Source organism: Hymenobacter busanensis, from assembly GCF_008727865.1.
GTDB lineage: Bacteria > Bacteroidota > Bacteroidia > Cytophagales > Hymenobacteraceae > Solirubrum > Solirubrum busanense.
This window is the reverse complement of record NZ_VTWU01000007.1, coordinates 288,358-336,617: the sequence shown is the minus strand read 5'-3', so window position 1 is coordinate 336,617 and position 48,260 is coordinate 288,358. Positions and strand designations below refer to the sequence as shown.

Below are 48,260 nucleotides of genomic sequence, written 5' to 3'. Positions count from 1 at the left end.
CTCCGCAATTACCTAAAGGACATAAGCTGAGGATTATTCCCCAACACGCTCTAAGTCATTGAGGGAATGTCCGTACTACAGTTCGTAGCGCGCCGTCTGTCCGGGCTCTGCATACCACCCCGCTGGGGTTTCTTTCTCAGGAGCGCGCCGAAGCGCTTGCCCAGGCTACGGCAAGTGCCGAATGATGAAGTTCTTTAACGGGTTCTTCTTGATAATAGTCGCCAGTTGCCCGTTGGCGTACTGGTACTCGTCTTCGCGACCGGCGCGCTGGGCGTGGTAGTGGTCGGCCCGCCTGGGTTGCACCCGGAAGTAGTCGCCGAAGTATTCGGTAAAGGCCCGTTGCCGCCCCCGGGGCTCGCCGAAGAACATGTCCGTCACCGTGTAGGTGATTGGCTGCGTTTCGGTGCCGCGGTACTGGTGCTTGTACTGGTTGGCGACGATGTCGTAATGGTCGCCCTTCCACTCCGTGCGGGAGGAAAAGTCGCCCTGGTTGGTGTGGGCCTCCACCGTAGAAAGCAGCAGCTGCCCGTTTCGCACCTGGTTGATAACCTTGTAGTACACCTTCAGGTGATATACCAGGAAGTTAACCTGCACGTCGCTCACCAGGGTACAGCGTACGTCGGTGCTGCTCAGCGGCGTGCGGGTGGCCGTCATCGTGCCCACCCGTACGCCGGCCACCTCGATGGCGTAGCGCCGGGTTTCCTCCGGTATGGGTTTGGCTCCCGTTGACTGGGCAGGCGCGGGACGCAGCAATAAGGCCAGGGCCAGCAGCAAGCCCCACGCACGCCCCTGCTTACTGCTCATTGAGCTTCCAGTTGTAGTCGAGGTAGGTAATCTTGGCCGTGGGCGACATCGGCGTGGCAGCGTACTTGTTGACCCACTTCGCCACCGACTGGCCGTTCTTGCTCCAGTCGCCCTTGTACCAATCGAAGTACTTGGAAAGCTGCGCGCCTTCCTTGCTAACCTTGTTCTTGGCCGGATCGTTTAGGAAGTCGCGGCCCTGGTCGTCGAGCTGCTGGTTGAGCTTGGCGGCGGTGTAAGCTTCGTTGCGCAGGCGCGGACAGGAAATCGACGCGCACACCAGGGCGAAGTGGATGCGCGGGTCGTCGTACTGCTTGCGCAACGTGCCGTGCTCGATGTCGTCCAAACTCATCTTCTTGCCGCCGATGCTGAAAAACTCCGCCGCCCAGGGCGTGGTCACGAAGGGAATCTTGATTTTCGAGCCAATGTCCTTGATGCTCGCCACCGGGTAGTGGCTCAGAATCAGTTTGATGGTGTAGGCGTTGTAGGCGTTGATCCAGTACGCCATCTGCTCGGCTTGGCTCCAGTTGGCGGCCGGCGGGTTCTTGCTCAGCCGGTCGAGGTACTGGTTCAGCTCTTGTTGGTCACTCTTCCACGCCTTGTAGTTGACGAGTCCTTTGTCGGTAACGTACTTCTTGAGCAGACGGTCGTAGGCCGCATGATCAACCGGGGCAGCAGGTGTCGTCAGTTCCGGCCCGGGGGCAGGAGCCACGAAGGCTGCCAGCGGGGCGCCCACGGCGCTTGCCAGCAGGATGGTCAGGATAATTCGGCGCATAGCGGTACGGTTGAGTACGCATGTACGAGAACAAAGCCCGCAGAAGATTGCCGCCGGGGCAATCTTTCGAGCCAGGCAATTCCGTATGGGTGTAAACGCTTCTACGCCGCATGCTTCTAACCACTACGCTGCTCGGCCTTTCCAGCTGGCATACGCCGCCCGACAGCGTACCCAAACGCGTGTCCGTGTTTCCGCTGCCGGTGGTGTACTATACCCCCGAAACGCGGCTGGCGTTTGGCGCGGCGGCCACGGCCACCCTACGCTTCCGCCGCGACGCGGGCGACAGCACGGCCCGTCCCTCGCAGCTGACCTTCGGCGTGGCGTACACCCAGAACCGGCAGCTGCTCGTGTACCTGCCGTTCCAGCTGTTCTACGACCACAACCGCTACTACGCCTACGGCGAAGCCGGGTACTACCGCTACAGCTACTACTTCTTCGGCGTAGGCGAGCGGGCGGTATCGAAAGAGCTGTACGGCGTCAACTTCCCCCGCATCCGCGTCAACGCGTTCCGCCGCATCGTGCCCAGCTGGCAACGCGGCAAGCTGTACGCCGGTCTGCGGTATCAGTACGAAGACTACGATGTTACCCACGTAGTGCCCGATGGTGAGCTGGCCAGCGGCCAGGTGCCCGGTGGGAGGGGCAGCCGGCTCACCGGCGGCGGGTTGGGGCTGTTCTTCGACGCCCGCGACCGGGTGTTTTTCCCGACGCGGGGCGTGGTAGCCGACGTGGCCTACCTGCACCGCAACCGGGCCGCAGGCGCCGGGGCGGCCGGCAAAACCACCCGCTTCAGCCGCCTTTCCGCCGACGTGTCGTCGTACCATCGCCTCACGCCGCGCACCATCTTGGCCCTGAACTACTTTGTGAGCTACACGGCTGGTACCGCGCCCTTCAATGCCCTCTCGCTGCTGGGCGGCACCAAGCGCCTGCGCGGCTACTACGAAGGCCGCTACCGCGACCAGAACGCGGCCGTGCTGCAGTCGGAGCTGCGGCTGCCGGTCTACAAGCGCTTGGGGGCCGTGGTCTTCGGCGGGGTGGGTGTGTTGGGCAATGAGCGAGAGGTGCTGCGCCTGGACGCGCCCAAGGCTGCGTACGGCGCCGGGCTGCGCTTCACCGTCAACCGCCGCGACCATCTGAACCTGCGGCTCGACTACGGCTGGGGCCGACAATCCAGCGGCTTGTACATCACCATCGGCGAAGCTTTTTAACCATCTTCCGGCCCCCGACCGTTCTCCCGCCCGCATTCCCCCGCTATGCACATCAGCGTCATCATTCCCACCTATAACGAAGTCAACAACATCGGGCGGCTGGTGCAGGAGCTGCGCCGGCACGACCCCGGTCACGACGTGGAAATCATCGTCGTCGACGCCGGCAGCCCGGACGGCACCGCCGAAGCGGCCCGCCACGCCGGGGCCACGGTGCTGCTCTCGCCGAAGCCGGGCCGGGCCTGCCAGATGAATCATGGCGCCCGGCACGCGGGCGGCGACATCCTCTACTTCGTGCACGCCGACGTGCAGATCCATCCCGGCTACGTCACCACCGTCCGGCGGGCCGTGCGCGACGGGTACCCGGCCGGCTGCTACCGCTTCCGCTTCGATTCCCCGCACCCGCTGCTGCGCATCAACAGCTACGGCACCCGCTTCGAGGGCCTGATGAGCCGCGGCGGCGACCAGACTTTGTTCATCACGCGCGGCCTGTTCGAGCAATTAGGGGGCTTCGATGAGCACTACTGCATCATGGAGGACTTCGACATGATCCGGCGCATCCGCCAAACCGCTTCGTTCCTGGTCGTGCCCCAGGACGTGGTGGTGTCGGCCCGCAAGTACGAAACCAACAGCTGGCTGCGGGTGCAGCTGGCGAATCTGACGGCTTTTTCCCTGTTCTTTCTGAAGGTGCCGCCCCCGCGTATCGCGCGCACCTACAAAGCCCTGCTCAACTACCGCTGAGGATGGCGCAGCGCGTACTCGTAACTGGTGCCGGCGGCTTTTTGGGACGCCACCTCGTGCAGCAGCTCCTGCACCAAGGCTACGCCGTGCGCGCCTTGCTGCACCGACCGCTGACGGGGGCCGTCGGCGAGCCTGACTTTCCGGCCAGCGTCGAGTGCGTACTGGGCGACATCTGCCGGCCCGAAACGGTAGCCCACGCCGCCGATGGGTGCTGGGGCATCATCCACGCGGCCGCGCTGGCGCAGGTAAACCCGGCACGTAACCCGGCGGTGTGGGCGGTAAACCACGGCGGCACCGCAACCGTGCTGCAGCTGGCCCGGCAAGCCGCGGTGCAGCGCTTTGTGTACGTGGGCACGGCCAATGTCTTCGGCTTCGGCACGCTGACCCGGCCCGGCAACGAAACCCACCCCTTCGCCGGCCAGTGTTACGGCCTCGACTACATGGACAGCAAACGGGCCGCGACCGAGCTGGTCGAGCGGGCCGTGCGCGAGTGGCAGCTGCCGGCGGTGCTGGTGCATCCCACGTTCATGCTCGGCCCCGGCGACGCCAAGCCTACTTCCAACGCGCTGGTCCTGGAATTGCTGCGCGGCACGGTGCCGGGCTACCCGGCCGGCGGCAAGAACTACGTGCACGTGCAGGACGTGGCCGTGGCCGCCGTCAACGCCCTGACGCAGGGCCGCGTGGGCGAATCCTACGTGCTGGGCCACCAGAACCTGACCTACCGCGACGCGTTCCGGCTGATAGCCGGGGTACTGGGTGTCCTGCCGCCGCGCTGGCCCATTCCGACGTCCCTGGCCCGGCTGTATGGCACCGCCACTCTGCTCGGCGCCCGGCTCACGGGCCGCCCCGGCCGGCTGAACCCGGCAATGGTAGCCGTGGCGGCCGACGGACATTACTTCGACGCGGCCAAAGCACGGGCCGAGCTGAGCTTGCCGCAAACGCCCATCGCGCAGGCGGTAGCCGACGCGTACGACTGGTTTAAAATGCACCGCTATGTCTGACCACTCCTCTTCTCCTGCCCCGGGCAGCGCTCCCGTAACGGTGCTGGGCCAAGCACCGCCGGCCCACCGGCCGGGCGTTTTCACCAGGCAGGTCGCGCTGGTGACCGGCTCCGAATCGGGCATCGGGCGGGAAACGGCGCGGCTCTTGTGCCAGCAGGGCGCCGCAGTGGTGCTCAACGGGCGTAACCCCGAGCGGCTGCGGCACACCTGCGAGGCGTTCGAAGCCGCGGGCTACGCCGTGGTCAGCTGCGTGGCCGACGTGACCGACTACGCCAGCTGCCAGCGCCTCGTGGACACCGCCCTGCAGGCGTTCGGACGGCTGGATATTGTCGTTGCCAACGCCTGCATTTCGCAGCGGGCTTACTTCGTGGACATGCAGCCGGAGGTGTTCCGGCAGGTGCTCGACAGCAACGTGTACGGGGCCGTGTACCCGCTCATGGCGGCATTGCCGGCCCTGACCCACTCGCGCGGCAGCGTCACGTTCATCTCGTCCATCTCGGCGCTAAACGGCATGCCCAGCGGCTCGGCCTACTGTGCCGGCAAGGCCGCCCTGGCGAACCTGGCGCACACCCTGCGGCTGGAGCTGGCCAGTACCGGCATTCACCTGGGCGTGGTACACATCGGCTTCACCCAGAACGACCCCGAAAAGCGGGTATTGGACGCCAGCGGGCAGCCCGTGCCAATTGCTTACCGGCCGCCGCGTTGGCAGAAGTCGCAGGTGGAAGTGGCCGGCCTCATCCTGCGCCACATCCGCCGTCGCCGGCAACGCACCGTGATTTCCGCGTTGGGTTGGGTAATTCTGCTGGTTCACACGTATTTACCCCGCTTGGGAGACTGGTTCGTGCGCACCAGCTTCCGCCGGTTTCGGCACTGGTACGAGTGACAATCTGTTTGCGGCACCTTCTCGTACGTACTCCTCCTGCTTACTTCACCTTCGTCATTCCCATGGGAAAGACGTACTACAACCCTACCTAGCCAAATCTGGCAACATCACCGGGTGGCAGCCCGAGATGGGCCGCAAGTTTTTCGACTACTAGGCGAAGTTTTCGAGGAGGGCGCCCTCTCGGAGCGCGATAAGACCAAGGAAATCAGCATGTAATTTGGCCGTCGGCGTCACTCCTCGCCGGCGGCAACCCACGACATTATGAAGTCACTCAAGGCCACGGGCCACCAACTGGCAGAACCTACCTTTCAGCTCACCGTGCTGCGCCAAGAGGTCGTGGATACGCTGCACCTGCCCGCTTTCCACGAGAAGCTGCGCGAGGCCGGCCTGTTGCCGCTCTCGCCCGTAGCGCCGGCCGTGCTGCAGATCAACGTGGGCAAGATGTGCAACCAGGTGTGTAAGCACTGCCACGTCGATGCTGGGCCCGACCGCAAGGAAATCATGACGCGCGAAACGATGCAGCTCTGCCTCGACGTCCTGGCCCAGACCGACATTCCCACCGTCGACCTGACCGGCGGCGCGCCGGAGATGAACCCCGACTTCCGCTGGTTTGTGGAGCAGATTCGCGCCTTAGGCCGCCACATCATCGTGCGCTGCAACCTGACCATCATCGTCGCCAACAAGAAGTACCACGACCTGCCCGAGTTCTTCAAAGCCCACGGCGTGGAAGTCGTCAGCTCTTTGCCCTTCTACACGGCCGCCAAAACTGACAGCCAGCGCGGCGACGGGGTGTTTGAGGATTCCATCCGGGCGCTGAAGATGCTCAACGCCGTGGGCTACGGGCAGGAAGGCACGGGCCTGGTGCTGAACCTGGTCTACAACCCGGCCGGCGCGTTCCTGCCGGGCAGCCAGAAGGGGCTGCAGGAGCAGTTCAAGCGCATGCTGCTCAAAGACCACGGCATCGTGTTCAACGAACTGTACGCCATCACCAACCTTCCCGTCAGCCGCTACCTGGACTACCTCATCGAGTCGGGCAATTACGCGGGCTACATGGAGAAGCTGGTCAACGCCTTCAACCCGGTAGCCGCCGCCGGCGTGATGTGCCGCAACACCCTCTCGGTGAGTTGGGACGGCTACCTCTACGACTGCGACTTCAACCAGATGCTGGACCTGAAAGTCGCCAGCCCCGTGCGCCACATCCGCGACTTCGATGCCGCCGCCCTGGCCGAGCGCGCCGTGGTGGTCAATCAGCACTGCTACGGCTGCACGGCCGGTAGCGGCTCTAGTTGTGGAGGAGCAACGGCCTGAACAAGGGACGTCTACGTTCTACATTTCTTGGATACAAAGTGTTACAGCGTAATGGGCCGGCCCTGCAAAGCCTTTTCTGCTTCTGGCAAAATTTCGCAGTTGTCCCAGATGCCCGTTAGGAGCGTCTGAGCATAGGAAACGGGGAGCCCGTTAGCCCGCATCAACTGTTGCGCCTTGCCGTTGTCGTAGGTAAAGGCGTGAAAGGTGTATGTAAGCTGGCCATGGGTATCATCGAGCAGCAGGTACCATACCCGCGGGGTGCCATCGTTGGCGGGCATCCCAATCACGCCCGCGTTGAGCCAGCATAGCCCGGCTCGCGCATCGGCAAAGGGTAGACCGGCGTGGCCGGCCAATATCACCTCGGCCCCAGTAGCGGCAAAGCTGGTTTCTTTTACCGGCCAAGGGGTAGATGCAAACACAAAATCGGCAATGCCAGTGGCCGCCCCGTGCAGCACGGCTACCGCCTTGCCCGCATACCGGAGAGACAACTGAAGCGGCAGGGTAGCCAGCCAGGCGACCGAGCCGGCCGACAGGTTCCGCACCGCGTAGGGAAACCAGGCGCGAGACAACAGGTCGCACCGGCTGCCCTCGGCGAAGTTGCAGCCGCAGTCGTCTTCGCCCCGGATGATGTTCTGTTCTACATTGCCCTGAATGGCGTGTACCCCCCACTCTTTCACAAACTGCACCGCTGCTTCGGGTTGGGCGCAGTAGCCCACGATGTCGCCGGTGCAGATGATGTTGCCAGCTGGAATCTGCAGCTGGTCGGCAATGTCTTTGAGCGTCTCCAGGGCTTGTAGGTTCGAGTAAGGCCCTCCGAAAACGAGCAGCCTGCCGCTTCGCGGGCCCAGGTTTTTGGGGATTGGACTATCCATGACGGGGCGATTTTCGGAGAAGTGTACAGAGCCCGAATACTCCGAAACAGTAAGCCGACGTAATCAGGTTTGTGCTGAGCAGCGCCCCGTATTTGCCGTCGCCCAGATGCAGGGCATCGGGCAGGGGAAACAGCGTGAGCAAGCCGCCCAGCACCAGCCCGCCCACTACCGACAGGTGAAAGGCCAGGCGCGGGACGGGCACGTTCCAGAACAAAAACACGGGTGCTAGGCCCAGCACCAGCGTCCCGCTGATGGTGGTAGCCGACAGAATGGCGGGATTAAAAAATACCGGGATGGTGCCCAGTACCGTCAACACCACCATGGCCCACCGGCCTCTCGATACGCTGGGCACGGCCGCTTTGCTCAAGTCAATGCTGATGAGTTTGGAAAACGAGGCCATGGCCGAATCGAGGGTCGACGAGGCCGAGGTAACCATGATGAGGTTCATCAGCAGCAGCATGGGCACGCCGAAGTACCGCGCCACGGCCACCGGGGCTTCGCCGGTCAGGGCGTTGAGCTTGGCGAAGATGCCCACGAAGCTAAAAAAGATGATGCAGCCCGAGCCGATAGCTCCCGCCCAGAGGTAGGACGTGAGCGTAGTGCGCGTATCGGAGATGAACCCCCGGTCGGTGAGAACCGGGTCGTGAAAGGGGTAGCTGAAGCACTGCACCAATGCCACCAGCAGCAAATCGACGCCCTGCCCCAAGGTCCATTCTCCGCTGCGCAGAAAAGGCTTCAGACTGCCCCCGTACTGCGGCAGAATGAAGCCCAGAATAACCGTGAGCAACCCCACAAAGAGCGAGAGTTGAATCACGTCGGTCATAATCGAGCTGCTCATGCCGCCCTTGAGCGTGTAGGCCAGCGTCAGCAGGGTAAACACCACAATGGCGACGTAGTAATGGGTCGTGCCCTGCTCGCCAAAATAAGAGCCGATGACGATGGTGTTGGACCAGATTTCGTTGTAGAGCCGAATGATAATCAGCAGGGTAAAGACGACCACTGCCCCCGCCCCATACTTCGATTCCAGAAAATGGTGGATGCTGCGGTAGCCGCCTTTGTTGCGCATGGCGACGATGACAAAACCGGCCACCAGAAACGACAGGTAGTACCCCGCGTAGGCCACGCCCCCCACCAAACCAAAGCTTTGGCCCAGGTTGGCGGCATTGGTGATGGACTTGGCAAACAGCCAGGAAATGACCAGACTACTCGTCAGAAAAACCGCATTGGGCGTACGCTCTTTGCGGGCTCCTCTGAAAAACTCGGGCGCAGTGCGGGACAGCGGCGAGACGAAAAACAGCGTGACGCTGGAGGCCAGCACCAACGCCCACTGCAACAGGGGTATACTCATACAGGGATGATCAGCGGGCCCACCACACGGGAGCGTTGATGCTGTTGTTCTGGGTGTTGGCAGCCGCTATGTTGTACTGCGCCGCGTTCAGCGCACTTTCCGTGGCGGGGTAAGGCATGCGCACGGGAACCAGCCCGTTGTTGAGGCTGGCCGACACCGTTTTCAGGCGCGGGAACCCCGTCCGGCGGTACTCCGTCCAGCCTTCGTAGCCGTTGTTGATGTTGTGCAGCCATTTCTGCGTCAGGATCTGCTCAATGGGGTTTTGACCGTTCTGGCCGTACGCCACCCGGCTGCCGGTGAGGTAACCGGTGGGCAGCACCGTTCCCCAGTAGTCAAACGATTGGGTGATGCCCTGCTCATACAAGGTCCTTGCCGAGGCGGATATCAGGTTCCGCTCGGCGGCTTCGGCCAACCAGAAACTGGTTTCGGCCGCAGTCATGTAGTTGGCGGACAGCCGGTCCGAGTTTTCCCGGAAGATGGTCCCCGTCAGCGAGTAATCGGCTACCGAAATCGAGAGCCGGGAAGCATCGGGTCCGTTCAGCAGGCCGCGGTAGGTACCCGGATTGGCCGCCGTTGGGCGAAAATACGTCGCTATCCGCGGGTCGCTCAGCCCCGTAAGCAGCTCCTCGCTGGTTTTGGACATGATAAACAGGTTGTAGTCACCGATGCGGGCGGTGGCCATCCGGAAATTATTGGGCTGGGACAGTGAGAACCGGAAGGCGGCATTGTCCGCATTCGCCTGGATGTAGTTTCCCTCGGTGACAACTCGTTGCAGGGCCGCTTGCACGTTTACCTTGCGCGATATGCGCATCAGGTATTTAATCTTCAACGAGTTGGCAAACTGTACCCATTTGCTGCGGTTGCCCCCGTACAGCACATCACCGTCGAGCGCCGTCGTGCCGGTGTAGCCGTTGATGGAGGCAATACCATTGTCCAGGTTGTCGAGGATGCCGCCGGGCGCCGTGTAGATGGATTCCTGCGTGTCGTAGGCCGGCGTAATCACTCCCGCTTTGCCCTGTAGCGCCTGGCTGTAGGGAACGTCGCCGTACAGGTCCGTCAGCGTGGCGGCCAGGTAGGCTTTCATGATCAGGGCCGGCCCTTCGTACACCCCGAAAGCAGGATTCGAGCGCGCTTTCTGCAGCAGAATCTCGTTGTCGCGCAGGTTGCTGTACAGAAACGGCCAGGGGTTGCCGCCGTACTGCGGTTCACTCAGGCTGTGCCGGTCGAAGAGGTTGAAGTCGATGGCCGTGAAGTATTGGCCCAGCAGGTTGCCGGCGACGAAGGCTTCGTAGGACATCTGCTCGCCGTAGTCGAAGATGATTTTGCGCAGCAGCAGCGACGGTTGCACGTCGACCGGCGCGTTGGGGTTCGTGTTGATTTCCTCGAAGTTGTCCGTACAGGCGGGCAGCAAGCCCACCAGCGCGGCCAGCAGCAGGAGGCTATATAATTTCCGTTTCATGTGCGGGTGGAGCTTAGAAGTTCGCGCTGAGCTTCACGCCCACATTGCGGGTGGTGGGGTAGCTCATGTCCTCGACGCCGGTCTGCAGCTGGTTTTGCTGGAACGAGGTCTGCTCGGGGTCGAAGTGTGGAATATGCGACAGGGCCACTAGGTTCCGGCCTACCAGGGCCACGGTCAGCCGCTGCGCCCGCAGCTTTTTGGTTAGCCAGGCCGTTTCGGGCAGGCTGTAGCCGATGGTGAATTCCCGCAGCTTGACGTACGACGCATCGTAGGTGCTATTCTCCTCGTTGTTGCGGTCGTAATACATCCGGTAGTAGGTTTCGGCCGGAATGGCGCGGGTATTGGGCTGGTAGTTCGGGTTGTCGGCCGTGCCGGTATTCACCACGCCTTGGGCCACGATGCCCGCATCGGGCCGGTCGGCCGTTTCAATCAGCTGCCCCGCCACGCCGGCCAGGGCCAGCGTCCGCGACACCAGAATGCCACCCTGCCGCCAGTCGAGCAGAAAGCCCGCGTTCCAGTTCCGGTAGCTAAACTGGTTCGAGAGGCCCACCATGAAGTCGGGGTTGTAGTTGCCCAGCTTCTTCAGGGTGTTGTCGGCAATGTACTGCCCGTTGCTGCCCACAACAAAGTCGCCCTGGGCGTTGCGCAGGTAGCCCGTGCCCCACATGTCGCCCATCCGGTCGCCCTGCCGCACCTGGTACCAGACGGTCTGGTTTACGTTGTCGTAGATGCGGTTGTAGCCCAGCGTCAGGGTGCCGGCTTCTTCGGGCAAGGACACCACGTTGGTCCGGTTCCGGCTGAAATTCAGGGTCGCATTCCACCGGAAGCGGTTCGTCTGCACGGGCGTGGCACTGACCACCGCCTCGATGCCCCGCGACCGGACTTCCCCGCCGTTGATGACCCGTTCGCTGTAGCCCGTCGGGATGGCAATGGGCAGCGACAGAATCTGGTTGCGGGTGCGGGCGTCGTAATAGGTCAGGTCGACCCCCAACCGGTCGTTGAAGAAGCGGACATCGGCCCCGGCTTCCAGCGAGGTAATCGACTCCGGCTTCAGGTTGGTATTGGCAATGGTGCTCTGGTCGCTGAATGCCGGCTGCGAAAAAACCGGGTTCCGGGCGTTGTACACCCCCGCGGTCTGGTAGGGACTGGTGTCGTTGCCGACGTTGGCGGCGCTGGCCCGTACTTTGGCAAAGGACACGGCCGCGGGCAGCTGGAACTGATTCGACAGCACCCAGCTGGCCGATACCGAGGGGTAAAAGAAGGACGTATTGGCCGTAGAGGTGGGCGTAGCCAGGGCGCTCGACCAGTCGTTGCGCCCGGTAACGTCGACAAACAAGACGTCTTTAAAACCCAGCTTGGCCAGGGCATACAGGCTGTTGATGCGCTTGCGGCCACTCTGCTGGTAGACCTCCACCGGCGAAGCGGCGTTGTTGAGCTTGAACACGCCCGGCTGCGCCAGCGTCAGGGCCTGGTATTGGTCGAACGAGGCCAGCTGGTCCATGCGGTTGCCCCCGGCCGATACGTCGAGCGACAGGGGTCCCAGGCTGCGGGCGTAGTTCAGCAGGAAGTCGGTATTGATTTCCCGGAAGAAAACGGCGTTTTCGGCGTACGCGCCGTTTTTGAAGCGGTTGCTGCTGAAGGCCCGCCGAAACTGGCGGTTCTCAGTGGAGTAATCCATGCTACTGCGCACCATCAGCGTCAGGTTGTTGGCCAATTCGGCCGTGAGGGCTAGGTTACCGATGAGTCGGTCGCGGGTAAAGGAATTTCGGTTTTCGTAGAGCGTGAAATACGGGTTGTCGAAGTAGGTGTAGTTGTAGGAGAACTGCTGAATGCCCTCCAGCCCCGGCTGCCAGTACTGCTTCATGGGGTTGACATCGGTTTGCCGGCCCAGCCAGGCACTCAGGGCGTAGTTGGTGTTTTCCGAACCGTACTTGGTAGCGGGGCGGTTGGCGCTGCCGCTGTTAATGTAGTTGAGTGAAGAGCTGATTTTCAGCCACCTCGCAGGGTCAAACTGCAGCCGGGCGGCCAGCGTTTTGCGCTTGAGGTCCACCCCCGGGATAATCGACTGGCTGTTGAGGTCCGTGTAGGAAAGCCGGTAGCTGCCTTTCTCGTAGTCGCCCGCAACCGCCAGGTTGTTGATAGCCGTATGCCCCGTCTGATAAAAATCGCGCAGGTTGTTGGGGTGCGACACAAACGGCGTCGGAGTGATGGGCAGTCCGCTGTAGAGCCGCGTGTCGGCGCCGCGCACCACCCGGCCGTCGGGCAGGGTCACGGGGCTGTCGTACTGCGGAATCAGCAGGCCCGCGTCCAGCCGGGGGCCGTAGCTGTACGAGATGTTATCGTTGATGCCCCCGCCCAGGCCGTCGCCATATTTGAACGCCCCGCTGTTGCCCTGCCCGTAGGTGTTCTGGAAGCGGGGCAGCTGAAACGGTTGCTCGGCGTAGAAGGTGCTATTGAAGCTAACGCCAATGCCTTTGCCCGCCGACGACCCGTCTTTGGTCGTAATCAAGATGACTCCATTGGAGGCCCGGGTGCCATACAGGGCGGCCGCGCTGGGTCCTTTCAGCACCGACACCGCCGCCACGTCGTCGGGGTTGATTTCCCCCGCCCCGTTGCCGAAATCGATTTCCTGAAACCCGTTGGCATCGTCGTTGACGCGGTTGACCACCGTGGCGTTGTTTATCACGATACCGTCGACTACAAAGAGAGGATTGTTGTCAGTGAACGACGATTCGCCTCGGATGGTAATGCGCGACGACGCCCCCACCCCGGTGGAGCCCGCTGTGACCATGACGCCCGCCACCTTGCCCGCCAGATTATCGAGGAAGTTGGACGCCTTTACCTCGCTGACCTGCTGGCCCTCTACCTTCTGCACCGCGTAGCCCAGGCTCTGGGCGTTGCGCTCCAGCCCCAGGGCCGTGACGACAACCTCATTGAGCGAAAGGCCCGCCACCAGTTTAACCGTCACTTTGTCTTGACCCGTGTACTGGATCTTCTGCGATTCGTAGCCCAGGCTCGAAACAACAAGGGTGTCTGCGGGCTGGAGATTAGTCAGCGTGAACGTTCCCGTGGCATTCGTGAGCGTGCCCGCCTGCGTACGTTTTACCTGCACGGCGGCACCCGGTATCGGTTGGGAAAAGGCCGCGTCTACAACCTGCCCGATGAGTTTCTGGGCAACTGCAGAGACGGATAATAAGGTAAGAAAGGCAAAAAGTAGTAGGTATGCTCGCATTTAGGGGAAGTATTTGGGGAAGAAATTTCGGCAAACTACAGCGAGATGGTCTACGCGTGCGGGACAGAAGAAGGAGTTGTACTTCTTCTGTTTTAGCAACCACGACCAGTGGGGCCTTGCCCAACAAACGGCGTAAAGTCGACGATGGATTGAAGACCGAAGCACTGCTCCCTTGAATCAGGGAATTTGATATGCTGCTGCGCGCGTAAAAACACCTCAACCATAACATTTTAAAGGCTTTTGAATGTCCCAGCCGATTGAACTCGGCAGCACTGCGGCTGGCGGCTGGAAACCGCGTCCAGGCTCACCGAGAGTAGCGGCTTTATGCCCGTACCCACTCGCTGAGTGGTCGAGCATCTCATCAGTTGTATGCACTGGGATCGGTGAATTCGTTGCAAATACGAATACGAAACCAGAAGCGAAAAATCACTTTTTTTACCTATTGGCAGGCTTAAATACGCATTGCGTGGCTCTAGCCATACTAGATTACCACTAGATCCTAACGCTTAAGAAAACGGTGGTATACCTATAGTCTTTTCTGCGCCGGGAATCGCAGCGGATCATCCCGCCCCGGTCGGCGCCAGCCCTCGGATACGATGCGTGGGCTGGCGCGGCGCTTCCCCGGCAGAGTACCATTGTTGCCGCGCCCGGGCCCGCCCCGCCCTGGGGACGCCTGCTGCGCCCGGTAAAAACGGGGCTTTTTCACGCGCTTTTGCGCCCGCTTTGGAGGCGCGATGTGGGGGCGTGCGAGCCGGTGGTGAAACGGACCTACAACCGGGGCGTTTTCCGGCGCGGAAAGGTCCGGATTCCGGCCCCGGCGCGAGCGCTCGCGCCGGGGCCGGAATCCGGGCGCGATACCCGGGGCGTTTCGACGAGCAGCTCGCTGGAAACGCCGTTCTGGCCGCCCGTTTTGGCGCGCCCGTCGCCCGTGGTGGCCCGACCGCTGCACAGGCGAACGAAGCCTCGGCGCGGGGGCGGCGAGCGGGCATGAAAAAATGGGCCGCCACGACCGAGCGTGCAAAAACGGGTGGTGTCGCCCCCGCCGCAACACGGAATAGTACTACCGGTCCATGCTACTTCGACGGTTCGCACACCGGTTACTTGAGGTAGTCAGCTGTACTGTGTACACTATCAGTTGGTTATGCGAATCCGGGCGCGACTAGGGGGCGGTCGCTTGTACCGGGTCGGTGCTGGCCGCCACCCCAGGCCCCGGTTGGGCTTCCTTGGGCTTCCTTGGGGTTAGTTGGTCTTGCGTGGGCTTACGTGGGCTTGCTTGGGGTTCGGCCTCGTTTACAAAACCGATTGGGGCTTCTGTGGGCTTATTTGGGCTTGCTTGGGCTTACTTGGCCTTGCTTGGGGTTACGTGGGCTTGCGTGGGTTTGCGCGCACCGCGGAGCGCCCGCTCCGTCCGCTGCTCAAACCCACGCAAGCCCAAGTAATCCCAAGGAAACCCCAACCGAGGCCTGCGGAGGGCCCTGCACCGGGCCGAAACGCAAGGAATCGCAACTAAACCCAAGTAAACCCCAACCGGGTCTTCGCCGGGCCCCATCCGGGCGGCTGCCGCCGACACCTGCCCGCGCCCCGCCCCCGGCCGCGGGCCATTGTGGTACTTTTCCGGGCGCAACAGGGCTCGCCACCCGTGCTTTCGGCCCGGCTTTTGGTCTGCCGTGATGGGGTGTCCCGCCACCTGCGGAAACGGGGCGGCGGAACGGCCCGTTTCGGCGCGTTTTTCCCGGGCAAAAAGCCCGCCCGGAGGAGCCCCGCTCGCGTGGGCGTTCTGTCGGCGCCGCAACTGCCATCTACCGGCCCTCCGGCGGCCGTTGCCACGGGTCGGTGCCCGGCGCGAAAAACGTCGTTTCCAGGGACATGTCATCCATACTTCACGGGCGTTCACCGCGCGTGGGCGACGGATGTAGGACCTGCTGCTGAAGGCCCGCTTTCGGGGCGAAAACACCCGCGTTTGGCGGCTCGTTTTCGGCCGCCGACGACTCCAAGAACAGCGCCCGCGCATCGCGGCGAAAAACACCCGCCAAAACGGCCGTTCCGCACCTGCTTTTTACCCCGTTTGGAAGACCGCCCCAGGGCGACGAAAACGGGGTGCGGGTGGAAATGGTACTTTGCCGGGTACGCCGCCGCGAAACGGCCGGGCCGCTGGGGGCCGGCGCCGGCGCGCCAAGCAACATCAAGCAAATGCAAGCGCCATCAAGCAACTACAAGTAACATGCCGGGGGGCAAGCAACCCCAAGCGTATACAAGTAACTCCAAGCACATACAAGCGGCATCAAGTAAATGCCAGTAACACCAAGCAGATACAAGCAACATGTGAAGCGGCCGGAGCGCTCGCTCCGCGCCCGGATCAGTCCCTCCAGCAGCCGCCCAGTGGGTGAGGAAAACACCCCGAGCAGACCGCCGGCGCTCTTGCAGGAATGTCACTCATCGGCCGGCTGAAACGCATTGCAGTTCAGCGAAACGACCGTATCTGCTGCAGAACTCGGACTCCCTGTTGACATGCTGTGCGTAGAGGGAGCTATGCAGGGCCAGAAGCAGTACACGGACAAAGTCATCACGCATTTCCGCCTCTCCGAGCGGGTGCCCAAACACAATCTGTACCGGCGGCTGGACGAGCTGCTGGACTGGACCTTTCTCTACCGCGAGACCCAGCACCTGTACAGCCACACCGGGCAGCCCTCGCTCGACCCGGTGGTGTTCTTCAAGCTGCTGCTGGTGGGGCGGCTGGAGAACATCCTGAGTGATCGGCGCCTGATCGAACACTGCGCGCTGCGGCTGGACATCCTGTTGTTTCTGGGCTACGAGGTGGACGAGGACCTGCCGTGGCATTCGACCGTGAGCCGCACGCGCCAGCTCTATCCACCGGAGCTTTTCGAGCACTTGTTTGAGCGGGTGTTTGCCTTGTGCGTGGCGCAGGGGCTGGTGGCCGGCGACACGCAAGCCGTGGACTCGGCGCCGGTGAAAGCGAATGCCTCGCTGGAGCGCCTGCAGGAAAAGCTGGTGCCCACAGCGCCGGCGCACCAGCTGCGCCAGGAGGCCGCCCGCCAAGCCAAGCGGCAAGCCGGGCCCGGGCCGTTGGGCAGCACGCATCCGAAAGCGCGCGTGGTCAGCAACAAAACCCACTACAGCCCCACCGACCCGGAGGCGCGCATTTCCGTCAAGCCCGGCAAGGCGCGGGCCCTGAACTACCTCTGCAGCCTGGCTGTGGACACGGCCCGCGGCATCATCAGCCACGTGCAGGCGGACTTCGCCGACAGCCGCGACAGCCTGCATTTGCCTAGCCTGGTCACCCGGTTGCAGCCGCGCTTGCAGGCGCAGGGGCTGTGCTGGCAACACCTGTTGGCCGACGCGGGCTACTCCAACGGCTCCAATTACGCCTTCCTGGAACAGCGCGGCCTGACGCCCTGGATTCCCGTCTTCGGGCAGTACAAACCAGAAGTGGAAGGCTTCACCTACGACGTGGCCACGGACACTTACACCTGCGCGGCGGGCAAGCCACTGCCCTTTCAGAAATACGACACGAACGCCGACGGCGGCTGGCTGAAGCTCTACTGGGCCGCCTACCAAGACTGCCAGCAGTGCCCGCTCAAACCCACGTGCGCGCCCACGGCGCGGCGCAAGCAACTTACCCGCACGGCCTTCGACCCGCCCTACCGCCGCGCCTGGGCCCGGCAGCAGAGCCGGCAAGGCCAGCGTATGCGCCGCTTGCGGCAGAGCACGGTCGAGCCCGTCTTCGGCCACCTGATCCACCACTACGGCTTGCGCCGCGTGAATACCCGCGGCCGGGCGGGGGCCCACAAGACCATGTTGCTGGCGGCCGTGGCTTACAACCTAAAGAAACTGCTCAAGCACCGGCCTCGGCTCGCCGCCAGTCAAGCCCTGGCCCTGCGGCCAGAGCCATTTTGGAACTTGCCAGGCTGGCTCTATTGGTGGCCAGCGTGCAACAAAGAAACCGAACGGACTACCTCAAGTCTACCCTCCAGAGTTCTGCAACAGCCACGGCCTTTTGTCTGTACACCTCGACCGTTACCTGAACAGCACAGAGCTGAATGGCCTCCATTGCGCGCAAACGGTTCAGAAAACTTGTACAGCAATCAAAGTTCAAGTTTGCCTACCTTCGCGACGGTTAACCTGAACAAGCCCGCATGAAAATCGGCTACGCCCGCGTCTCGACCCGCGACCAGAACCTGGAACTGCAACTCGACGCCTTGACCCAGGCCGGCTGCGAGGTCATCTACCAGGAGACTGCGTCGGGCGCCACCGCCGCCCGGCCCGAGCTGGACAAGATGCTCGGACAACTCCGCAAGGGCGACACGGTGCACATCTACAAGCTCGACCGGCTGGGGCGCTCGCTCAAGCACCTGCTCGAGCTGGTCGGCGAGCTGCAGCGCCGCGGCGTGGGCCTGGTCTCCTTGACCGACGCCATCAACACCACCTCCGCCCAGGGCCGGCTCGTCTTTAACCTGTTTGCCTCGCTGGCCGAGTTCGAGCGCGAGCTCATCCGCGAGCGTACCCACGCGGGCCTCGCCGCCACCCGCAGTCGGGGCCGCGTGGGCGGACGTCGCCGCGGCCTCTCCGAGGAAGCCGAGCGCACGGCCATCGTAGCCGAGACCCTCTACAAGGAGCAGCAGCTCGGCGTCAACGAGATTGCCCAGCGCCTGCGCATCTCCAAGGTCACCCTCTACAAGTACCTGCGCTACCGCGGAGTAGCCATCCACTCCCACCGCAAATCAAGCAGTAAGTAAATGCCGGTTTTGGGCGTACAGATGCTCCTTTTTCAGGTTTTTCCCTTTAATGAACCCGTTCAGATTGCACTAGGGCCCCAGCCATCAACCGTTTAAGGCATTCTGCACGTTCGCCCATGTCTGGTGCTAGCGCAACCCCAGACCTACTATCAACCCGGACTTTCCAGCACCAACCCACGCGGCGAGCGCAATCCCTGCGGCGGTGGTTGGGCGTCCCCTATGGGCGCCGGTTGTGTAGGAATAAGACGATGCGGCGACAAGCGCGTTGGTGCGACGCATGTAAACGGCAGGGCTAAACGCGGCCTTGCGGGTCCCCAAGCATGTGGCGCTTGCGCTCGTCGACGCACTTGCGGGTTGCCGCGCTGCGCTGGCTGTCGTCCGGGTAGCAAACAGCCTTAATACATAGTTATTATCTAATGTTTTTTTATAAATTAATATAACATCCAACTGCAGATGCCATGCACACGGGAGCACCTTTGTCGAAAGCTTGGATTCAGGGTGTGGGCATTGTCGGGATCTGGATCATCCACGGGTACTTCTCGAACGTTGTTACCCTGGTTCTGCTTATCGCCGCTGTGCTGGGCTTTGCTGGCTACCGAATAGCCAAGAGGGTGCGAGCGAACCGAAGCCGGTACCAGACCTTGGAGGGCATCAAAGAAGCCATGCCCATGTATGTCTACTTGGGCGGCTTACAAACGGACGAACTAGAGGCACACTCGGTCGATGATTGCGTGATCGCCTTATTTTCGGACGAGAGACTATATCTGTACCGATGCGATAAAGAGTTGATGAAGGACGAGGCGTGCAGGCAGGGCACCCGCTTTACTGACCGCAGCTTCCGTTCGAAACTGAGCTATAAGCACACCAACATTGCGTTGGAAAAAATCACGCACATCGGGTGTTATTCGTTGGATCAGGAGTTTTTAGAAAGAAAGCGAAAAGAGGAGTTCTGGACGCGCTTCGTTTTCAACAACACCGTGGGTCGACTTACGCGCAAGCTTCCCCAGGAAGTATACCCGGCGGCCTTGATTTATCTTCGGTTCCACGACTGCGGAGAAAGCCGATGCGCCTACTTCGGCATCTTCAAGGGCCAACATGCCCACAGCAATACGACAAGCCTCGCCTCCCTCACGGGCGCGCTGCTTGGGCAAATGACCGACGGGGTATTAAAGGAGGTTTCCGAGCCCCTAAGCAACGCGAAAGAGGTTTATTCGACCATCCAAGCCGGGGTTGAGGAGTACGCCAAAATAGTGGAATCGGAAGCGCCCGAGTTGTTGGCGGCCATGCTCATCGCCAGCGAATTTCGGCAAGTTGTACGGCGCCGGTTAAAGGCCAGGCGCGAGCTTTACAAGCGCGCGGAGAAATGGTGGAAGGAATTAGAGCACGAGATAAAAAACGACAAGGCGTCGTGGCTTGATCCCCTTGCCAGGTACCGAAAGCCCAGGAACCTGCACTCGCCGCCTTCGACAGCTCGTTCTGGTGCCCCCTTGGACGGCATAAGAATAAACCCGCTGGGCCAGCCAGGCCCAGCAGAGAAAGCTGCGCTCAAGGCAACGGCACGAACAAGCCGGAAAGATTCGGATCGGCCTTCATCTTAAACCGGAGTGCCGGTTGGGCACCCAAGAGTATGTCACACTTCCTCAAACAGCGTTCAGAAAACGTGACAGCCCTCGTGTCACATCTCGCAGATCACCGGTTAAGAAATGTGACAGGAGTCAGGGTCACCCCCTCTGCTCCTCCGTACCAAGGCTGGGAGCTTACGCCTCCCGTGGTTCCGGCGCTAGCGAATCACCTCCACGGTGCCTTTGTACTTCGCCCCCAAGCGAGTGTTGCGTAACATAAAGTAGTACACGCCGGCGCTGGCTTCTGCTCCCCAGTCGTTGCGGTAGTCGTCGCACCGGTAGACCTGCTTTCCCCAGCGGTTGAGCACCACCAGGTTCCACCCCGTACCCACCAGGCCGTGGGGCGCGAAGCGGTCGTTACGGCCGTCCCCGTTGGGAGTGATCACGTTGGGCACGACGACTCAGGGCCCGTCCGCCACCCGCCGGCGCGCGGTGGTGCTGCCGCAGGCGGTGGCCACGCGCAGGGTGTATTCCCCCGCCTGCTGCACGCGCAAGGTTGGCCCCTCCGACCCGTCGGACCACCGGTAACTGAGCCCCGGTGCGGAGGCAGGTCCCCGCAACACAAGCGCGTCCCCCGCGCAGAGGGTGGTGTCCGCGCCCAGGAAAAAGGGCGCCGGGGCGGCGGCGCCTGCCACCTCGTGCTGCAGCGTCAGGACCGTACCGTCGGCGAAGGTGCACACCACGGTGTAGCGGCCCGCTTGCCCCACCGCCAGCGTGGCGGTCGTGTCGCCCGTGTTCCACCGGTACGCGCGGGCGCCCGGGGGCGCCGCGAGCACCGCCGCCGCGCCGGCGCACAGCAGCGCGGGGCCCGCGATGCGGGGCGCTTCGTCCAGCGCCGCCAGAAAGCCGTCTTCGCCCCGGGCCGGGGTGGGCGCGGTCAGCGTCCACGGGCCGAAGCGCATGGGGTAATGGCCCCAGCCCGCCACGTAGAGCGTGGGGCCGGCCACGGCCAGCCCCGACGCCGCGTCGAGGCCCGGGCCGCCCGCGCCCAGGGCCCACACCGCGGCGCCCGCGTCTGTGAACCGGGCCACAAACACGTCGGTGCCCCCGGCGTTGGGCAACACCGTCCCGCCGACCTCGGCGGGGTGCTCCCGGAACGACCCCGCGGCGTACACCGCCGCCCCGCGCACGGCCAGGGCGGTGGCCCCGTCGGGGCCCGTGCCGCCGGCCCGCCGGGCCCACGCGACGGCCCCGGCGTCGGTGAGTTGGGCCACGAACGCGTCGGTGTCGCCGGCGCTGGTCAGCGCGGTAGTGCCCAGCCCCGCCGTGGCGCTGAAGGCGCCCGCCAGGTAGAGCCCGCCGGGCGTGAGGGCCAGCGCCGTCGCCCCGTCATAGCCGGGGCCGCCCGCGGCCCGCGCCCACTCCACGCGGGCGGTGGCCCCCAGGTCGGTGAGCCGGGCCCCGAAGGCGTCGACGCTGCCCGCGCTGGCGAGCACCGCGGAGCCCAGGCGCGCGGTGCCGGTGAAGGCGCCGGCCACGTACACCTCGGCCCCGCGCGTGGCCACGCCGGTGGCCAGGGCCTGCGCCCAGGCGAAGGCCGCGCTTCCCCCGGCATCGGTGAGCTTGGCGACGAACGCCGTGGTGGAAAAGGGACCGCCGGGGGAGGCGCTGGAGAGCGGCACGCCGCCGAACCCGGCCGCGTCCCCGCCGAAAGAGCCCGCCACGTACACGCTGCTGCCGCTCACGGCCAGGCCCTGCATCACGTCGCTGCCCGGCCCGCCGGCCCCCTGCGCCCAGGTCACGGCCCCGGCGGCGGTGAGCTTGGCCACGTACACGTCGCTGTCCCGGTAGGCCGGGGCGCCGGTGGTGGTCAGGGTCACGGGGCCGAAGGCCGCCGTGCCCGTGAAGGTGCCGGCCACGTACACGTCGGTGCCGGACACGGCCAGGGCCACCGCCGTTTCGCCGCCGTCCCCGCCCAGTTGCGTGGCCCACACGAAGTCCCCGGTGAGCGGGCTCCACCGGGCCACGAACGCGTCGGTGGTGGTGTTGCCGGGGACGTGGCCAGGGTAGTGGCGCCCAAGCGGATCGAGCCGAAGAACACGCCGGCCACGTACACGTTGCCCAGCGCGTCTACCGCCGTGGCGCGCACGCTCGACGAACCGGCGCCTGCGCCCACGCGCCCCATGCGGGCCACAGGAGCAGCCACAGCGCGGTCAGGCGGCGCCACCACGCGAAAGTACACGAATCCATGGCCACGAAGAATAAAGAAAGGAGAGGACGGCGAAGGTACTGCGGCCGTGGCATACCCAATAGGCGGCCGCAACGCCCCGCTTACCGGGCTTGTCGGGTAACGTGCCGGGCATCGAACAAACGAGCGGGGTATACCTCAGCTAATCGCTGAATTATCCCCGGTGCCGATTACAACCCCAAATACCTTCTAATACCATGGGTAGAACTAACCTTATGTTAATCAAGCCCAAAAGCATTCGGCTAAACCGTCGCATCCTTTGAATTAAATATATAATTCACTTTATTTAGATCAAGGCCATTTTTATGAACAAACTACAACTACTCTTAACGCCCATCAGCGATGAAAACTGTTGGCCTCCTTGCTACCCTTCTCTGGACTACAGTGCTTTCTGTTCGTGCTCAAAGAACTCAACAGGACTACATACGGCTCTTGTGCAACAGTCAGAATGAATGGAAGTGGGAAGGCACAACACAAAGCCTAGGCCGAAATAAGGCCTGCTCTAAAGGGGAATACTTGCTTTTCTCGGTTTCGCCCAACTTGTTAACCAAACGCATCTGTAATGAGAAGGGCAGTTGGGACACTGCGCAGGGTAAGTGGATCTTGACAACGGGCCCAGGAGGCAAATACTACCTAACAATGTTCGGGGTGACTTACCGATTATTTATTACAGGAGATAACGAAAAGTACATTCTCACCTTAACTCACAAAGATAAAACTGGCGACATAAGAAAGCCGGGCACAGACATCGTTTACACGTCTTCCAAATAGCAACGTCGCAGCCATGACGGAAGAAAACAAGCGAAAGTGGGAAGTTAGTATCAGCATTGTTGGCACTGTATTGACCATTGCATCAATATTCATTGGTATTTCGCAGTTTAACCGTCAGCAGAACGATAACCAGGTGCTGGAGTTCAAACGGGAAATGCTAAAAAAGCGTGCAGACACTTATGGTAAGATTTGCGAAAGCGCAGGCATTCTGGCATCTGAATATACCACAGATACCTCATTCAAAAAATCTATGGAGGACTTTGAGCGTTACTACTGGGGCAGCCTCAATATTCCACCTGACCGTTCGGTAACAACTGCGGTGGAAGAGTTTCGGGAAACACTGAAACATGTTGACCGTCGAAGTATAGACGGGCATAATAGTTTAGCCTACGACGCTGCTAATTTGCAGGACAGTTGTTACCGTGCCCTGAGCCGTAGTTGGCAATCCCTCAATAATTGATTGTTCGATGAAACGGAACACTTGGTTATTGCTCCTTTTAACGGCCTTTGTGCTTGCCGCCGGCTCCCCATATCCTAAAAAGGTGGCCACATCGGTAAGTGTACTCTGCATCGGGAACCAACATTATCCAAATACTACGGAATTTGAAACGGTGGTGGGGGTGAACCAAAGTGCCAAGAGTGTCTTGACTTGTTTTGCATCTATTGCTACTCCCACTCTTTTGCTTTCAACAAGCCAGAAGCCCTTATCAAAAGAGCGAATTTTAAAGGCCATTAAAGCATTCATCGCTTCTGTGGAGCGGCAACAGGGGGAAGCAAACGTGGGGGTTATTTATTACTGTGGACACGGCATCGCCAGTCAAGCGGGAAGCCGCTACTTTGTTCCTGGCGACATCCAGGCAATGCCCCTCGATGCAACGTATGAAATGCTTACTCAGAGACTCATCAACATTGACACCATTAAGTACTTGATAATTGACGCCCAGCGAAGTCCTTCTCGCTCGCGGTACGTTCTGTTAGCGGATTGCTGCAGTTTGCAGGACTTCTCTAAATGGTATAAAGGCATCAAGTACCATTACAAAATGAACCCATCTGGCTTTGGTCTAGACGGTGTGGTGGAATATGATAGTGCAGCGATTCGTAATATGATGAACCGTCCCAGCGTGCTGGGCAATTCCGCAAAAGCAACGTTTTCGCCGCAGCAGGACACTAGTAAGGCAGCTACAGAGTCATTTGGAACATCCGAAATACCGGATATGGGCGAGTTGATTAGGGAAATGACCTTCAGTAGTCTAGGAAATCAAATTTATTATTCCTCGGCCATGAACAAATCAGCGGACATGGTAGCTCACCCATACCCAACAGGCCCCTATCAACAGGTGGCGCCTATTTGCAGAAGGACCCTTTTGTATTTTAATGCAAAAAAGCCGAGAGCGTCGACTATAAGGGATTATTTTATGAGCCTAACAGAGCCTCAGTTTGACAAGTTGACGCAACCAGTTCTGCTTAATCCGTCCCGAAACGAGGGGGATGTACCGGTGATAGGGAAGTAACTGATTTACCAACATTTGGATTTTCGCAACTCAGGGGCTAAGAGCGTTCCTAGTCAGTTTTCATTCAGCCATCGAAGGAGTGGCCTGGTTGAGGTGCAGGAAGCATTAGCTTTGAGCTTCCCGATTTCCCTCTTCACCACGCTGTTGGCCATGAATGAACAACAACGGATAGGTAGCTTGATACATGACGAGCCAGCTCCGCTTCCCAGCCTCCGCATTGCCGTGGAGCAGTTGCCAGACCCCGCCCGGTGTCTGGCTCGCGTGCAGGAAATCATACTGGGTGTGCTTGCTGTTCCCGAGGACCTGTGGCAAGAAGGGTACGAAACGCAGTGGGAAGCGTACTTGCCCGCTTGGTTTGTAACCAGCATGACCCAATACACCGTGGCTCAAATCATGAACCTGCCGGACCAGTGGCATTTTGAATCTTGGGTTTCCACCATAATCGCCCGGCAATGGCAGTGGTGGAGTTCAGCCGTTGGGGATCGCTCGTTGCACCTCAACGTCGAGCTATGGGGAGAGCCTTACAACATCGAGCCTCTCTTCTACGCTATTCATGCCAGTGCCGGAGGCGCTTACCGGCTTACATCCGTTGTGAGCTTGTCCTAATCTGCACTTCTCAAGGCAATAGAACAGTTAAGAGCCATGCAGCTGTCACAGAAGTCGAGTTATGACAAGTACGTTTTTTATCCCAGGACTTATCAGACAGGTGATTAAGGGCAAAACAGACAGAAACGGCCCATTGGAATAGCGAGCCGTTTCTGGTAGGATCAATAGTGAAATATCTCCTGCAGCCGGTCACAGACCTGCTGCGCCGTGGTTTTAGATAGCACACCCAAGCGGCGCACGAAGCGGGTTTTGTCCACGGAGCGGATGTGGTCCAGGGCAACCTGGCCCGCTTTGCCCTGAAAGGTGCAGTCTACCCGGGAGGGGTAGTCGCGGCGCGTGCTGGTCAGGGCGGCAATGGTCACGGTGCGCAGGTAGCGGTTCATCTCATCGGGGGAGAGCACCACGCAGGGCCGGGTCTTATTGATTTCACTGCCCTGGGTCGGGTCGAGGTTGATGAGCCACACCTCGAAGCGCTGCACGGCTACCACTGCCAGTCGGTTTCCTCAAAGGCCTCGTCCGAAAATCCCTCCAGCAGCTCGCCCTCCGGAGCCTGACCTTGGGCAAGGGCGTGCTGAAACTGCTCGTCCCAGCCCTGGCGGCGGGGCTTGCTAACCGGCTTGATGAGCAAGCCCTCGGGCGTGGGCTGCAGGTCGACCTCGCCGGCCAGGTGGTACTGCTGCAGTAATTTCTTGGGCAGCACAATTCCCTGGGAATTGCCCACCCGAATCAGACGCGTGTTCATCAAGCAAATGTATGTACAATGTACTTACACTCCCTTGACGCGAATGGTTTCTTTCACTGTAACACAGGCTGGCGCCTGGTCGACGGCTTCGAGGGCAAGCTGACTACGTCCAAGTGGGCGCGCAGGGCCAAGTGCTTCCAGGACACGGCCGACTTGATCGTCAAGAGCATTCTGGTCAAGGAGCGTGCCGGCGGCCGCAGCACCGGCTACCGCTTGACGCAGGAAGAACAAGCTGCCCCGAAGTACATCCCCTCAGGTTACTACCTGGGCCGTCAATCGGTCTGTAGGGCAGCCATAGGTTCCGATAACTTTTAATTACGGTTATATTCTTGTTAATAAGGTGCTTACGCTTCTATTTATACCCGATCGGGTATAAATAGAAGCACGACCGACACACTTATACCAGATCGGGTATAAAAGCGTCGCACAGTTGGTTCCCTATAACGCCACTTTCAGTACCGTCGGCATTTCGTACACCCGTCCGAACTCCTTCTCCACCGCCGTTTCGGTGATGTTGTACCGGTGAAAGCACTTCCAATCCTTATGGCCGGTAATTTACATGACGATTTCCGGACGCAAGCCCCGCTCCAGGCTTAAGGTGACAAATGTCCGCCGGCCTGTATGGGTAACCCAGCTTTTCATACTTCGGCACCGTGTGCGTAAGCTTCTCCCTTCCGATAGCGGATTATTTCGATGGGTGCCTCGATTGCTGCTTAACGCCCAAGCTCTTTGAAGTAGTCATTAAGTTTCTGTTGCTGATCAAGCGGACCCCGCCAACTAATTAGCGGTCGACGATGCGCAAGGTGGGGCCTGCAGCGGGACGCCCACCGTCTCACGGGTCTTTTGCGTGGTGATACGCAGCGTGTGCCCCGTATGTGCTCAGCCCGGAGGCTCACCAAGTCCGAGTAGCGAAGGCCCGTGTAACAGCTTAACAGGAAGAGGGCGCGGGCATTGTCGAGGTAGGACCCGGCGGGCAATTCCTACCTCTCCAGCGCACCTACCTCTTCGGCCGTCCAGGTTATGTGATCCGTTTAGCCCCGCTCCACGGCAAACCGCACGAACCGCTTGCTCCGCGTGAGTTGCTTGACGATGGTGTTGTCCGTTTGCCCGGCAACATTCAGCAGGTACGACGTGAGTTTCTTCGGGCGGCTTAATGAAGCACGGGGCTTCTCCACCCGCTATGAAAAAACCACCTCGTCTATTTTAGCCCTGGGCCACCTGTCCGCCGCCCTCAACAGGATGCGCAAACTGTCCACGCTCCCAAGATTGCTCATATCCACGGTCTAAATCAGGAATAACTGACACCCATTGGTCTGCTGGTTGAGGAATTGGCGGATGACCACCTGTTGTGCAGGGGTTAAGTACTTCAATCTCCCTGTATAGAAGTATCCCAGTCCTCTTTCCATGCGCCTTAAGAAGATACGAAAAGACTCACGGCTCATGCCCAACTGCTGCGCCATGTCGCTCTTTTTCATTTGTTGAGCCGGCATGTTTTGCCCTACCAGGTACTCTCTGGCATCCGGAAGTTTGCCCCAGTTGTTCATACGAGTCGGCGCTTAGGTTTTTCCAGCGATGCCATCACCTCGCTGTACTTGAAATACAACCGCCGCCCCTTGCGGTAAAAGGGGAGTCGGCCGGCGTCCATCCATTTGTAGCAGGTAGGGCGTGAAATTGTCAAGAGCTGACACACGTCTTTCATACCCAGTAAGGCTCCCGGTGTAGCGGGTACAGTTGGATTGTTGGTGCTAGCGGCACGTGCCAAGGCCCGTGTGACGCAGTCGGTGATGAGTTGCTCGGCGTCAGCCAAGCTGAGATGGATTAGGTAATCGTTCATGGGAGTAGTTGATTAACGCCCCAAAACAACTACACGCGGTTCGCGCATTAGTGCCAATAATGCGAAATCGCACTATTTCGCATTATTGACCCTGTATAACTATCAGATATTTAATGCTTTGCCTGTAATGGTTTCTTTGCCGAGCGAATGCGGTGCGGAAACATGCGCGCAAAGGCTTCAACCTGCTCGCTTGGGGCTTTTTCCCAACGCGTAGCTGTCGAGGTCGATAAAGGGAAGCCGAAGCGGGCAGAAAAGGCACGTACCAACTCTGATTTGTTGGTGCTAATTTAGTTGCCCTCATTCAAGGCCACCAACAACGAGATTAACTCGATTTTTTTTCCGCTTAAGCCCACCCATTGCTCGTCGCTGTCGATTACGCCATGCAGCTTTAGGGTTGCAATCAACCCGGGGACGTTTACGTCCCGTCGAAACAGTTCATCAAAGCTCGGGGCACCCTTGCGGGCCGGCTTCGCTGGCGCAAAAAGCTTGCGGCGTTGAGCCTGTCGCTGAGCCCGGTGTAAGCTTGCCTCGGTGCTTTCTTGTACCCCAGGCCGTTCACTATAGCCTAAGATTTCCAATTGCAGCACGCGCATGTAGTGCAGCAATTCACGCTTGATTTCCAGTAGCAGGAAGGCGTTGTACTCCGCATCGCTTTCTAAGCACACAGCCGAGTCGCGCACAGTCAACGGGTCCAGCGCATCGTACCGCGCGAAGTGCGGGAGGCGCCGGAGTTGCTCGCTGGTTTCTTCTCGCAGCAAGCGTAGTACTTCAGCCCGGTGCAGGTCCGATGCCAAGGAGGGGAGTGGCTCGGTCAATTGCTCCAAGGCCTGCCGGGCCAGCTTGGGGACGTACGTGTCCCACTCACGGCGGCGTGCGGCTTGCACGTCGGCAGAGGGAGGTAAATTGGAGCGGGTCATTTGTAAACTGCGTCGAGAAGCGCGCAAGCTACAATAGCCTGGCGGTATACCCAATGGCTGCAAGGTCGCAACGCAGCCGTTTTACATGGCCTTACTTCACTTGCCAAACGGATCGGCTAGGCTTAGTGTAGGTTGATAGAAATTGACATACACCAAGCCGTCATGTCCAAATAATTCCGGGTTTACATACCCACTAATGAAAAACCCCGTTTGCAGCTTGCAAACGGGGTTTTTGGTGATTCCGCTGGGATTCGAACCCAGGACCCTGTCTCGCCAAGGCGAGCCAATCTACTAGCTGGTTTACAAGCGCTTATAAGAGCAGGTTGCTTTCAATGGGTCTAAGTTAAGCGAAAGTAAACTTGACTAGAAACCCGACACGAGTCGCAGGTTCTGCTATCTTGCCGATAGCACTTTTTAAAGAGCAAGATGCAGACCAAGGCATACTTACGCAAGGCTGGCCGTGGCGGCGAATGCCCCATCCACGTTTGGTACACGCACCAAACGGTGTACTTCGCCCAAGCCACCGGATTATCCGTCGCACCCGATAAATGGGACAAAGACAAGGGCTGCGTCAGGCCGCACTACAAAGAGGCCACGACCATTAACCTCGTAATCGAGGGCATCCGCTCCCGCATGATGGAGTGCGCCCGGATGCTCGTCGTGAGCGGCATAGAGCCCACCATCGACGCCGTGAAGGCCAAGTTCACCAACGCACCTGTAGCAGCACCAGCAGCGGCAGAAGCGCCCGTATTGCCTCTGGTGGTGGTCCAGCCGCAGCCCAAGCAGCCCGCTTTCGACAAGATGCTGGACCGCTACAACGCCGACAGCTTACACGTAACGGCAGGCACCAAGAAGCAACGCAGCTCCTTCGTGCAGAAGATGCGAGAGTTCAGCAAGGCCAAGCGCTGGCCGCTCACCTTCGAGGGCATGGACAGCCAGTTCTACGAGGCGCTGGCCAAGTACGAGCTCTACGACAAGGGCAGCTACAACGGCTTCTTTGGCTCGGTCATCAAGCGGCTGAAGGCGTTCCTGAAGTGGTGTGAGGAAGAGCACCAAATAGCCGTTAATCCAGCCTACAAGAAGTTCAAGGTGTACACCGAGGACAAGGAGGTGGTGCACCTCTCCCCTGCCGAAGTCGAGCAGCTCTACTCCTACCCTTGGAACGACACGCTCCGAAAGTACGTGGACTTATTCGTCTACGCCTGCGAAACTGGCTACCGCTGGTCCGACGTGATACGCAGTAAGGAGCTACGGCTGGAGGATGGGCTGCTGGTATTGCGCACGCAGAAGAACAGAGGCTGGACCCGAGTGCCTGCTACGCCCAACGCACTCGCCATCCTGCAGAAGTACGATTGGGACCTCGATATAGTGGCCGAGCAGAAGGTGAACGCCGCTATTAAGGCGTGCTGCAAGACCATCGGCCTGAGCCAGCCCATCACTATCTACCGCCACAAGCTGGCCGAAGCCATTGCCTTCACGAAGCCCAAGCACGAACTCATCTCGCTGCACTCTGGCCGCCGCACGTTCATCAGCAACTGCTTTGCTCGGGGCTTTGCTGAGACGGAGATTCTAGCCATGATAGGCTCAACCGACGCAGCCGTGCTCCGGCGCTACATCAAGGTTGACGGCGGCGTGTTGAAGCGCAAGATGAAAGCTGCTTAGGCTAGGACTTTCGCCCTCTACGGAAGTAGAAGGTGATGCAAACATCAAATACGAACACAGAAAAGCGACTAGAAATAACTGGTTTTGAAGGCTGCTACGAGGTAACGAGCGAGGGGCGTGTGTACTCCATCCGCTTCAACCGCTATCTGAAGCCGCAGAAGGGCAAGCTGGGCTACTACCACGTCGGCCTGAGCATCGGTGGCAAGGTGAAGCTGGTGCACGTTCACCGGCTGGTGGCTCAAGCATTTCTACCTGTTCCCGAAGGCATGGAGAAGCCCACGGTCGACCATATCAACTACGACAAGGCCGACAACCGGCTCTGCAATCTGCGCTGGCTCTCCAATGCTGATAATTCTGGTCGTGCCTCAGCCGATAAGCGCATCCATCGGCCCAGGGGCAGCGCAAAGCCTAACGCCAAGCTGACCGAGGCGTTGGCGCAGAGCATCCGGGCCGAGTACGCAGCTGGCGGCACCTCCATGTACAAGCTGGCCAAGAAGCACGGCGTGTCGCATACGGCCATTCGGTCACTTCTTATTGGCCGCTCTTGGTAGCGGCTAACCTAAACTGCTAGATTCAAGATGTGCTTTAACTAGGCTTTTGCTCATGGGTCTTACGGTTCTTATGCATAGTGTCAATACGTCCGCTAGGCTCTATGTGTAAAGTATAGTAGTCGCCTTCATAGTAGACGCTTTCTCGTCCGTACTTACTGAATCGAGTGTTCGGTGTAGCATCAAAGTAGGCTTGGACTTCTTCATTGATCTGCTCTACAATGTGGCCCATCACTCTGATTACATCAGGTTCTTCCCACTGATAGTTGTCTTTGTTGGCAAACTGCTGGTTGATTTTCATGTCTTCGACATGTCTCATCCAAATGTGCAGGAATCCCTTTAGGTCAAGGTAGATGGGATACTTTCCCGTAATGTTTAAGCGTCGCTCACTGAATTGGACAACACTCAGCAATAGTTCCCCTGCTTTATCTTCATCGACTTTGATGAGCTTTTTGATGCTGCTGCCTATCTTTTTCAGTTCATCATCCAATGCTTTAAAGCGATCTGCCCGGTGTTTTTTTAGCAAGGCAAGCAGGTTCTTTTTCTGCTCTTCGTTGGCTTCTTCCCGCTTATAAAGGACTGCTAGATACTCACGTTCTACGTCCTCAACGATGCCATTATCATCGAGCATTTCTACATGTTCCTCGGCGGTTAATGAATCCGGCTCGAAGTAGAGCTTCCTTCCTAAGTAAACGCTTCGTTCGTAAGGGCTTAGCCCTATACCTTCAGCTACTCGTTCTTTGTCGAAGCCATACATCCAGTTGTAGTCGCCGCCTTTGGGCAGTCTACGGAAGGGAACCTCGATTTTGTTAAGTTGTCGTGTATCTGTTGAATGAAATGTATTCTTTTCAGGTGACCATGTCGCCGACAGAATCGACGTGATATCAGAACTCAAAATCCCTGGCGAAGTCAACAACCGAACTTTGTCGTCAGGAAGGTCAAAGCCCAAATAACGAGCTTTGATGTAGCCCGTTGGCTCTCCTGCCTCACCATTTGCCAGCAATGCATCCATTCCTTCTCGTTCCACTTGCGTGTACATGAAGACTACATTGATATCGTCACCGAACGCCTCATGAGTGGCACTGCCTCGCCTAAAGGAGATATTTACAGCCTTGTCAAACTTTCCTAGTGTTTCGTAGATACGCAAGGGGGTGTACATATGACGGAGGGCATGACTCAATATTGGAGCGTTGAGAGGCAATCTATCCAATCCTTCTGTATGTCAAGGTCACTTCTTTTCAATACTTACGGATCAAAAACGTGCTTGCGCAGGAACGTTTGTGAGACAATAGGCGCAGATGGCTAGCGTGTCTGTCAATGTTTTGACATCAATACCTATATCTTAGATCTGGTAGGTGAAGCCTGTGGCTTCGCTTAAATCTCCACTTTTAAGTTTACCAACATGGCACTAACAGTAACTGAGGTAGAAGAACTACGCAACTATCTTATCGGCGTAATGGAAAGAGCAGATCATCACGCAGGTAACGTGCATGAGATTGCGCTAGCGCTGATGGGCGCTATGATCTGGCGTAAGGACGAAGACCAAGATATTCGAGTAATGACCCGTGATGGTCAAGCAAAAAATGTGCTTTGGGTAGTCATCAATAGCCAGCGCTACGCACTGGTGTACAACCATAGCACAGGTGCTATCGACATGCGTGAAGACGGTATCCAAGGGAACACCCTTAAGTCATTCACAAACGCCACGCCCTTATCAGATGTCCGCCAGTTCTTTGCTAGTCTATAGAATGCGCCTGCGCAAACAAAAAAGGCCGTCTTGTTTAGGACGGCCTTTTTTGTTTGCGCAGGCGCTTCTTTACTTTGGAGCTCTTGAACTAGTCCTTGTATAAAAGTGAACATACTTTATCAAAACATACCTTTGACTACATATATTAGCAAAAAAGTACAGCTTCCACAAAACTTAGCAAACAACAGACTATGGCAGTGAAGAATACTTGGCCAAGAGACAGATACAATGGGCCTGGCGGGGGATTGTATAATGGTCCTGGCGGCGGAATGTACAATGGCCCCGGAGGTGGAGCTTACAATGGTCCTGGGGGCGGAGCTTATAACGGCCCAGGTGGAGGTATGTATAATGGACCGGGAGGCGGGCTTTACAACGGTCCTGGCGGGGGGCTGTACAATGGTCCAGGGGGGGGATTGTATAATGGCCCAGGAGGAGGGTTGTACAACGGCCCGGGCGGAGGATTGTATAACGGTCCTGGCGGCGGGCTGTATAATGGCCCGTGCAATAATCCATATCATAGTAACTGGCCTCCACCTCATATGCTACTGAAATACTTAGAGGACACCAACATGACCAGCATCGTCCGACTATTAAAGTCAGTTGGCTACTTCAATTAATTTTTGAACATAAGTATTTGACAAATTCTGTGTGATGCATCTGCATCACATATAACTGTTATGGGGCTCTTCACTGAACAGCAACTACTACTTCGTGCCCAAGCTGAAGTAGGAACAACACGCACTTTTAGTGACACACCTTATACAAGGGCTAAAGCATCAATTAACGAAGCCCGAAAAATCCAGCTCAGCGCAGCTGAAACAAAAATTTATGACATTTTTCTTTCTCATAGCACCACAGACAGTGAACAGGTACTTGGCCTAAAGCTGACTTTAGAGGATTTGGGCTATAGCGTCTATGTTGATTGGATAGATGACCCTCAGCTTGATAGAAGTAATGTCACAAAGAAAACTGCTGACATTCTGCGAGAGAGGATGAAATCTTGCAAATCACTTTTTTATGCTTATTCAATCAACGCAGTTAATTCCAAGTGGATGCCTTGGGAACTAGGCTACTTCGACGGTATTAAGCAAAAGGCAGCTGTGCTACCAATTAGGGCATCAAATTATCAAAACACTGATTCTTACTATGGGAGCGAATACTTAGGCCTCTACTACTACATAGTCATAAATCCAGATCTACAAAACCAAAACAAGCTTTGGGTACATGAGACTTCAACGAAGTACATAATGTACGAAGGCTGGATTAAGTACAACTTGGAGCCACTTCAAAGATAAATCATGACAAAAGAACAAAGAGAGAAACAGAAATTTGTTAAGGACTTTGTCAAACATCTATTTGATGGAGACGCTGCAATATTCGCCGGCGCTGGTTTTTCAGCAGGCGTAGGATTTGTAAACTGGCGTGAGCTATTAAGAGAAATAGCCGAAGACATTGACCTAGATATAGATATTGAAAACGACCTAATTTCTATTGCACAATACCATACCAATAAAAAGGGAAGAAATAAAATAAACCAAAAAATACTGGATGAATTCTCCCACCAAGCCAAACCCAGCATTAACCATGACATCATAGCTAGGCTACCCATTGCTACTATATGGACAACAAACTATGATACTGTTTTTGAAGAAGCTTACAGAACGGCTAGTAAGCGTGCGGATATAAAGCACGCAAATCTGCATTTATCACTCAGCCTTGCTAAGAAAGATGTGACCATATACAAAATGCATGGAGATGTTCATCACTCCACCGAAGCCATTATCACTAAATATGACTATGAGAAATATCACTTGACTCATCAGCCTTTTATCACTGCACTAAGCAGCGACCTAATTACAAAAACCTTCCTCTTTGTTGGCTTCAGCTTTACAGACCCAAACTTAGACAGGATACTTAGCCGAGTACGCATGTACTTTGACGACAACTATAAAAACCATTATGCGATTATTAGAAAGGTCAAAAAGGGCGAAAAAGGCTCAGAAACCGAAGCAGAGTATGATTACAGTTGTCAAAAACAGGAATTAATGTTAGATGAACTATCCCGTTTTCATATCACCCCGATCCTTGTAAATGAATACTCTGAAATAACTGAAATGCTATTAGAAATAGAACAACTATATAAACAGAGAACTACTTTCATATCGGGCAGTGCAACAGAATACGGAAAGTATACTAATGAAGAAGCTCTAAGATTTATCCATAAACTCAGCAATGAGCTAGTTAAATCAAACTATACTATTGTGAATGGATTTGGACTTGGAGTGGGCACTGCTGTTATGAACGGCGCACTCGAGGCAATATATAGCGAACCAACAAAGTATTCAGAAACTCAGCTCATTATGCGTCCATTCCCTCAGTATCAAACAGGGGAAAAGAAGCTGTCAGATTTATGGTCTGAATATCGACAGCAAATGATAAAATTCGCAGGCGTAGCAATATTTGTATTTGGCAACTCAGATGAAACAGATAATAATATCGCCAAAGGGGTACTTGACGAGTACTCTTTAGCTATTGAACAAGGGCTTTTACCTATTCCTATCAGCGCAACTGGTTATGCAGCCAGGAGAATTTGGGAACAGGTAATGGAGCAAATGCCTTCGCCTTTAGAACGTTTTCAACACAAAGACATAGCCAAATTGCATGAACTATATACAAGCCTTGACAACACTGACATCCCTCTGGATGAACACATAAAAACAGTAAAAGAAATTCTCAGAACCTTCAACAGTTAAGCAAATGGCACGCAGAGTTTTTTTCAGTTTTCATTACAAGCGAGACGCAATCCGAGTTTCTCAAATTCGAGAGTGCAACACTATATCAAACCATTTCGAGCAGACTCCTTTTCTGTCAGGTGCTGACTGGGAAACAATTGAACGCCAAGGTGACAGAGCTATCCAAAATTGGATAGACACGAATATGAACGGGTGCGGTGTAGTCGTAGTACTTGCTGGCTATGAAACAGCTAGTCGCAGGTGGGTTAAGTATGAACTAGAAAAGGCTCACAGAGATGGCAGAGGTATTCTTTGCATCAATCTTGCTGGCATGAGGAACATGCAGAGCCAAGTAGACCCGCCCGGTACAAGCCCCTTGGCAACCTCTTTTGATTCTGTAGGGCGTTCTTTGGCCTCACTGGGGAAATACCGAACTTACAGTTGGGAAGGAGATCTAGGGCGCCTCAACATTGATAAATGGATTGAGGCAGCGGCAAAAGATGCAGGTAGATAAATACTTTGTACAGGCAGGTTTAGAAACCTGCCTGTATCATTTCAAGTTAGTGCAATAGTTGATTGACTTAATTACTAGGTGACGCTTGGGGTGAGCCTGGTTCACTGAGTTCAAGCCGAGGCAATTCAGGCCATACTAACTCCGTTCTGAATCCCAAAGATTCAGCGTCGTCGAAGAGGCTAGTTTAGGGATTCGCCACTATTACTTCAATAGACGCTTGTACTGCGACTAGGGCAGCCGCTGGCTCGATCAGCTGCTTTATGAATGCCCCCTGCTCATCCTCGGTTTCGACCTTAAACGTGGGCACCGGCAACCCTGCGTCTGTGTAGGTAGCCTGCAGCGCACTGATGACAGCGTCAACACTTGTGGCGTTGGTGTGGATGCTGTCGTGGATGGTTGCGAACGGGCCGATGCCTGCGTCTAGCAAGCGGGCAGCAACTCCCTCGATAATCAACTGCTGCTCCAGGCGCTGCAGCATCATGGGCATGAGGTTGCGCTTCTCGGTGTCGCCCTCACCCGGACCATTCAGGGCACTGGTAACGTCCAGCAAGGTGCCGTAAAGTGGTCTCAGCTTCTGCTTGGTATGTTCGAACTCGCCGGGCATCGAGAAGAACGCCCCGAACCACAGGTTCTTGCCAGTACCACGGTCGCTCAGGCCCAGTTCAGCGGCCGTGTGGGCGTACAGGTCTTGCGTCCGCACGTCGTGGCAGTACTGGCGAATCTTGGGGTCAGCGTTGTAGGCAGCGTGCAGCGTGTCGAGTACGTAGCTCACCGTGGCAGTAGGCATGTCGCCGTCGGCCGTCAGCAGCTGGTAGCACTGCTCCGGGTACTCGAATAGGTACGAGGCCAGCACGAACTGCGAGCAACGAATGTCTAGGCTGGCGACAGGGCTACCGTCCACCTTGAAAAAGCGCCGTAGCTCCGTGGCGATGTTCGTGAGCGGCGTGTGCAGGCGGTGGCCGAAGCCGCAGGAGAGGTTCTCGTACTGAATGATGCCCTGTCGTAACAGGTCCACGTAGTACAGGCTCCACACGGGCGGCATGTCCTGCATCTGGTCGGTTGTCGTGCGTAGCCAAGCTTCCATGTCCTCGAAGTCCACGTTGCGCACGAGCGTGTCCACGTACTCGGCCAGCACTTGCCGGTGCTTCGGGAAGCCGGCACGACGAGCCAGCGTCTGATCTTTGAGTTTGGTGTAGTAGCGGTGGGCCTTGTGGGAATACTTGGGCCCCATCTCAACGGAGTACAGCACGTCAAAGCTACCGTTCTCCGTTGGCAGCGCATGGTCGTTGTGCAGGCGGTAGTGCTTGGGCATGCCCTGCTCGCTGCTGCTGGAGTTCTTTCCGATGTACGAACCCGTGTTGGCCTTCTTGTGGCCCTTAGCTTTGTAGCTGTAGTTACGCTTGACCGGGGCCACGCCAAACAGGTCGTCTCCCGTGCTAATTAGGCCCTCCTTGTCGTAGAACTCGTACACCTGCAAGTAGTTGTGGGTGCGTAGGAACTCGATGTACTTGGCGTAGCCGTTGCCAAACTGCTGGCGCAGGTTGTCACGGCTCAGGCCGGTGTAGCCGAGGGCCGTTTGCTTGGTCACGGCTTTCGAGCCGTCCTTGAACGTATCGGCGCTACGCTTCGAGCGGTAGATGGTCAGGCCCGCCGTCAGGGCCAGCGTGGAGAACAGGTGCAGGCACTCGTCCTCCAGGAAGGCCCCTTTGCCTGTTTCAAACGTGGGCTGTTCAGCGGCAATCCAGCGCTGGAACTGCTGGCGGAAGGTGGCCTCATTCACGGTGGCGGGCAGCCAAACCCGTAGCGGCTGCAAAGCGCCGTTGGCTACTGCTTGTTCAGCAGTGGAAAGTCTTTTCTTAGGTGTCATCGTCGTGTCATCTGGTTGTACACGGTAGGCGCAAGGAAGGATGGCCATCCCTCCTTGCTATCTCCCTAGATGACGTCGGGAGCCGTTGCCTGTGGTTCTTTTAGCTCGCCGCCTCGTAGGCAGCAAGTAGGATGGTGATGGTCTCGCTGGCCGTCACGTAGCGGTCGTGCTCAGCACGCAGCCGCTTCGACAAGGCCACCAGATTAGCGTGCGCCGTGGGGGTGAGCGTGATGGTTTTGCTCAGCTTGCGCTCGGGGGTAATAGCGTCGTTTTCCATGCTTTATATATGATTATTATACGCTACTATTGCCCAAAAGTCTCAGACAGTCAGAAGTTTATTTCTCAACTATACGCTTCACTAAACGCCCTTCGGGGGCCAAGCCAGAGGCGAGGGGAGGTTGGGCGGACTAGGGGCGATGATACAGCATAAGTGTGTCCGGGTTTTCGCACCCCGGATACACGGACCAAGCAAGGCAATGGGCATAGCAGGGGCAGGTGAGCGGAGCAGGTTTATAGGATAAGTGTGTCCGAGTTTTTGTATCAGGCACCAGCAGTTCAACTCATGCGAGCGAAAACCCGGACACTTGAGCTGTGGGTGCAAAAACCCGGACACACTTATCCTATATCTGCATGGGCCGACGGCCTCCCTTCCCCTTGCCTGTCTATACGTGCGAAAACCCGGACACACTTATCCTATAAACCTGCCCCCGCCCTTCCCCCTCGCACCGCACTGTTCTTACTGGCCGGACGTTGACGGGCCGCCGTCAAGGCGCCAGGCCCGAGACGTTGCCGAAGCGTAACCTGGTCAAGTCAAGTGCCCGAAAGCATCAACTCTGAAAGCCGAGTTGATGCTTTCGGGTACGAGCAGACCCACTCTAGCTTCTGCCTGTGGAGCCGTCGAGTCTTAGGGCTAAGCGCAAGGCATCGACCAAGGCGTCCTGCATCTCGTCGAAGAAGGCATCTACCTCCTGCTTGTGCGTTGCCTCATGCCGCATCCGTAACGCATTGTACGCAGGGGCTACTATTGCAGCATAGGCCACAGACCGCTCACCACTGGTGCCCAAGGGCATAGCCAATGCGTTTTTTATCCCCAGGTCAACGGCTTCGGATAGCGTGCCGAAGAACCGACGATCAGCGTCAGGCAGCATGCTTCCGAGGTTGTTAAAGGCATCTTCTGCCTTGCCGAGGAACAGCTGCTCAGCTGGACTCAGGCTTTCAAACTGCTCCACGTAGTCGTGGTAGTCCATCTTGGCGGCGAGCCGCTCGTGCTCTTCGTCGGTCAACTCACGCTGGTTGTCGGCGGCATCCATGTTCTCGTCTAGCCACTGCGAGAAGTCTTGGATGTCGGGATCAAGCCCTTTGCGGTTGTTGGTGTTTGCATTTGCATCCTCGTTCGGACGCACGTCTTTGTTGCTCATGTTACTGAGGGGTTAGGTTGGATAAGAAGAAATGGATAGGCCGAGCGGACGCTGGCGAATTGACCCCGCAGTCTGCAGCACACGGTACACCCTCCCCATTCCGTCGGGGTGTTAGTCAAATCGCCAAGAAGTGGTACAAGGCGGGGGCGGCGGCTCGGCCTGATAAGTGCGACCTCAGGGTCTGCGCTAGTAACTCCCTGGGGTGGTGTTCCCCTCTTGCCCTGCAAAGATAATAGCACGAAAACCGCAACTGCAAAAGCAGTTCACGGCATTCTATCAACAATTGTTGATAGAGTTCTAGCGCAGTGCAATGCTTATAAAAAGATCTTTGTATAAAGGGCCGCCGACTAACACGGATTAGTTCAATAATAATTATGTTAGTAACATTCAAAAAAGTTAAATGGCCCTATAGCTAGGTGGTGAAAAACACCAAAAAAGGGCATTATCACAACAGTGCGAAAACCCGGTGACACCTGTCCTATGACATAGCCCATCACTGTTGGCACCTATCTCCACTCTGTTCGTAATGGATGTACCTCGAATGACCCCTATCGTGCAGGAGAGGTACTATTATAGTTGCTATGAAATATGAAGAGGAAGTCGCTATCAACCTCTACCACATGGGCACGTACTTCTGCGAAGTCTTTTACGATCAGTATGAGAACGGCATCGTTCGCACCTGTAACTTCACCAGCGATTATTGCCTTGAATATTGCAACGGTTACATCAAGATCGGCGACTTACTCCTGAGTGATTAGTCGAAGACTTGTATTGCAATAAAGTTTTGTCAAACAAATTGTTTTACAGTAAACCACGCCAGTTATATGGGATCAATGATTACTCTTAGAGTGAATGGGTTGCAACTCGATTGGGGTAAGAACCATGGATATAGAGACTATTCCAATTTGTTTCTTCCATCTGACAGAAAGAAGGTCCCCTATAGTTATGCTGACGAAGTTGAGGAACACAAACTTGCAAGCGCATGCAAATTAAAGGACGTTAAAGCCCGACTTGACTTAATTGGTTATTCGCTTGCAAAGCTCGAATCTATATATGAAGTAAATCTGAGATACATTTATGGCGCTGATATTAAAGTAGAACCCAAGGTGTTATTCGACTGGCTTAGCCAGGTTAATATAAATAATTATAAGTATCAAGGCTATATCGAATATGAAATGGGTAATTTTCTTTACCAAGAATTAATTAATTATGAACCATTTATAAAACATTGCGAGAATAATGCTTTAACTGAATTTGATGTTGTGTATTTCTGCGATTTACTTGACCCCCTTGTCTTACTTCGTTTATTCGCAGAAAATGATAAGAATCAAGATATATGGCTTGAATGGCACACTGCTGATTTGATTGAGGGCGGCTGGGCTACAGAATCAGAATTGACGGGCGGCGTTGCAAAAGAAGGTAAATTCCTTATTGTTACGGAGGGCAACACGGATACTTTCATTATCAAAAAAGCAATGGAGATGACAAGGCCCGATGTAGCTGGCTTCTTCACTTTCATTGACATGGAAGATGGATACCCATTTACGGGTAGCGGGAATTTATTCAGATTTTGTCAAGGGCTGGTGAGTATAGGCATTCAAAATAAAGTACTGGTAATCTTTGACAATGATATAGAAGGCAATGATAAATACAATAAAATTGCTGCAATGAAACTACCAACTCAGATGAAAGTAATGAAACTGCCCCACTTAGTAGAATTCACAAGCTTTACCACGGTAGGGCCTATCGGTGAATCTGTAGAAAATATTAATGGAAAGGCAGTTGCGATTGAATGCTTCTTGGATTTACAATACAAAATGCGGCAAATACCAAAAGTCAGATGGACAAATTACGTAAAAGAGTGTAATTGTTATCACGGTTCGCTTGAAAATAAGGAGGATTATATTAGAAAGTTTAAACATATTAAATCCATAGATGATAAATATAATTTCTCCAAATTAAGCCTATTGATAGATGCGATTTGCAAGGCCTGCTCATGATTAAAACCACCAATTCCCCCCTGAGGAATGACCTAAATTTTCAACAATGCTTTATTAGTAAAATTTATTCTACCTTGGTGCAGTAGTGAGCCACACATTTCGTTGTCGCTTTTTGCATAAGATTGTATTAGTTACTCCTACTGTTCTTGTTGTTCAAATATTTTTTTGCCTTTTGATAATTTTTATCACTTTTCTCTAGCTCATCCGCCAGGTATTCGGCATCTTTTATTGCTTGCTCTAAGTAAATTAAATTATTGATACGTTCTAAGATTCTATCTCTACTGCGTTCCCAATCTGGATTTGTCGTGTGGCTAGGCTGCTTAAACAATTCCTCAACTCTGTCAGCTAATGCGTTTAATTCAAGTTTGTCGTTAATCATAAGACCTTGGGTATGAGGCAGCACACCTTTTATATCACTAAACTTAAAAGGGGGAATGACAATCGGAATGTGTTCTTTAGAGAGTGCCCAGGCAGCCCCCATTTCAGCTAAGCAAACTGGACTTGCGTAAAAGTTAGGTGAGAATACAAATAAAACTAATACATCATCGTTTATTCGCTCCTTTAATTCACTTAAGAAATTAGAGCCGAGTGGGATTCCGTAACCCTTGACTGATGTACAAAATACTTGGTCTCTGTGTAAGCCAATAAGCTTAAGTAGGTCAATTAGTTCTTCAACGTAATTCACATCCTTTGAAGCATGGCTTACAAACACCCGTTTGACTTTAGAATAAGATGTAGACAATGCAGCAGGGCTTTGACTTACTTGAATATGCCCTTTTTCATCATTCAAGTCTACCAAATAACCCTTGATGGCACCTTTGACGATATTTAGCCCATAGTTTGCAGCTGTTACTCTTCGCTTTTTATAATCTTCTTCTGTTTCACCTGGCAGCTGAAATGCACTATGAGGGATGAATTTAATTGACTTAAAGTGCTTAGTTTGAAAGGCTTCTTCGCCAAACACAGCATTAAAGACACTAGTTGTATAAGTTTGCCAAGCTTTAAAATCACTATTCCCTATGGTTTTGCCGTTTAGTTCGGCAGCCATATCAAGTACTCTTTCTAACCGTTTGATTTTTAATTCAATATTCATTTGGATGCTTGTTGATACGCCAAGACTAAGATACCATACTTCCTGTACTCAGAACATATAAACTCATAAGCATTGAATAAAAAAAGGCTTCAGAACCAATCCAGAGGGCTTTTGTAGCTCATTTGGCGGCTGCTTCGGCTTCTGCATGAGCTTCTGCCTTGTCGCCGAGCAGACCATCGGCCTCCAACTGCTTCTTGAGCGCCTCGTACGCTGCGAGGTCCTTCTGCCGCTTCTTGTTGTGCGCCTCGTTAGTCAGCTCCTGCATGAAGGGCTCAAGGTTGTTGGTGAGCACATCGAGTGCGGTCTTAATAATACGCTGGTTGCTCACGTTGACGCCGATGGTGTCCTTGACGTGGGCCTTGAAGGCGTTGAGGCGGTCGAGGTCCTCCTTGTCAACGGTCGTCTGCGAGTAGTTGCGCTCACGCTTGGCAGCGCTGGTGGGCTGGCCATCGAGTTGCAGCGTAACAGCAGCTTCGGCAGCAGCCTCGGCTACTTCAGCGACAGGTGCCTTTTCTAGGCTGAGTGCAAATTCCGGTGCATCTACCTGCGCAGCTGCGCTTTGCTGCGACTGGGCGGCTTGAACTTGGACGGTAGCGTTTTACTATACCATAGTAGTAAGTGGTTGGGGATTGTTGTTTGGTGTACTGCCTAGGCCGCAGTACCGAACGACACCACTGCGGCACTTGCGGTCTTTTTTATGTGCAAAATTGCGTAGTTGTAAAAGGGCATAATACACTGCTTATAAGGAGTCCGGCCCGACTGGTAAGCGAAATAGCTTACCAGTCGGGCCGGACTCTATAGAGCATACGTTTGGCACGTCCGTGCGAGTTTAATAGCTTGCATCATTGTATCCGACCAAGTTTCCGCTCTTTTATGTCAAACTACGCCTTGCTAATCTTCAACGCTGCCTTTGCGTTTGTTTTGTTCATGCTGGCTATGTACCAAGCATTCTTTAAGTCTTACTTTACCGAAAAGGGTAAGAACGTAGCAACTCAAGAAGACATTGCTGGAATTACGCAACAAGTAGAAGCAGTCAAAAATGAGTTTAGTAAGGATCTAGAACAACTGCGCACTGATTTGCAATACAAAAATCAGATGCGTATTTCTTTACGTGGTGAAGAGAAAAAAGCTATAGTCGAATGTTTCGAGGCTATGGAAGTTCTAAGGCATTTCAGTAGTGTAAAGTACTTGGGATATGATGAAGATAATTATGAGGAAATCATGTCTACAATAAAAAAGCTTGATGATTATTATACTAATTATAAAATTGCTGAAGCAAAAACGAAGTTGTATGTAGGTAACTCTGACTTAGTTGAGATGTTGCTTAATGCTGGCGAAGCGATATTTAAACAATATAGGCTTGCTGGCTCACATTATTTAAAATACAGAAGCGAATTGGCTTTATATAAAATTAAAATTGGCAATGAGAAGGATTTAGAACAAATGAAGCAGTTAATGGGGGAGCATGAGCGAGCTATATCGGCGCTCATGGATACGCAAGGCGAAGAGCATCGTCCAATATGGGCTGACGCTTCAGATAAAATATTAGCCTTTAGAAAGGCGGCATATCAACATCTTTTGAGTATGGAAGCAGCTGTTTCACAGAGATCCAGATAGTTGCTTTACCCGTTTCAGTAAGCGCAATACACCAGTGGATGTGAACTGCTTGCCCATGCAGGTCACGTAGCCACTTTGGTTCAGTTCGTCGGCTATCTGTTGCAGCAGGTGGCGCTTTCGGTTAACGGTTCTCGAATGTATCGAAAGCATACCCATATCATTCACCAAGCTACCTCCTGCTTACCATGTCGCATTGGTCCCGCATTGAAGTCGAGGCAATTGTCAGGACGTACTTTGACATGCTCAACAAAGAACTGCATGGTGAGCGGGTCAACAAGAAAGAAGCAAATCGCCAGTTAAATCGAATACTGACTGGACGAACGTTGGCTTCTATCGAATTCAAGCATGCCAACATGAGCGCTGTGCTTTTGGACCTTGGCTTCCCGTACGTTGATGGGTACAAGCCACGCAGCAATTACCAAGAGCTGCTACGGGAGGTAGTAGAAGCACACCTAGCACTTGATAAGTCCCTGCTGGTTACTGTGAAGAACCTCGTGGAGCAACCGGCACTTGTAGCGGCTACGGATGTTGATTTAGAACTCGCCTTCGTACCTGCGCCACAACGACAACCGAGTACTTTTCATAGAACTGGCCGGGGGGAACGAGTCAATCGGCCTCGCTTGGGAGTAAACTACTTGGAAAGGGAAGCAAACAATGCTTCCCTAGGAAAGGCGGGTGAGGAGTTTGTATTGGAAGTAGAGCATGCCCGTTTATGGAAGGCTGGACACCGCAGTTTAGCCGAACGCATCGAACACGTTTCACAAACGCAAGGCGATGGGCTGGGCTACGATGTGCTCTCTTTTGAGATATCGGGCAAGGAAAGGCCCATCGAGGTGAAAACAACTCGCTTTGGTCCTTTAACGCCCTTTTATGCCTCTAATAATGAGGTAAACGTTTCTCGCCTGCTCGATAATTACCAGCTCTACCGAGTTTTCAATTATGGTAAAGGCCCTAAGGTCTTTGTATTGCCAGGTCTCCTTGACCAATCCTGCACATTGGAACCCACCCACTACCGTGCGTTAGTTGGTTGAGGTCTTACCAAAGAAGTTGGACCAGATCGCCTGCTTATGGACGGAGTACGTTCTCGCAGGCGTCTTCAACAGCGAGAACTCAATGCCATGAGCGTTGCAATAGCGCTGGATTTCCTCGACCCGTACTTTCATGTGCGGAATACCACCCAGCGTTTTCCTGGTAAAGCAGACCCGCTTGATATGTTGCAATTGCTCTAATTGAGCAATGACATCATTCCACGCAGGTTTTTTACTGTCCAGGTAGATGTCGTCATAATTAGCTTCCTGCCCAGCTTCTACTTCGACTCGGGCAATCAAATCGATAAAATCAATCTTGTGCGTGCGGATGAAATTGATCTTGTCTGCGACGGCCCGGCCCTTTAGATCTTCGCTCCCGTATGCAGCGGGCAGCAAGCGCCACAGGAAATTCCGGCTTCGCCCGTAAAAGAAATCCGCCTCGTTCTCTGCCGTTTCTGGATTGAATGTTCCGACAATTAAGGTCTCGGTGTCCGGGTGTATGCTGTGGGACAAGAACCGGTGGTTGATGATGGGCATTGGGAAAAGTAAACGGAGATGATACTAGCAATTCCCTTGAGCCAAGGGAGCAACACATGTGCTGTCTTAGTCACGGGCCATCCTATGCTTCAATTCATCGACAGTAAGGGGCGGATTCTGTCTGTGCAGCATGGCATGACAGTTCGGGCAAACAGGCACCAGGTCCTTGACAGGGTCCACTTGGTAAGGCTGCCCAGCCGTTGAGATCATGGTCCGGTGATGCACATGAATGAACTTGTGCCCAAGGCTACCATAGGTTTTCTCAAAATCGAATTCACAGGCAGCACATGCGTAGCCATAGTGTTCCAGACAGAGGTTCCTAGCGTAGGTATTGCGCTCATACCGGGTTTGCACCGTCTCAATGGCAGCACCCTCGTACAATTGCGAACCATGCTGCGAAGCGTCGGCAAACGGAGGGAACCGAAGTTGCTGCGTGGTGAGGAAGTGAAACCACTCCTCTTCCAGTTCCTGGGCTGCTTCCGGCAGGATTGGCACTCCTGAAGACATGGGTGTCCACTGCTGTTTGGCTAGGGCACCCGTATCGAGGAATTCCAAGGTTAAGATGGAGTCCCGCCCAGGGTTGAGCAACACGTCGAACTCAATAACCACCTTCCAGATTTCCCGGTCTTCCCCGTTCCAGTGAGGCGCAGTAAAGGGCTCGGACACGACCTTACCCGAGGCCATGATCCCCCGGGGTGTGGAACCCAACCGAACCAAGAATACCCGATCGCCAGGCCTGATCCTGCGGTGGCTGACGCAGCTCCAAACCTGGGTTGACTTTCCGGTCTTTTGCCACTCTTCTACCTGCTGCTCCAAGTCTGCCCACTGCCATTTAGCAGGGTTCCAGGCAAATAAATACGCCGGTCGACTGATAGGTAAACTGATGTTTCGAAGCAGGCCACACTCGGCCAAAGCGGCTTCCAACTCCGGCTTCAATCGGTAGAGAAAATATACTCCTTCGTAACGGCCGGTGAAGAATAAGTCCCAATACCTTTTGGTGCCGTTGGTCCTTTTGCTTTGCTGAATGTCGTACTTCTGCAGTATTCGCCGGCCCAAGCCCAGTATCTTGTTTTGCACATCGTTCTTGCCCCGCCACCCCAGCAACCGAGCCAATTCCGTTGCGGAGGCCTCCCGAGCTGCCAGTGCGTGCAGCGTTTGGAAAATCAGTACTTCGTCCTTCCGCACCAACTTATCATTCTGTAGGATCTCGACGAAGGTGGCCGTGCTAATGTGAGGACCGGAGGGCATGGGAGTTCCGATTGAGGTTAGGCAACGGGTGAAAACTAAAAACCAAGTGTATTTTACCCTGTGCAATTGAAGGGCAAACCTATGGGTAAGTACCTATACACTTGATAGACCGATATGAAATTCAGCGAGGCAGAATACTGGAACGGGATCATCCTCTATGGCCTGAATGCGGCAACGTACAAGATAGCGCTAGGCAAAACCCTGCTGGACCTCACCCAACGCAACCAGCAGGTGGTTACCTGGGATGCCCTTTCGCAAGCTTATCTGGACAACTACCTCAGCCGGCTTGCAGCTGCTCAAGCGATGCCGCAGCAGTCCAACCCGGCCCGGCTCACCATCATGGAGCGAATCGTCAGGGAGTACCAGCTTGGGAAGCTCACGTACGCCCAGGCTGTGGAGGAAGTCGGGCTGCGGGCCTTTCACGATGTCATACCCCGGTTTCAGACCATTGGCACCGACAGGGAAATCGTGCAGGGTAAATTTTACAACGCTGATTTCGGCCGTTCGCTAAACCTCACCGAGGCCTTGTTTCGGGTGGCCGACGGCGAAGTAGCAAACCTGCAAAGCCAACTGGACAGCCGATGGGGGCTGCTGGAGGGTGCCTTTCAGATTTCTCACGACCACTCACAACTCGCCAACGACCTGCGGGGCATCTACCTGTTAAACGGCTACCACCGAACCAACCTGACGGCTAACATTCCTTTCTTGGAAGGCTACCAAGCCAACACCTGCTTCTACTGCGGCGAACCCATGGCTGCAGGCGGGGTCCACGTTGACCATGTCCTGCCCAGGCAAGTACTGCACCACGACGAGATCTGGAACCTGGTGCTTGCCCATCAGGACTGTAATCTCAGCAAGAGCGATAGGCTCGTCGGGGAGCACTTCATCCAGAAGCTGATTGCCCGCAACGAGAACATCATGGGCAGCAACCACCCCTGGAAAGGAAAGATAGAAAGAGAGCTCGGCTCTTCCCCCGCTCAACGTGCCAAGAGTCTGCGAAAGCACTACGACAACGCAAAGGAGATCTTGGGGGCTTATTATTGGGGGGGCGCTGCCGGTTACAACCCGGAGGCTGATTCTTTCTATCGCAAACTCATCACCCGCCTGAACAACAAGAAGGGCGCATTTTGAATAGGGCTAAAGAAATGACCAATACCAACTGATCATATGAAGCACTTGCAAGAGGAATTTTACGCCGTATTCGATAACAAACGTGTAAGTCGCCACGATTCCTTTGAACTGGCACGGAATGCTGCTGTAGCGTATGTTTTGAAGGCATACATCACCCACGGCACCAAGAATACTTGTGGGCAGAACTGGGCTCAGCACTTTGAGGTCTTCGACTTGGCCGGTAAGGCAACAGGCTTTGGGAACAGCAAATGGACAACTGGGGCCCATTGGGGAAGTGCGACGAACTACTTTCCTGATCGGATTTATTTTGACCTGATAGACCCTAGAGGAATAGTGCGGCAACTGCATACAGAACCCGCCAATATCAGCGCCTCCAATACGGTGTACCTGATAAGCAAAGCCCTCACGCAGGTTTCAAAATTTGATAGCTGGGAGGCGTACGATTTGACGCACGAGAACCTTCAGCTGAAAGAAAGAATAGCCAAGCTTACTGAGGAGAACAAGCGGCTCAAAGCGTTGCTGGCCTAAACTCCCCGACGCAACCAGTATTT

At 55.9% G+C, this 48,260-nt stretch carries 45 protein-coding genes and 1 tRNA gene; 24 read left to right on the top strand and 22 right to left on the bottom strand.

Translation table 11 applies throughout. The features are described from left to right. Window positions 1-165: 165 nt before the first annotated feature. Together F0P96_RS18745 and F0P96_RS18740 are read right to left on the bottom strand one after the other, a co-directional pair. Window positions 166-804 (bottom strand): DUF6134 family protein, encoded by a 639-nt coding sequence (locus tag F0P96_RS18745; protein WP_235917527.1) that lies wholly within the window; start codon window positions 802-804, stop codon window positions 166-168. Then, window positions 794-1,576: a DUF547 domain-containing protein gene (locus F0P96_RS18740; RefSeq protein WP_151080498.1), complete on the bottom strand. Its 783-nt coding sequence runs from the start codon at window positions 1,574-1,576 to the stop codon at window positions 794-796. The genes F0P96_RS18745 and F0P96_RS18740 overlap by 11 nt, the downstream gene beginning before the upstream one ends. Window positions 1,577-1,686: 110 nt before the next feature. Between F0P96_RS18740 and F0P96_RS18735 the strand changes: the two genes are divergently transcribed. From F0P96_RS18735 to arsS, 5 genes are all read left to right on the top strand, one after another. Continuing rightward, entirely contained in the window at window positions 1,687-2,781 is a 1,095-nt protein-coding gene (locus tag F0P96_RS18735) for a BamA/TamA family outer membrane protein (RefSeq protein WP_151080497.1), read from the top strand. Between the two features lie 45 nt (window positions 2,782-2,826). Continuing rightward, window positions 2,827-3,519 carry a TIGR04283 family arsenosugar biosynthesis glycosyltransferase gene (locus F0P96_RS18730; RefSeq protein WP_151080496.1) on the top strand — a complete coding sequence of 231 codons (693 nt, stop codon included), beginning with the start codon at window positions 2,827-2,829 and terminating at the stop codon, window positions 3,517-3,519. Window positions 3,520-3,521: 2 nt separating this feature from the next. Further along, window positions 3,522-4,520: an NAD-dependent epimerase/dehydratase family protein gene (locus tag F0P96_RS18725; RefSeq protein WP_151080495.1), complete on the top strand. Its 999-nt coding sequence runs from the start codon at window positions 3,522-3,524 to the stop codon at window positions 4,518-4,520. Beyond that, window positions 4,513-5,403 (top strand): SDR family NAD(P)-dependent oxidoreductase, encoded by an 891-nt coding sequence (locus F0P96_RS18720; protein ID WP_151080494.1) that lies wholly within the window; start codon window positions 4,513-4,515, stop codon window positions 5,401-5,403. Before F0P96_RS18725 ends, F0P96_RS18720 begins: the two co-directional genes overlap by 8 nt. A 261-nt stretch (window positions 5,404-5,664) precedes the next feature. Next, window positions 5,665-6,711, top strand: a complete 1,047-nt coding sequence (gene arsS / locus F0P96_RS18710) for an arsenosugar biosynthesis radical SAM (seleno)protein ArsS (RefSeq protein ID WP_151080493.1) — start codon at window positions 5,665-5,667, stop codon at window positions 6,709-6,711. 41 nt (window positions 6,712-6,752) lie between these two features. Here arsS and F0P96_RS18705 read toward each other — a convergent pair whose 3' ends face one another. Genes F0P96_RS18705 through F0P96_RS18690 form a run of 4 tightly spaced genes read right to left on the bottom strand, consistent with a single transcriptional unit; the run spans window position 6,753 to window position 13,622 of the window. Then, window positions 6,753-7,583, bottom strand: a complete 831-nt coding sequence (locus tag F0P96_RS18705; RefSeq protein WP_151080492.1) for a metallophosphoesterase family protein — start codon at window positions 7,581-7,583, stop codon at window positions 6,753-6,755. Then, window positions 7,576-8,931: a sodium:solute symporter family transporter gene (locus tag F0P96_RS18700; RefSeq protein ID WP_151080491.1), complete on the bottom strand. Its 1,356-nt coding sequence runs from the start codon at window positions 8,929-8,931 to the stop codon at window positions 7,576-7,578. Before F0P96_RS18700 ends, F0P96_RS18705 begins: the two co-directional genes overlap by 8 nt. A 10-nt stretch (window positions 8,932-8,941) precedes the next feature. Further along, window positions 8,942-10,390, bottom strand: a complete 1,449-nt coding sequence (locus tag F0P96_RS18695) for a SusD/RagB family nutrient-binding outer membrane lipoprotein (RefSeq protein ID WP_151080490.1) — start codon at window positions 10,388-10,390, stop codon at window positions 8,942-8,944. Window positions 10,391-10,403: 13 nt separating this feature from the next. Beyond that, on the bottom strand, window positions 10,404-13,622 hold the full coding sequence (locus tag F0P96_RS18690; RefSeq protein WP_151080489.1) for a SusC/RagA family TonB-linked outer membrane protein: 3,219 nt from the start codon (window positions 13,620-13,622) through the stop codon (window positions 10,404-10,406). Between the two features lie 2,508 nt (window positions 13,623-16,130). On the opposite strand from F0P96_RS18690, the gene F0P96_RS18680 reads away from it, so the two are divergent. The 3 genes from F0P96_RS18680 to F0P96_RS18670 all read left to right on the top strand — a co-directional run bounded on the left by F0P96_RS18680 (window position 16,131) and on the right by F0P96_RS18670 (window position 19,974). Then, window positions 16,131-17,780 carry a transposase gene (locus F0P96_RS18680; RefSeq protein ID WP_235917525.1) on the top strand — a complete coding sequence of 550 codons (1,650 nt, stop codon included), beginning with the start codon at window positions 16,131-16,133 and terminating at the stop codon, window positions 17,778-17,780. Next, a complete protein-coding gene (locus F0P96_RS18675; RefSeq protein ID WP_151080487.1) occupies window positions 17,777-18,376 on the top strand; it encodes a recombinase family protein in 600 nt (199 codons plus the stop codon). The genes F0P96_RS18680 and F0P96_RS18675 overlap by 4 nt, the downstream gene beginning before the upstream one ends. A gap of 458 nt (window positions 18,377-18,834) precedes the next feature. After that, window positions 18,835-19,974, top strand: a complete 1,140-nt coding sequence (locus F0P96_RS18670) for a hypothetical protein (protein ID WP_151080486.1) — start codon at window positions 18,835-18,837, stop codon at window positions 19,972-19,974. 182 nt (window positions 19,975-20,156) lie between these two features. Here F0P96_RS18670 and F0P96_RS18665 read toward each other — a convergent pair whose 3' ends face one another. Continuing rightward, window positions 20,157-20,384 carry a T9SS type B sorting domain-containing protein gene (locus F0P96_RS18665; protein ID WP_160619866.1) on the bottom strand — a complete coding sequence of 76 codons (228 nt, stop codon included), beginning with the start codon at window positions 20,382-20,384 and terminating at the stop codon, window positions 20,157-20,159. Between the two features lie 15 nt (window positions 20,385-20,399). After that, window positions 20,400-21,932: a hypothetical protein gene (locus F0P96_RS18660; RefSeq protein WP_151080484.1), complete on the bottom strand. Its 1,533-nt coding sequence runs from the start codon at window positions 21,930-21,932 to the stop codon at window positions 20,400-20,402. 1,038 nt (window positions 21,933-22,970) lie between these two features. Here F0P96_RS18660 and F0P96_RS18655 point away from each other — a divergent pair. The 3 genes from F0P96_RS18655 to F0P96_RS18645 are packed head-to-tail and all read left to right on the top strand — an operon-like array spanning window position 22,971 to window position 25,074. Further along, window positions 22,971-23,417 carry a hypothetical protein gene (locus tag F0P96_RS18655; RefSeq protein WP_151080483.1) on the top strand — a complete coding sequence of 149 codons (447 nt, stop codon included), beginning with the start codon at window positions 22,971-22,973 and terminating at the stop codon, window positions 23,415-23,417. A 7-nt stretch (window positions 23,418-23,424) separates the two neighbouring features. After that, entirely contained in the window at window positions 23,425-24,468 is a 1,044-nt protein-coding gene (locus tag F0P96_RS18650) for a caspase family protein (protein WP_151080482.1), read from the top strand. Window positions 24,469-24,483: 15 nt separating this feature from the next. Further along, window positions 24,484-25,074, top strand: a complete 591-nt coding sequence (locus F0P96_RS18645) for a hypothetical protein (RefSeq protein WP_151080481.1) — start codon at window positions 24,484-24,486, stop codon at window positions 25,072-25,074. 161 nt (window positions 25,075-25,235) lie between these two features. On the opposite strand, the gene F0P96_RS18640 is transcribed toward F0P96_RS18645, so the two are convergent. Both F0P96_RS18640 and F0P96_RS18635 read right to left on the bottom strand, forming a co-directional pair. After that, window positions 25,236-25,553 carry a type II toxin-antitoxin system PemK/MazF family toxin gene (locus F0P96_RS18640; RefSeq protein WP_235917524.1) on the bottom strand — a complete coding sequence of 106 codons (318 nt, stop codon included), beginning with the start codon at window positions 25,551-25,553 and terminating at the stop codon, window positions 25,236-25,238. Window positions 25,554-25,555: 2 nt separating this feature from the next. Further along, window positions 25,556-25,816 (bottom strand): AbrB/MazE/SpoVT family DNA-binding domain-containing protein, encoded by a 261-nt coding sequence (locus F0P96_RS18635; RefSeq protein WP_151080479.1) that lies wholly within the window; start codon window positions 25,814-25,816, stop codon window positions 25,556-25,558. An 18-nt stretch (window positions 25,817-25,834) separates the two neighbouring features. Between F0P96_RS18635 and F0P96_RS21160 the strand changes: the two genes are divergently transcribed. After that, window positions 25,835-26,131, top strand: coding sequence for a hypothetical protein (locus F0P96_RS21160; protein WP_201743868.1), 297 nt, complete (start codon window positions 25,835-25,837; stop codon window positions 26,129-26,131). Between the two features lie 716 nt (window positions 26,132-26,847). Here F0P96_RS21160 and F0P96_RS21100 read toward each other — a convergent pair. The 5 genes from F0P96_RS21100 to F0P96_RS18610 form a co-directional block, all read right to left on the bottom strand. Continuing rightward, window positions 26,848-26,991, bottom strand: coding sequence for a hypothetical protein (locus F0P96_RS21100; RefSeq protein ID WP_167291239.1), 144 nt, complete (start codon window positions 26,989-26,991; stop codon window positions 26,848-26,850). Window positions 26,992-27,099: 108 nt separating this feature from the next. Further along, window positions 27,100-27,360: a hypothetical protein gene (locus F0P96_RS18625; RefSeq protein ID WP_151080478.1), complete on the bottom strand. Its 261-nt coding sequence runs from the start codon at window positions 27,358-27,360 to the stop codon at window positions 27,100-27,102. Next, the gene (locus F0P96_RS18620; RefSeq protein WP_151080477.1) at window positions 27,357-27,650 is read right to left on the bottom strand and encodes a helix-turn-helix domain-containing protein; all 294 of its coding nucleotides are present in this window, start codon (window positions 27,648-27,650) and stop codon (window positions 27,357-27,359) included. The genes F0P96_RS18625 and F0P96_RS18620 overlap by 4 nt, the downstream gene beginning before the upstream one ends. 287 nt (window positions 27,651-27,937) lie before the next feature. Further along, window positions 27,938-28,567, bottom strand: a complete 630-nt coding sequence (locus F0P96_RS18615; RefSeq protein ID WP_151080476.1) for a hypothetical protein — start codon at window positions 28,565-28,567, stop codon at window positions 27,938-27,940. 233 nt (window positions 28,568-28,800) lie between these two features. Further along, window positions 28,801-28,871, bottom strand: a tRNA-OTHER gene (locus F0P96_RS18610). A 122-nt stretch (window positions 28,872-28,993) separates the two neighbouring features. Here F0P96_RS18610 and F0P96_RS18605 point away from each other — a divergent pair. Both F0P96_RS18605 and F0P96_RS18600 read left to right on the top strand, forming a co-directional pair. Further along, complete coding sequence (locus F0P96_RS18605) at window positions 28,994-30,229, top strand: hypothetical protein (RefSeq protein WP_151080475.1); 1,236 nt, start codon at window positions 28,994-28,996, stop codon at window positions 30,227-30,229. 35 nt (window positions 30,230-30,264) lie between these two features. Beyond that, window positions 30,265-30,780, top strand: a complete 516-nt coding sequence (locus F0P96_RS18600) for an NUMOD4 motif-containing HNH endonuclease (RefSeq protein ID WP_235917529.1) — start codon at window positions 30,265-30,267, stop codon at window positions 30,778-30,780. Window positions 30,781-30,814: 34 nt separating this feature from the next. Here F0P96_RS18600 and F0P96_RS18595 read toward each other — a convergent pair whose 3' ends face one another. Beyond that, on the bottom strand, window positions 30,815-31,936 hold the full coding sequence (locus F0P96_RS18595) for a hypothetical protein (RefSeq protein ID WP_151080473.1): 1,122 nt from the start codon (window positions 31,934-31,936) through the stop codon (window positions 30,815-30,817). Window positions 31,937-32,179: 243 nt separating this feature from the next. Between F0P96_RS18595 and F0P96_RS18590 the strand changes: the two genes are divergently transcribed. The 4 genes from F0P96_RS18590 to F0P96_RS21465 all read left to right on the top strand — a co-directional run bounded on the left by F0P96_RS18590 (window position 32,180) and on the right by F0P96_RS21465 (window position 35,770). After that, on the top strand, window positions 32,180-32,524 hold the full coding sequence (locus F0P96_RS18590) for a hypothetical protein (protein WP_151080472.1): 345 nt from the start codon (window positions 32,180-32,182) through the stop codon (window positions 32,522-32,524). Window positions 32,525-33,201: 677 nt separating this feature from the next. Beyond that, complete coding sequence (locus F0P96_RS18580; RefSeq protein ID WP_151080470.1) at window positions 33,202-33,819, top strand: toll/interleukin-1 receptor domain-containing protein; 618 nt, start codon at window positions 33,202-33,204, stop codon at window positions 33,817-33,819. Between the two features lie 3 nt (window positions 33,820-33,822). Then, entirely contained in the window at window positions 33,823-35,277 is a 1,455-nt protein-coding gene (locus F0P96_RS18575) for an SIR2 family protein (RefSeq protein WP_151080469.1), read from the top strand. A 4-nt stretch (window positions 35,278-35,281) separates the two neighbouring features. Further along, entirely contained in the window at window positions 35,282-35,770 is a 489-nt protein-coding gene (locus F0P96_RS21465; RefSeq protein ID WP_151080468.1) for a TIR domain-containing protein, read from the top strand. 184 nt (window positions 35,771-35,954) lie between these two features. Here F0P96_RS21465 and F0P96_RS18565 read toward each other — a convergent pair whose 3' ends face one another. The 3 genes from F0P96_RS18565 to F0P96_RS18560 form a co-directional block, all read right to left on the bottom strand. Further along, a complete protein-coding gene (locus F0P96_RS18565; protein ID WP_151080467.1) occupies window positions 35,955-37,550 on the bottom strand; it encodes a hypothetical protein in 1,596 nt (531 codons plus the stop codon). Between the two features lie 187 nt (window positions 37,551-37,737). After that, window positions 37,738-37,914 carry a hypothetical protein gene (locus F0P96_RS21095; protein WP_160619862.1) on the bottom strand — a complete coding sequence of 59 codons (177 nt, stop codon included), beginning with the start codon at window positions 37,912-37,914 and terminating at the stop codon, window positions 37,738-37,740. A 598-nt stretch (window positions 37,915-38,512) separates the two neighbouring features. Beyond that, complete coding sequence (locus tag F0P96_RS18560) at window positions 38,513-39,055, bottom strand: hypothetical protein (RefSeq protein ID WP_151080466.1); 543 nt, start codon at window positions 39,053-39,055, stop codon at window positions 38,513-38,515. 824 nt (window positions 39,056-39,879) lie between these two features. On the opposite strand from F0P96_RS18560, the gene F0P96_RS18555 reads away from it, so the two are divergent. Beyond that, the gene (locus F0P96_RS18555) at window positions 39,880-41,055 is read left to right on the top strand and encodes a HEPN/Toprim-associated domain-containing protein (protein ID WP_151080465.1); all 1,176 of its coding nucleotides are present in this window, start codon (window positions 39,880-39,882) and stop codon (window positions 41,053-41,055) included. 127 nt (window positions 41,056-41,182) lie between these two features. On the opposite strand, the gene F0P96_RS18550 is transcribed toward F0P96_RS18555, so the two are convergent. Next, on the bottom strand, window positions 41,183-42,148 hold the full coding sequence (locus F0P96_RS18550; protein WP_151080464.1) for a toll/interleukin-1 receptor domain-containing protein: 966 nt from the start codon (window positions 42,146-42,148) through the stop codon (window positions 41,183-41,185). Between the two features lie 145 nt (window positions 42,149-42,293). Between F0P96_RS18550 and F0P96_RS21090 the strand changes: the two genes are divergently transcribed. The 3 genes from F0P96_RS21090 (at window position 42,294) to F0P96_RS18535 (ending at window position 44,796) form a co-directional block, all read left to right on the top strand. After that, entirely contained in the window at window positions 42,294-42,665 is a 372-nt protein-coding gene (locus F0P96_RS21090) for a hypothetical protein (protein ID WP_160619860.1), read from the top strand. A 356-nt stretch (window positions 42,666-43,021) separates the two neighbouring features. Beyond that, window positions 43,022-43,765, top strand: coding sequence for a hypothetical protein (locus tag F0P96_RS18540; RefSeq protein WP_151080462.1), 744 nt, complete (start codon window positions 43,022-43,024; stop codon window positions 43,763-43,765). Between the two features lie 185 nt (window positions 43,766-43,950). Then, window positions 43,951-44,796 (top strand): protein NO VEIN domain-containing protein, encoded by an 846-nt coding sequence (locus F0P96_RS18535; RefSeq protein ID WP_151080461.1) that lies wholly within the window; start codon window positions 43,951-43,953, stop codon window positions 44,794-44,796. Here the strand turns inward: F0P96_RS18535 and F0P96_RS18530 are convergent. Both F0P96_RS18530 and F0P96_RS18525 read right to left on the bottom strand, forming a co-directional pair. After that, window positions 44,785-45,330: a uracil-DNA glycosylase family protein gene (locus F0P96_RS18530; protein WP_151080460.1), complete on the bottom strand. Its 546-nt coding sequence runs from the start codon at window positions 45,328-45,330 to the stop codon at window positions 44,785-44,787. The two genes, F0P96_RS18535 and F0P96_RS18530, sit on opposite strands and share 12 nt — an antisense overlap. 66 nt (window positions 45,331-45,396) lie before the next feature. After that, window positions 45,397-46,578: an EVE domain-containing protein gene (locus F0P96_RS18525; protein WP_151080459.1), complete on the bottom strand. Its 1,182-nt coding sequence runs from the start codon at window positions 46,576-46,578 to the stop codon at window positions 45,397-45,399. Between the two features lie 114 nt (window positions 46,579-46,692). Here F0P96_RS18525 and F0P96_RS18520 point away from each other — a divergent pair, with 114 nt between their 5' ends. Both F0P96_RS18520 and F0P96_RS18515 read left to right on the top strand, forming a co-directional pair. Further along, window positions 46,693-47,709 carry an HNH endonuclease gene (locus F0P96_RS18520; protein ID WP_151080458.1) on the top strand — a complete coding sequence of 339 codons (1,017 nt, stop codon included), beginning with the start codon at window positions 46,693-46,695 and terminating at the stop codon, window positions 47,707-47,709. A 36-nt stretch (window positions 47,710-47,745) separates the two neighbouring features. Beyond that, a complete protein-coding gene (locus F0P96_RS18515) occupies window positions 47,746-48,237 on the top strand; it encodes a hypothetical protein (protein ID WP_151080457.1) in 492 nt (163 codons plus the stop codon). Window positions 48,238-48,260 lie beyond the last annotated feature (23 nt).

Bases quoted from the DNA above. Each gene is read 5' to 3' on its own strand.
- F0P96_RS18745 (WP_235917527.1), bottom strand. From the start codon at position 804: ATGAGCAGTAAGCAGGGGCGTGCGTGGGGCTTGCTGCTGGCCCTGGCC.
- F0P96_RS18740 (WP_151080498.1), bottom strand. From the start codon at position 1,576: ATGCGCCGAATTATCCTGACCATCCTGCTGGCAAGCGCCGTGGGCGCC.
- F0P96_RS18735 (WP_151080497.1), top strand. From the start codon at position 1,687: ATGCTTCTAACCACTACGCTGCTCGGCCTTTCCAGCTGGCATACGCCG.
- F0P96_RS18730 (WP_151080496.1), top strand. From the start codon at position 2,827: ATGCACATCAGCGTCATCATTCCCACCTATAACGAAGTCAACAACATC.
- F0P96_RS18725 (WP_151080495.1), top strand. From the start codon at position 3,522: ATGGCGCAGCGCGTACTCGTAACTGGTGCCGGCGGCTTTTTGGGACGC.
- F0P96_RS18720 (WP_151080494.1), top strand. From the start codon at position 4,513: ATGTCTGACCACTCCTCTTCTCCTGCCCCGGGCAGCGCTCCCGTAACG.
- arsS (WP_151080493.1), top strand. From the start codon at position 5,665: ATGAAGTCACTCAAGGCCACGGGCCACCAACTGGCAGAACCTACCTTT.
- F0P96_RS18705 (WP_151080492.1), bottom strand. From the start codon at position 7,583: ATGGATAGTCCAATCCCCAAAAACCTGGGCCCGCGAAGCGGCAGGCTG.
- F0P96_RS18700 (WP_151080491.1), bottom strand. From the start codon at position 8,931: ATGAGTATACCCCTGTTGCAGTGGGCGTTGGTGCTGGCCTCCAGCGTC.
- F0P96_RS18695 (WP_151080490.1), bottom strand. From the start codon at position 10,390: ATGAAACGGAAATTATATAGCCTCCTGCTGCTGGCCGCGCTGGTGGGC.
- F0P96_RS18690 (WP_151080489.1), bottom strand. From the start codon at position 13,622: ATGCGAGCATACCTACTACTTTTTGCCTTTCTTACCTTATTATCCGTC.
- F0P96_RS18680 (WP_235917525.1), top strand. From the start codon at position 16,131: ATGCTGTGCGTAGAGGGAGCTATGCAGGGCCAGAAGCAGTACACGGAC.
- F0P96_RS18675 (WP_151080487.1), top strand. From the start codon at position 17,777: ATGAAAATCGGCTACGCCCGCGTCTCGACCCGCGACCAGAACCTGGAA.
- F0P96_RS18670 (WP_151080486.1), top strand. From the start codon at position 18,835: ATGCACACGGGAGCACCTTTGTCGAAAGCTTGGATTCAGGGTGTGGGC.
- F0P96_RS18655 (WP_151080483.1), top strand. From the start codon at position 22,971: ATGACGGAAGAAAACAAGCGAAAGTGGGAAGTTAGTATCAGCATTGTT.
- F0P96_RS18650 (WP_151080482.1), top strand. From the start codon at position 23,425: ATGAAACGGAACACTTGGTTATTGCTCCTTTTAACGGCCTTTGTGCTT.
- F0P96_RS18635 (WP_151080479.1), bottom strand. From the start codon at position 25,816: ATGAACACGCGTCTGATTCGGGTGGGCAATTCCCAGGGAATTGTGCTG.
- F0P96_RS21160 (WP_201743868.1), top strand. From the start codon at position 25,835: ATGTACTTACACTCCCTTGACGCGAATGGTTTCTTTCACTGTAACACA.
- F0P96_RS18625 (WP_151080478.1), bottom strand. From the start codon at position 27,360: ATGAACAACTGGGGCAAACTTCCGGATGCCAGAGAGTACCTGGTAGGG.
- F0P96_RS18620 (WP_151080477.1), bottom strand. From the start codon at position 27,650: ATGAACGATTACCTAATCCATCTCAGCTTGGCTGACGCCGAGCAACTC.
- F0P96_RS18615 (WP_151080476.1), bottom strand. From the start codon at position 28,567: ATGACCCGCTCCAATTTACCTCCCTCTGCCGACGTGCAAGCCGCACGC.
- F0P96_RS18605 (WP_151080475.1), top strand. From the start codon at position 28,994: ATGCAGACCAAGGCATACTTACGCAAGGCTGGCCGTGGCGGCGAATGC.
- F0P96_RS18600 (WP_235917529.1), top strand. From the start codon at position 30,265: ATGCAAACATCAAATACGAACACAGAAAAGCGACTAGAAATAACTGGT.
- F0P96_RS18595 (WP_151080473.1), bottom strand. From the start codon at position 31,936: ATGTACACCCCCTTGCGTATCTACGAAACACTAGGAAAGTTTGACAAG.
- F0P96_RS18590 (WP_151080472.1), top strand. From the start codon at position 32,180: ATGGCACTAACAGTAACTGAGGTAGAAGAACTACGCAACTATCTTATC.
- F0P96_RS18580 (WP_151080470.1), top strand. From the start codon at position 33,202: ATGGGGCTCTTCACTGAACAGCAACTACTACTTCGTGCCCAAGCTGAA.
- F0P96_RS18575 (WP_151080469.1), top strand. From the start codon at position 33,823: ATGACAAAAGAACAAAGAGAGAAACAGAAATTTGTTAAGGACTTTGTC.
- F0P96_RS21465 (WP_151080468.1), top strand. From the start codon at position 35,282: ATGGCACGCAGAGTTTTTTTCAGTTTTCATTACAAGCGAGACGCAATC.
- F0P96_RS21095 (WP_160619862.1), bottom strand. From the start codon at position 37,914: ATGGAAAACGACGCTATTACCCCCGAGCGCAAGCTGAGCAAAACCATC.
- F0P96_RS18560 (WP_151080466.1), bottom strand. From the start codon at position 39,055: ATGAGCAACAAAGACGTGCGTCCGAACGAGGATGCAAATGCAAACACC.
- F0P96_RS18555 (WP_151080465.1), top strand. From the start codon at position 39,880: ATGGGATCAATGATTACTCTTAGAGTGAATGGGTTGCAACTCGATTGG.
- F0P96_RS18550 (WP_151080464.1), bottom strand. From the start codon at position 42,148: ATGAATATTGAATTAAAAATCAAACGGTTAGAAAGAGTACTTGATATG.
- F0P96_RS21090 (WP_160619860.1), top strand. From the start codon at position 42,294: ATGAGCTTCTGCCTTGTCGCCGAGCAGACCATCGGCCTCCAACTGCTT.
- F0P96_RS18540 (WP_151080462.1), top strand. From the start codon at position 43,022: ATGTCAAACTACGCCTTGCTAATCTTCAACGCTGCCTTTGCGTTTGTT.
- F0P96_RS18535 (WP_151080461.1), top strand. From the start codon at position 43,951: ATGTCGCATTGGTCCCGCATTGAAGTCGAGGCAATTGTCAGGACGTAC.
- F0P96_RS18530 (WP_151080460.1), bottom strand. From the start codon at position 45,330: ATGCCCATCATCAACCACCGGTTCTTGTCCCACAGCATACACCCGGAC.
- F0P96_RS18525 (WP_151080459.1), bottom strand. From the start codon at position 46,578: ATGCCCTCCGGTCCTCACATTAGCACGGCCACCTTCGTCGAGATCCTA.
- F0P96_RS18520 (WP_151080458.1), top strand. From the start codon at position 46,693: ATGAAATTCAGCGAGGCAGAATACTGGAACGGGATCATCCTCTATGGC.
- F0P96_RS18515 (WP_151080457.1), top strand. From the start codon at position 47,746: ATGAAGCACTTGCAAGAGGAATTTTACGCCGTATTCGATAACAAACGT.